Annotated in this window: 51 protein-coding genes (2 of these 51 only partly in view); 13 read left to right on the top strand and 38 right to left on the bottom strand. The window is 38.2% G+C overall.

The window, feature by feature from the left end:
* A protein-coding gene (locus tag ACSBFT_RS11725; protein WP_489604770.1) for a M3 family metallopeptidase crosses the window boundary here: on the bottom strand, window positions 1–1,985 show its 5' portion. It extends 133 nt beyond the left edge of the window; 1,985 of the gene's 2,118 nt are visible here — the first part of the coding sequence; its start codon is at window positions 1,983–1,985; its stop codon lies off the left edge, out of view.
* An 88-nt stretch (window positions 1,986–2,073) separates the two neighbouring features.
* On the bottom strand, window positions 2,074–3,927 hold the full coding sequence (locus tag ACSBFT_RS11720) for a heparinase II/III domain-containing protein (protein WP_489604769.1): 1,854 nt from the start codon (window positions 3,925–3,927) through the stop codon (window positions 2,074–2,076).
* A gap of 248 nt (window positions 3,928–4,175) precedes the next feature.
* On the opposite strand from ACSBFT_RS11720, the gene ACSBFT_RS11715 reads away from it, so the two are divergent.
* Window positions 4,176–5,405, top strand: a complete 1,230-nt coding sequence (locus ACSBFT_RS11715) for a PQQ-dependent sugar dehydrogenase (RefSeq protein ID WP_489604768.1) — start codon at window positions 4,176–4,178, stop codon at window positions 5,403–5,405.
* A 7-nt stretch (window positions 5,406–5,412) separates the two neighbouring features.
* On the opposite strand, the gene ACSBFT_RS11710 is transcribed toward ACSBFT_RS11715, so the two are convergent.
* Both ACSBFT_RS11710 and ACSBFT_RS11705 read right to left on the bottom strand, forming a co-directional pair.
* Window positions 5,413–6,111 carry a DUF4377 domain-containing protein gene (locus ACSBFT_RS11710; RefSeq protein ID WP_463048943.1) on the bottom strand — a complete coding sequence of 233 codons (699 nt, stop codon included), beginning with the start codon at window positions 6,109–6,111 and terminating at the stop codon, window positions 5,413–5,415.
* A gap of 146 nt (window positions 6,112–6,257) precedes the next feature.
* Window positions 6,258–6,548 (bottom strand): hypothetical protein, encoded by a 291-nt coding sequence (locus ACSBFT_RS11705; protein ID WP_489604767.1) that lies wholly within the window; start codon window positions 6,546–6,548, stop codon window positions 6,258–6,260.
* Between the two features lie 245 nt (window positions 6,549–6,793).
* On the opposite strand from ACSBFT_RS11705, the gene ACSBFT_RS11700 reads away from it, so the two are divergent.
* The gene (locus tag ACSBFT_RS11700; RefSeq protein WP_489604766.1) at window positions 6,794–8,002 is read left to right on the top strand and encodes an NAD(P)/FAD-dependent oxidoreductase; all 1,209 of its coding nucleotides are present in this window, start codon (window positions 6,794–6,796) and stop codon (window positions 8,000–8,002) included.
* A 62-nt stretch (window positions 8,003–8,064) separates the two neighbouring features.
* Here ACSBFT_RS11700 and ACSBFT_RS11695 read toward each other — a convergent pair whose 3' ends face one another.
* Both ACSBFT_RS11695 and ACSBFT_RS11690 read right to left on the bottom strand, forming a co-directional pair.
* The gene (locus tag ACSBFT_RS11695) at window positions 8,065–8,646 is read right to left on the bottom strand and encodes an NAD(P)H-dependent oxidoreductase (protein WP_489604765.1); all 582 of its coding nucleotides are present in this window, start codon (window positions 8,644–8,646) and stop codon (window positions 8,065–8,067) included.
* A 65-nt stretch (window positions 8,647–8,711) separates the two neighbouring features.
* Window positions 8,712–9,290 carry a Crp/Fnr family transcriptional regulator gene (locus ACSBFT_RS11690; protein WP_489604764.1) on the bottom strand — a complete coding sequence of 193 codons (579 nt, stop codon included), beginning with the start codon at window positions 9,288–9,290 and terminating at the stop codon, window positions 8,712–8,714.
* Between the two features lie 225 nt (window positions 9,291–9,515).
* Between ACSBFT_RS11690 and ACSBFT_RS11685 the strand changes: the two genes are divergently transcribed.
* The 3 genes from ACSBFT_RS11685 to ACSBFT_RS11675 are packed head-to-tail and all read left to right on the top strand — an operon-like array spanning window position 9,516 to window position 11,775.
* Window positions 9,516–10,367, top strand: coding sequence for an ABC transporter ATP-binding protein (locus tag ACSBFT_RS11685; protein WP_489604763.1), 852 nt, complete (start codon window positions 9,516–9,518; stop codon window positions 10,365–10,367).
* Complete coding sequence (locus ACSBFT_RS11680; RefSeq protein WP_489604762.1) at window positions 10,364–11,062, top strand: hypothetical protein; 699 nt, start codon at window positions 10,364–10,366, stop codon at window positions 11,060–11,062. Before ACSBFT_RS11685 ends, ACSBFT_RS11680 begins: the two co-directional genes overlap by 4 nt.
* Window positions 11,063–11,064: 2 nt before the next feature.
* Complete coding sequence (locus ACSBFT_RS11675; RefSeq protein ID WP_489604761.1) at window positions 11,065–11,775, top strand: ABC transporter permease; 711 nt, start codon at window positions 11,065–11,067, stop codon at window positions 11,773–11,775.
* A gap of 26 nt (window positions 11,776–11,801) precedes the next feature.
* Here ACSBFT_RS11675 and ACSBFT_RS11670 read toward each other — a convergent pair whose 3' ends face one another.
* Window positions 11,802–13,148: a sulfatase gene (locus tag ACSBFT_RS11670; RefSeq protein ID WP_489604760.1), complete on the bottom strand. Its 1,347-nt coding sequence runs from the start codon at window positions 13,146–13,148 to the stop codon at window positions 11,802–11,804.
* Window positions 13,149–13,342: 194 nt separating this feature from the next.
* Complete coding sequence (locus ACSBFT_RS11665; RefSeq protein WP_489604759.1) at window positions 13,343–15,574, bottom strand: hypothetical protein; 2,232 nt, start codon at window positions 15,572–15,574, stop codon at window positions 13,343–13,345.
* A 261-nt stretch (window positions 15,575–15,835) separates the two neighbouring features.
* On the opposite strand from ACSBFT_RS11665, the gene ACSBFT_RS11660 reads away from it, so the two are divergent.
* Window positions 15,836–17,815 carry a VCBS repeat-containing protein gene (locus tag ACSBFT_RS11660; RefSeq protein ID WP_489604758.1) on the top strand — a complete coding sequence of 660 codons (1,980 nt, stop codon included), beginning with the start codon at window positions 15,836–15,838 and terminating at the stop codon, window positions 17,813–17,815.
* A 109-nt stretch (window positions 17,816–17,924) separates the two neighbouring features.
* On the opposite strand, the gene ACSBFT_RS11655 is transcribed toward ACSBFT_RS11660, so the two are convergent.
* The 8 genes from ACSBFT_RS11655 to ACSBFT_RS11620 form a co-directional block, all read right to left on the bottom strand.
* Window positions 17,925–18,818, bottom strand: coding sequence for an NAD-dependent epimerase/dehydratase family protein (locus tag ACSBFT_RS11655; RefSeq protein ID WP_489604757.1), 894 nt, complete (start codon window positions 18,816–18,818; stop codon window positions 17,925–17,927).
* A gap of 95 nt (window positions 18,819–18,913) precedes the next feature.
* Window positions 18,914–19,375 (bottom strand): RES family NAD+ phosphorylase, encoded by a 462-nt coding sequence (locus tag ACSBFT_RS11650; RefSeq protein ID WP_489604756.1) that lies wholly within the window; start codon window positions 19,373–19,375, stop codon window positions 18,914–18,916.
* Window positions 19,375–19,863 carry an Xre family toxin-antitoxin system antitoxin gene (locus ACSBFT_RS11645; protein ID WP_463048956.1) on the bottom strand — a complete coding sequence of 163 codons (489 nt, stop codon included), beginning with the start codon at window positions 19,861–19,863 and terminating at the stop codon, window positions 19,375–19,377. Before ACSBFT_RS11645 ends, ACSBFT_RS11650 begins: the two co-directional genes overlap by 1 nt.
* 190 nt (window positions 19,864–20,053) lie before the next feature.
* Complete coding sequence (locus tag ACSBFT_RS11640) at window positions 20,054–20,299, bottom strand: ribbon-helix-helix domain-containing protein (RefSeq protein ID WP_489604755.1); 246 nt, start codon at window positions 20,297–20,299, stop codon at window positions 20,054–20,056.
* 500 nt (window positions 20,300–20,799) lie between these two features.
* Window positions 20,800–21,741, bottom strand: coding sequence for a M20/M25/M40 family metallo-hydrolase (locus ACSBFT_RS11635; protein ID WP_489604754.1), 942 nt, complete (start codon window positions 21,739–21,741; stop codon window positions 20,800–20,802).
* A 181-nt stretch (window positions 21,742–21,922) separates the two neighbouring features.
* Window positions 21,923–22,612: a glycoside hydrolase family 25 protein gene (locus ACSBFT_RS11630; RefSeq protein ID WP_489604753.1), complete on the bottom strand. Its 690-nt coding sequence runs from the start codon at window positions 22,610–22,612 to the stop codon at window positions 21,923–21,925.
* A 56-nt stretch (window positions 22,613–22,668) separates the two neighbouring features.
* The gene (locus ACSBFT_RS11625; protein WP_489604752.1) at window positions 22,669–23,217 is read right to left on the bottom strand and encodes a hypothetical protein; all 549 of its coding nucleotides are present in this window, start codon (window positions 23,215–23,217) and stop codon (window positions 22,669–22,671) included.
* A gap of 402 nt (window positions 23,218–23,619) precedes the next feature.
* Window positions 23,620–25,065, bottom strand: a complete 1,446-nt coding sequence (locus tag ACSBFT_RS11620; RefSeq protein WP_489604751.1) for a sulfatase family protein — start codon at window positions 25,063–25,065, stop codon at window positions 23,620–23,622.
* A 373-nt stretch (window positions 25,066–25,438) separates the two neighbouring features.
* Between ACSBFT_RS11620 and ACSBFT_RS11615 the strand changes: the two genes are divergently transcribed.
* Together ACSBFT_RS11615 and ACSBFT_RS11610 are read left to right on the top strand one after the other, a co-directional pair.
* Window positions 25,439–28,231: an outer membrane beta-barrel protein gene (locus ACSBFT_RS11615; protein WP_489604750.1), complete on the top strand. Its 2,793-nt coding sequence runs from the start codon at window positions 25,439–25,441 to the stop codon at window positions 28,229–28,231.
* A 223-nt stretch (window positions 28,232–28,454) separates the two neighbouring features.
* A complete protein-coding gene (locus ACSBFT_RS11610) occupies window positions 28,455–29,267 on the top strand; it encodes a L,D-transpeptidase (protein WP_489604749.1) in 813 nt (270 codons plus the stop codon).
* A 449-nt stretch (window positions 29,268–29,716) separates the two neighbouring features.
* On the opposite strand, the gene ACSBFT_RS11605 is transcribed toward ACSBFT_RS11610, so the two are convergent.
* The 16 genes from ACSBFT_RS11605 to ACSBFT_RS11530 all read right to left on the bottom strand — a co-directional run bounded on the left by ACSBFT_RS11605 (window position 29,717) and on the right by ACSBFT_RS11530 (window position 44,408).
* Window positions 29,717–30,172 (bottom strand): hypothetical protein, encoded by a 456-nt coding sequence (locus ACSBFT_RS11605; protein WP_489604748.1) that lies wholly within the window; start codon window positions 30,170–30,172, stop codon window positions 29,717–29,719.
* Window positions 30,173–30,389: 217 nt separating this feature from the next.
* Window positions 30,390–31,100, bottom strand: coding sequence for a type VI secretion system tube protein Hcp (locus tag ACSBFT_RS11600; RefSeq protein ID WP_489604747.1), 711 nt, complete (start codon window positions 31,098–31,100; stop codon window positions 30,390–30,392).
* Between the two features lie 672 nt (window positions 31,101–31,772).
* Window positions 31,773–31,976, bottom strand: coding sequence for a globin family protein (locus ACSBFT_RS11595; protein WP_489604746.1), 204 nt, complete (start codon window positions 31,974–31,976; stop codon window positions 31,773–31,775).
* A gap of 206 nt (window positions 31,977–32,182) precedes the next feature.
* The gene (locus tag ACSBFT_RS11590; RefSeq protein WP_489604745.1) at window positions 32,183–32,530 is read right to left on the bottom strand and encodes a cupin domain-containing protein; all 348 of its coding nucleotides are present in this window, start codon (window positions 32,528–32,530) and stop codon (window positions 32,183–32,185) included.
* A gap of 290 nt (window positions 32,531–32,820) precedes the next feature.
* Window positions 32,821–34,422 carry a DUF2326 domain-containing protein gene (locus ACSBFT_RS11585; protein ID WP_489604744.1) on the bottom strand — a complete coding sequence of 534 codons (1,602 nt, stop codon included), beginning with the start codon at window positions 34,420–34,422 and terminating at the stop codon, window positions 32,821–32,823.
* On the bottom strand, window positions 34,406–34,639 hold the full coding sequence (locus ACSBFT_RS11580; protein ID WP_489604743.1) for an ABC-three component system middle component 7: 234 nt from the start codon (window positions 34,637–34,639) through the stop codon (window positions 34,406–34,408). Before ACSBFT_RS11580 ends, ACSBFT_RS11585 begins: the two co-directional genes overlap by 17 nt.
* A 1-nt stretch (window position 34,640) precedes the next feature.
* A complete protein-coding gene (locus ACSBFT_RS11575; RefSeq protein WP_489604742.1) occupies window positions 34,641–35,396 on the bottom strand; it encodes an ABC-three component system protein in 756 nt (251 codons plus the stop codon).
* Window positions 35,397–35,930: 534 nt separating this feature from the next.
* Window positions 35,931–36,851: a KilA-N domain-containing protein gene (locus tag ACSBFT_RS11570; protein WP_489604741.1), complete on the bottom strand. Its 921-nt coding sequence runs from the start codon at window positions 36,849–36,851 to the stop codon at window positions 35,931–35,933.
* Window positions 36,852–36,958: 107 nt separating this feature from the next.
* Entirely contained in the window at window positions 36,959–37,546 is a 588-nt protein-coding gene (locus ACSBFT_RS11565) for a diheme cytochrome c-553 (RefSeq protein ID WP_489604740.1), read from the bottom strand.
* Between the two features lie 910 nt (window positions 37,547–38,456).
* Window positions 38,457–39,446 (bottom strand): MBL fold metallo-hydrolase, encoded by a 990-nt coding sequence (locus ACSBFT_RS11560; protein ID WP_489604739.1) that lies wholly within the window; start codon window positions 39,444–39,446, stop codon window positions 38,457–38,459.
* Window positions 39,447–39,515: 69 nt separating this feature from the next.
* Window positions 39,516–40,334: an alpha/beta fold hydrolase gene (locus ACSBFT_RS11555; RefSeq protein ID WP_489604738.1), complete on the bottom strand. Its 819-nt coding sequence runs from the start codon at window positions 40,332–40,334 to the stop codon at window positions 39,516–39,518.
* A 192-nt stretch (window positions 40,335–40,526) separates the two neighbouring features.
* Window positions 40,527–40,679 (bottom strand): virulence RhuM family protein, encoded by a 153-nt coding sequence (locus ACSBFT_RS11550; protein ID WP_489604737.1) that lies wholly within the window; start codon window positions 40,677–40,679, stop codon window positions 40,527–40,529.
* Between the two features lie 431 nt (window positions 40,680–41,110).
* Window positions 41,111–41,746 carry an SCO family protein gene (locus ACSBFT_RS11545; RefSeq protein WP_489604736.1) on the bottom strand — a complete coding sequence of 212 codons (636 nt, stop codon included), beginning with the start codon at window positions 41,744–41,746 and terminating at the stop codon, window positions 41,111–41,113.
* A complete protein-coding gene (locus ACSBFT_RS11540) occupies window positions 41,715–42,272 on the bottom strand; it encodes a toxin-antitoxin system YwqK family antitoxin (protein WP_489604735.1) in 558 nt (185 codons plus the stop codon). Before ACSBFT_RS11540 ends, ACSBFT_RS11545 begins: the two co-directional genes overlap by 32 nt.
* Entirely contained in the window at window positions 42,272–43,027 is a 756-nt protein-coding gene (locus ACSBFT_RS11535; RefSeq protein ID WP_489604734.1) for a YHYH protein, read from the bottom strand. The genes ACSBFT_RS11540 and ACSBFT_RS11535 overlap by 1 nt, the downstream gene beginning before the upstream one ends.
* 85 nt (window positions 43,028–43,112) lie before the next feature.
* Window positions 43,113–44,408 carry a sulfatase-like hydrolase/transferase gene (locus ACSBFT_RS11530; RefSeq protein ID WP_489604733.1) on the bottom strand — a complete coding sequence of 432 codons (1,296 nt, stop codon included), beginning with the start codon at window positions 44,406–44,408 and terminating at the stop codon, window positions 43,113–43,115.
* A 386-nt stretch (window positions 44,409–44,794) separates the two neighbouring features.
* On the opposite strand from ACSBFT_RS11530, the gene ACSBFT_RS11525 reads away from it, so the two are divergent.
* The 3 genes from ACSBFT_RS11525 (at window position 44,795) to ACSBFT_RS11515 (ending at window position 46,529) form a co-directional block, all read left to right on the top strand.
* Window positions 44,795–45,205, top strand: coding sequence for an SRPBCC domain-containing protein (locus ACSBFT_RS11525; protein ID WP_489604732.1), 411 nt, complete (start codon window positions 44,795–44,797; stop codon window positions 45,203–45,205).
* Window positions 45,206–45,593: 388 nt separating this feature from the next.
* Window positions 45,594–46,202 carry a dihydrofolate reductase family protein gene (locus tag ACSBFT_RS11520; RefSeq protein WP_489604731.1) on the top strand — a complete coding sequence of 203 codons (609 nt, stop codon included), beginning with the start codon at window positions 45,594–45,596 and terminating at the stop codon, window positions 46,200–46,202.
* Window positions 46,203–46,319: 117 nt separating this feature from the next.
* Window positions 46,320–46,529 (top strand): hypothetical protein, encoded by a 210-nt coding sequence (locus ACSBFT_RS11515; protein WP_463047989.1) that lies wholly within the window; start codon window positions 46,320–46,322, stop codon window positions 46,527–46,529.
* A gap of 302 nt (window positions 46,530–46,831) precedes the next feature.
* Here the strand turns inward: ACSBFT_RS11515 and ACSBFT_RS11510 are convergent, their stop codons facing one another.
* The 5 genes from ACSBFT_RS11510 to ACSBFT_RS11490 all read right to left on the bottom strand — a co-directional run bounded on the left by ACSBFT_RS11510 (window position 46,832) and on the right by ACSBFT_RS11490 (window position 53,109).
* Window positions 46,832–47,098: a hypothetical protein gene (locus ACSBFT_RS11510; protein ID WP_489604730.1), complete on the bottom strand. Its 267-nt coding sequence runs from the start codon at window positions 47,096–47,098 to the stop codon at window positions 46,832–46,834.
* Between the two features lie 262 nt (window positions 47,099–47,360).
* The gene (locus ACSBFT_RS11505) at window positions 47,361–48,836 is read right to left on the bottom strand and encodes a mannitol dehydrogenase family protein (protein ID WP_489604729.1); all 1,476 of its coding nucleotides are present in this window, start codon (window positions 48,834–48,836) and stop codon (window positions 47,361–47,363) included.
* Window positions 48,837–48,857: 21 nt separating this feature from the next.
* Window positions 48,858–50,573 carry a purine-cytosine permease family protein gene (locus ACSBFT_RS11500; RefSeq protein WP_463047992.1) on the bottom strand — a complete coding sequence of 572 codons (1,716 nt, stop codon included), beginning with the start codon at window positions 50,571–50,573 and terminating at the stop codon, window positions 48,858–48,860.
* A gap of 283 nt (window positions 50,574–50,856) precedes the next feature.
* Complete coding sequence (locus ACSBFT_RS11495) at window positions 50,857–51,489, bottom strand: hypothetical protein (RefSeq protein WP_489604728.1); 633 nt, start codon at window positions 51,487–51,489, stop codon at window positions 50,857–50,859.
* A 189-nt stretch (window positions 51,490–51,678) separates the two neighbouring features.
* A complete protein-coding gene (locus ACSBFT_RS11490; protein WP_489604727.1) occupies window positions 51,679–53,109 on the bottom strand; it encodes a CotH kinase family protein in 1,431 nt (476 codons plus the stop codon).
* Between the two features lie 789 nt (window positions 53,110–53,898).
* Between ACSBFT_RS11490 and ACSBFT_RS11485 the strand changes: the two genes are divergently transcribed.
* Window positions 53,899–55,599, top strand: coding sequence for a GMC oxidoreductase (locus ACSBFT_RS11485; RefSeq protein ID WP_489604726.1), 1,701 nt, complete (start codon window positions 53,899–53,901; stop codon window positions 55,597–55,599).
* Window positions 55,600–55,609: 10 nt separating this feature from the next.
* Window positions 55,610–56,698: a Gfo/Idh/MocA family protein gene (locus ACSBFT_RS11480; protein WP_489604725.1), complete on the top strand. Its 1,089-nt coding sequence runs from the start codon at window positions 55,610–55,612 to the stop codon at window positions 56,696–56,698.
* A gap of 125 nt (window positions 56,699–56,823) precedes the next feature.
* On the opposite strand, the gene ACSBFT_RS11475 is transcribed toward ACSBFT_RS11480, so the two are convergent.
* Window positions 56,824–57,671 carry the final stretch of a xanthine dehydrogenase family protein molybdopterin-binding subunit gene (locus tag ACSBFT_RS11475; protein ID WP_489604724.1) on the bottom strand. Its footprint extends 1,282 nt past the window's final position, so the window shows 848 of its 2,130 coding nt (coding positions 1,283–2,130); its start codon lies off the right edge, out of view — the gene reads right to left on this strand; the stop codon is at window positions 56,824–56,826.

The raw sequence follows: 57,671 nt of genomic DNA, 5'->3' as shown, positions 1-57,671 counted from the left end.
TCTTTATCATAAAAACCTCCTGGAGCTTCTGAGAAAGCTTCTGCAGCATCTGCTGTTAATACGTCTGCCCACATATATCCATAGTAAGCTGTAGCATAGCCTTCTCCTCTAAATACATGATTAAAATGTGGCGAGCGATGTCTCATGACCAGTTCCTTCGGCATGTGGATGCTCTCTAATGTTTCTCTTTCAAAGCGGTCTACATCTAAATCTGTTGGGTCCATCATGTGATATTTCATGTCCATGATTGCGGAAGCCATATATTCTGTAGTTCCAAAGCCCTGATTGAAATTCGCAGCTTCTTTAATTTTAGCCACCAATGTTTTGGGCATAGGTTCACCCGTTTTATAATGCACGAGATAATTCTCAATAACGGCATCAGTACTTAACCAACGCTCCAATAGCTGCGACTGAAATTCACCATAGTCTCTTAAACTACCATCAAGGCTTGGGTATTTCACATTGGCAGATAAATAATGTAGGGCATGACCCATCTCATGGAAAAAGGTGGTGGCGTCGTCCCAAGAAATTAAAACCGGCTGGCCAGGTTCACCTTTTACAAAATTGGAGTTGTTAGAACATAAAACAGTCTCTTCTTTGCCCATATCTGTATGTCCTCTGTAGGTGGTAGCCCATGCTCCAGAGCGTTTTCCTTTTCTAGCATAAGGGTCTAAATACCATAATCCAATATGCTTATCGGAATTTTTATCCTTTACTTCCCATACGCGTACATCTTCATGAAATACGGGTACACTGCCATCTGTTATTTCTGAAAATTTGAAGTCAAATAGTTCTCCAGCTACATAAAACATAGCTTCTCTAAGCTTATCGAGTTGTAAGTATTGTTTTACCTCATCGCTGTCTAAATCGTACCTTTTCTTTCTAACTTTTTCGGCATAAAACCTGTAATCCCAAGGCTCTATTTTGATCTTGGCACTTTCGGCATCAGCCACGGCCTGCATGTCTTTAACTTCCTCTTTTACACGTGCTATGGCACTAGGCCAAACAGCATCTAGCAAAGCCAGTGCATTTTCTGGGTTTTTAGCCATACGGTTTTGCAATCTCCATTGGGCGTAATTATCAAAACCTAAAAGATGAACACGTTCGTTTCTCAATTGAAGAATTTTAACGATGACCTCATTATTGTCATATTCGCCACCATTGTCTCCTCTGGCATAATAGTTTTTCCAAACCTTTTCTCTCAGATCCCTTTCTGAGGAATAAGTTAAAAAAGGATCCATAGAAGAGCGGGTGTTGGTGATGGCATATTTGCCTTTTTGACCATTCGATACTGCTGCACTGGCGGCACTTTTTATAAATGCTTCCGAAAGTCCACCCAATTGGTTTTTTTCTAAATAGGTAATATATCCTTCTTCGTCGTGCAATACGTTATTACCAAAAGTGGTAGAAAGAGCAGACAGCTCTTTATTAATTTCGGCGTACCTTTTTTTCTTTTCTGCATCCAGTTCAGCACCATTCAGGGCAAAACCTTGGTAGGTTAATAAAACCACTCGCTGCTGGTCTTCTGGTAAAGGATTTTTTAAGCTGGCCTCATAAACGGTCTTTACGCGTTGAAACAATTTTTCGTTCTGCGTAATTTTAGAATTATACTCGGAAAGTTGCCCAGCCAATTCACCTTCTATTTTTCTAAACTCCTCTGTGGAGGTATTAGAGCTGTAGATACCATAGTAAGGCATAACGTTATTCAGATCGCTTCCACTTTTTTCCATCGCCAGAATGGTGTTGGCAAAAGTAGCCGGTTTAGCATTATTAGCTATTCCATCTAATTCTTTGAGATGATTTGCCATCCCTGTTTCCATAGCAATTTTTAACAGATTTACATCCATTTTGTCAAAAGCAGGTACTCCGCCATAAGGCCCTGACCATTTTTTCAATAGAACATTTTTGGATGACTTTTCACAGGAGGTATTCATGATTGCCATGGCTAGCAATAGAAATAAATAAAGGAAGTTTTTTTTCGACATTATTTGTTTTTTTCGTTTGATGACGGCGTTTTTTTATTCAAAAATAAGCCATTTAGCGAGTTTTAACGCTATGGACAAGTTGGATTTTTTATTCAAAAATCTTCCAGTTTATTGGTTTTACTTCGGCCTTATTATTTGCTGGAATCAAAGCCACTTGAATGGTTTCTTGGGCATTAGAACCTAGTTCCATTTCAAAACCAACGATAATAGAATTGGGATTGGCCTCGTCATAACTATTTGGTGATATGGTACTCCATGTTCTCATTTTAACTTTTTGATGGCTCAGTAATTTCAGGTGTAATGTTTTATCATTTTGAGTGAGTATGATTTCAGAGTTACTCATCGACTTTATGCTTGCATTTGTCGGCATTCGCCACTGAAGTATTTTCGCTTCTTGGTTGTTTTCTAATTGGTCGGTCACCACTACATAACTTTTGTCTTTGATAGCAATGGCTCTTTTGCTGCTTTTGACCTGTGATTTATAAACTGCAGAGATGTCCGTCATTGCCCCTTGAATATTTTCTGTATCCAGCACTTTGTCAATGTCGGCATAGCCATGTACTTCTTGAAATTGATTATTGAACGATAGTGTGCTGTGTGAAAGGTTATTATATCTGTACACATCCCATCTCTGAGCATCTTGCTCTCTACCCCAAATTTGTACTCCTTGAGTCTCCAGATGGTTATAATTAGAAGCACCAAAATCTATAGCCCAACGCTCACCCATAGCATCCATCACAAATGACCCGATATCCATATGGGCATGATTTACAAAAGGAGAGCCTGCTTTTAAACCCACAAAAATGCCATTGTCATCCCATGAACTTCGCATCAAAGCCACAGGGGTATCACCACTTCCAGACCAGACCTTTTCATTTGGGGTCAATTCTTTTTCTAAATTTAGATTTGCTCCCCAGATCATCATGAGCGGAGAGAGGCGTTGACTCATGTTCTTTTCTAAGGCGGTTGTTATCATTTTTTTCTCCCAGAAAAGTAAAGTTGGGTCTTGGCTAAGTTCGGCAAACCAAAACATGGCAGGGTTTATTCGTATGTTATCACTACAGTCGGAATAGTTGAAGGCATTCTTTGAAGGTCCAATCATGTGCATTAAATAAGCCGCGGTTTTGTCGAAACCAGGAAGTTTGTTTAAACCAAAATCCGACTGAAAAGCCTTCATCATGGCATCAATAAAGAGCACATTAAAGGAGGTTCCATAGCCCCAATAAGCGTAGCCTTCAGGGTATGCACCGTCTGGAGCATATTGTTTCATGGGTAAGGAAATAGATTCTATGGCTCTTGAAATAGTGTTTTTAGCCATTTCGGGTTCTTCATCGTAAATGGCCAATGCCCCGAAAGCCATGCCTGCATTACAAACCTGATTCCAATTATGATGTGCTTTTAAGAAACCATTATATTGATTATCATAAGAAGGGTTTATGCCATGTTCTATGATAGCAGTTTTAATCTTTGTTTTAGTATCCTGATTTAAACCATCATAAAACCAATCGTAAGCAATCGCCATGGCAGTGGTCATTTCGGCTACATCTAAAAAGTGACTTGGGTTCCAGTCGGAAAACTTTGCTACAGTCAGCATTTCTTGCGTAACCCTATCTAAGTACCTTTTTTCGTCGGTTAATCGGTAGGCGTAACCTAAGAAAAGAACACGGCGGAGGTATTCTCTAGAAACGCTCAAAAGTCTCCTGCCTGTCTGGATTCTCTCCAAAAGTGGCAGAGCTATAATAGCATTGGCTTCATCAATTATGGCAGCATGTGCTTTTTGTCTAATAGGGCTATTCTTAAAAGAATCTTTAATGACATCTTCTTGTCCTTCTAAAAACAGGATTCTAGGATGGCCGATTATTTTTTCTGGTAGTTTCTGACTGAAGCTTAAAAAACTGATGAAAGTGAAAAGGCTGATTTTTAAGAAAAGATTCGTTTGCATAGCTGTTTTTAGGGTTGAATTGTGTTGTGAATTTAGAGAAAATAATATTTCTCAAGTCACAAGGCGAATAGATATAGACAAGAAAGAATAAAATGAGTTTAAAGTTGATCCTTTAGTTAAAGGAATTGTAAATATAAAAGCTGTTGGAAGCCCAAAAGCCATATTTGGTAGTTGAAATCTTTTTTATTAAACGGTAACTTAGTTTACCTTTGCGACCGTTTTGTGATTAAAACTAATTAATACTTTAGATGAAAATTAATATTCAGAGGTCTCTTTTAAGCCTTAGCTTTCTTATAAGCATTTCTTTTATATCATCAGCTCAAACTAATTCTTCACAGATTATAGTCCCAAAGGACTTTTCCGTTAGTGTGATTGCCAAAGATTTAGGTTCTCCGAGACATTTGACCGTTGCAAAAAATGGCGACATCTATGTAAATAGAAAGGCCGATAAGGGTTTGTTACTTTTAAAAGACACCAAAGGTAATGGCTCTTTGGATGAAGTCAGAATTATAGGTGAGGGGGTAGGAACAGGTGTTTTAGCCCATGATAGATATTTATATTACTCTTCCAACACGTCTATTTATAGATACGAATTGGATAAAAACTATAATTTCCCAGAAGATCAGGAGCCTGTAATGATAGTAAGTGGCCTTGTGGATAAAGGAAGAGATAATGCCAAGCCATTTACCATGGACGACAACGATAATTTATATGTAACAATAGGTTCATGGAATGACCCGTGTAGAATAGAAAACTCTGGTAAGGGTATGATGCCATGTCCGATTTTAGACGAGGCAGGTGGTATTTGGAAGTTTAATGGGAGAATCTTAAATCAAACCTTTTCTAATGGCATAAGATATGCCACGGGAATTAAAAATGCGGTGGCCTTGGACTGGAATAAAGAGACCAATAGCTTATTCACAGTTGTGCATGGTCGTGGTCAATTCCATGATTTTTATCCTGAGTTTTATACTGCTAAACAAAGTTCGGAATTGCCAGGAGAAGCCATGTATGAACTAAAGAAAGATGATGATGCTGGCTGGCCATATATTTATTACGACCAGTTTCAGAAAAAGAAAATCTTAGCTCCTGAATATGGTGGCAATGGTAAAAAGACGGGTGGAGAGAAGGCTATAGACCCACTTATGGCTTTCCCTGCTCACTTAGGGCCAAATGACATGTTGTTTTATACAGGTACGTCATTCCCTAAGAAATACCAAAATGGAGCTTTTGTGGCCTTTCATGGTCAGTCTCCAGAGCTTAAAAAAGGTTATTTTGTAGCTTTTGTTCCTTTTAAGAAGGGCAAACCTACAGGCAAATGGGAAATCTTTGCTGATAATTTTGCTGGCGTAGATTTAGCTAACCCTACAGGTCCTATCCAGCACCGCCCATGCGGTTTGGCCATAGGTTTACATGGAGAGTTGTATGTCTCTGACGACCTGAATGGCACTATTTTTAAGATAGAATATAAAAAGTAGGGGTGAATTAGTCGCTCTTACGGAAGCTTAGAATTTCTTTATCGGCACTATCAAAAATGATAAGCCTTTGGTTCTCTATTTTGTAAGAGTCTATTCTGCTTAATAAAATACCATATTCGTTTGCGAGTTCCATTTCGGGGCAAGCTTTCTTGGTAGCAATGACATTACCAAGATTGATTTTGTTGTCCATCACAGATTTGATTTCGCCCACATGATTATTACAACCGTCGTTTGCAGACATTCTTTTAAGGTCTAGATTAAAATCTATGGTAGGGGCGTTAGTTCCTACCACTGGAGCATTATTTAATTCTACGAGCGTCCACTGGTCATTTAAGATTAGTTTGGGTTCGTAGTTTTTCTGCATAACACGTACCAGTTTATAATTTTTAAAAGAAGCGTCGCCTGGGACGGGCCTTAGAGAGCTCTGTTCTTCTTTCACCAATAGTTTATAAACATAGCCCTCTTCATAATTGAAACCCTCAATAGAGTCATAAAACAGTTTCCAGTTTTGCTCGCTTTTTATATCTCCTTTTTGTATTTCTAAACAGTCTTTTATGCCCACACCCACACAGTCGGATTTTTTTCCATTTACCCAGTAAACGGCCTCTGTAGAAGTGCTGGCAGCACCTGTATTCGTGCTAGAAGATGTAGCACAAGAACCTAATAGTGCTATGATAGCTACCGAAATTATGTTTCTTAAAATCATGATTTTCTATTTTCTTAAATATTCTAACTGCTTTACGATGCTTTTATTTATAAACTGATACGTAAAACCATAAATAAGTTACGCATAAAAAGGTACTAAGATCTTAATGATAGCTGTTTTAACTTTTTATTAAAATGAATAGTAGCCTAAGGAAGCAGTTCTGTAACCCTTATATGCTTGACGTCATCTGAAAGCCATTCTTCTCCTTTTAAGCTTATCTTTTCGCCTATCTCCAATCTTCTGTAATGGCCATTTTTACCAAGGTTGGGGATACTGATAGTGGCCATGTAGGTTTCACCTTTCTGGGTTTTTAAAGTGGCGGTATAGCCATCCTTTCCATTTTCAATGGCCGTTACCGTTCCGGTAATAACATCGTTTTGGTTATTTGCTTTGGGTGAACATGCCAAAAACAGAAGAAGGAGGATCAGTTTATGCATAGTTGTTTTCTAGATTTCAAAAGTGATTTTTCTTGTAAATGTATATTAATTAATGAATTCCTTTTTGGTTTGGTTGCATGGTTTATTGCAAACTATTAGTACAAAGGCTATCCAATCAAAATAAATATCATCCCCTAAGTTTTTGTCAAAGATTAAAACTGTCTTGAATAAGGAACAAGATTTTTAAACGATTTCTTGTACATCATTCAGGATAGAATAAACGTCAATATTTAGAAACTTAAAACATGATGCAACTCACATCTAATGAGCCATACTGGCTACGAAAAAATGGGATTATGTCTACTTTTCCATCACTTAAAGAGGATATTGAAACAGAGGTGCTTATTGTAGGAGCGGGTATTACCGGGAGTCTAATGGCTCATCAGGTGATAAAAGATGGCTACAAAGCTGTGGTTATTGACCGCAGGGATGTGGCTACCGGAAGTAGTTCTGCCACCACTTCTATGTTACAATATGAAATAGACATACCGTTACATAAATTGATAGAGCAAGTGGGAGAACTGCCTGCTGTGGAGGCATACCGTGCTTGTTTTGATGCTATTAATCAGTTAAAAGCGATAGTGGAGGAAGTACATTCAGATTGCGGGTTCACATTTCAGAATTCGCTTCTTTATGCCTCTAAAAGATCTTATGTCGCTATGCTACGTAAAGAGCTGGAATGTCGAGATAAGTATGGTTTTCCAGTGAGATGGTTAACTGAGAAGGAAATTCTACATAGCTACGGAATAAGAAAGGCATACGGTGGTATATGGACAGACATGGGGGGTAGGATAGATGCTTATGTGCTGGCGAATGATCTGTTGACTTTTAATGTAGCTAAAGGGCTTGTGGTATACGACAGAACGGAACTTAAAGAAGTAAAAAAGGCGGGCGATAAACTGATAGCCATTACGGGCAATGACCAAAAAATTACATGTCAGAAAATTATCTATAGTACAGGGTACGAGGTTACAGAGCTTTTCTCTAATAATGTAGTTAAGCTTTTATCGTCTTTTGCCATGGTGAGTGAGCAAGAACTGCCCGGAATAGAGCGATATAGGGACACGCTTTTTTGGAATACAGACGAACCCTACATGTATTTCAGAAGTACAGATGATGGGCGTTTACTGGTGGGTGGTCAGGATATACCTTTTAAAAATGCCGATTTGAGAGATAAACTGATACCTAGGCAAACAGCCAAGCTAGAAAAATATATCAAAAAACATATGGTGGAATTCGAGCATATAACGGATTATTCATGGGCGGGTACTTTTGGTGAAACCAAAGACGGACTACCCTATATTGGTGAACATAAGGATTTCCCGAATAGTTATTTTGTGCTGGGTTTTGGCGGAAACGGAATTACCTTTTCTGTGGCCGGTATGGAGATGGTTTCTATGTGGTTAAAAAACGAAAAGCACCATCTTACAAGTCATTTCAGGTTTGATAGATGATACTTCTGTGTTTGTCGTTTTCCAATTTGCCCAGAAATCAATAAGTTGTTGTTATCATGGTATTATTTATTTCTTCTGCCAAGAAGCTCTACTTTAGCTAGCCATTGTTGTCTTTTGCTTTCATTCGAATTTCTGATAATACCGAAATAGGAAACTTTGACGGGTTTAATGCCGCAGAAATTCAGTGTAGATTTTTTGAGTTGATTTACACTTGGTCTGCCATACATTAGCCAGTAGTACCAGCTCGGTTGGTCCAATGTCGTAATGATATGAGCGGTTTTACCTTTTAAAAGTTTGTCCCAAAGTATCGAGTTCTCTCGGTATTGAAAGGCAAAACCTGGCAAGAAAAGTCTATCAATAAAGCCCTTCATGATGGCGGGTAAGCCTCCCCACCACACGGGATGAACCCAAACTATATGGTCTGCCCATTTGATCTTTTCCCAAGAGGCCAGAAGGTCTGGTTCTAATTCGATTCTTTTTTGATATCCAAACGAAAGGTTTGGGTCAAAATTCAACGCTGAAATTATAATTTCCTGAACTTCAGCACCGCTTTCTAAAGCCCCTTTTTTGTAGGCTTTTGCTAAGCCAAAATTTAAACTTGCTTTATTCGGGTGTCCATTAATTATCAGTATTTTTTTAGGCACTTTTTGCTCTTTTATGTTGAAGCACAAAACTACTTGTAAGGCTTTAAGCTAAAAAGGACAAATGTCTATAAAGTCATCTCTTTTCTAATTCTGCTTAAGTGCCTCTGCGAAATGCCCAAGAATGAAGCCAAATGCTGTAAAGGGATTTTTTGAATATATTTCGGATGATTTTTCATCAAGTCAGCGTATCGATTTGTGGCATCGCTGCTTTGTAATTGAAATAATCTTTTTTCCAATTCTAGGTATTGTTGCTCCGCAATTGCCTTTAGAAAAAGAATACAGTTTGGATTCCTTTCAGTCAGCTGCTCAATTTTTTCCTTTGTAATGATTAATAATGCTGTTTGCGTAATGGCCTGTACATTTTCCCGCGTTGGTTGACCCGTTAAATACGAAGAATAAGCGGTCATGAAGTGGTTAGGAAAGGTGATGCAATACGTCATTTCTTCGTCTTTGTCGGAGGTATAATAGGAGCGTAGTGTACCAGATAAAACAATGGCTACCTGTTTGCAAATTTGTCCTTCTTGAATAAAGTATTCTGATTTTGAGAGCAATTTATAAGTGGTCTGTTCCATGAAGTCGTCTATTTCTCTTTCTGTCAAAATATGGAAGGAGGCTAGAAGGCGTTTTACATTGTCGTAGTTCATTGCTGGGTTTCAGTTGACATATTTTCTTTAGTTCTGGGTCAATTTTTCACGAATGTAAATGATTAATTTAGGGGATGCAAACGGTCAGTTTTTAATAAAAAGCGTTGTTTTTATTAAAATGCTTATAGTTTTTAACCTAATTCCGTTCGTGGTTTCTTTTGATAAATGAGACTAGCTATTACGGCAAAAAAGAAGTAAAGCCCACATTGGACAAACAGTAGAAATATGATTCAAGTTGAGAATTTGGTATTTCAATACCCTGATAATGATAGTCCTACTTTAAAGGGCTTAAATTTTAATATAGAGAAAGGGGAGGTGTTTGGTTTTTTGGGGCCTTCTGGAGCCGGTAAAAGCACTGCTCAAAAAGTACTTTACAAAATTTATAATGCGTATCAGGGCTTGGTTAAAATTGATGGAAAAAGCTTGTCGGATTGGGACAGCACTTATTTTGAGAAAATAGGGGTTGGCTTTGAGTTGCCAAACCATTATTTGAAGTTAACAGGGAAAGAAAATATGAACCTCTTTGCTTCCTTTTACCCCAAGAAGCAGATTAGGAAAGTAGAGGAACTCTTTGAAATGGTGGATTTGACCGCTGACATGAACAAACCTGTGGAGGCTTATTCCAAAGGCATGAAAATGCGGCTCAACTTTATTCGTGCTATTCAGCATGACCCAGACATTTTGTTTCTTGATGAACCTACTTCAGGCCTAGACCCCGTTAATGCTCATAAGATAAAGCAGCACATTTTAGATTTAAAAGTTGCTGGGAAAACCATTTTTGCGACTACGCATAGCATGGAAACCGCTGACGAAATTTGTGATAGAGTCTCTTTTATAGTGGAGGGTAGATTGCAGGTAACAGATACGCCTAAAAACTTAAAAAAGCTGTACGGTCGAGAGGCGGTGGATGTAGAACTTTATGACGGTAGTACACAGGAGTTTACATTAAAAGGTTTAGGTGAAAATCAAGACTTTTTGGCTTTCATTAAACGTGATGAAGTGAAAAGAATTCACACCCAAGAAGCTACTTTAGAAGAAGTATTCATACGTGTAACCGGAAAATTCCTTAAAGTATGAGTAACTTTTTTACACTGTTAAAGTGGCAGTTTCTGCTTTTACACAAAAACAGTATCATCACTATCAGTTTTGCGGTGACACTCATATATGGTGTGCTCTTATTTTTTTTTAAAGATGTGGCTGTCTTAGATAAACTGCTGGTAACATTGGTGTTAAATGACCCTTCTGTGATTGGGTTCTTTTTTATAGCCTTAGCCATATATACAGAAATAAAGCATCAAATATTGCCCGCTATTTTTGTAACACCAGTTAATCTGCATGCTTTAATGTTGTCAAAAGTGCTCTCTATTTCCATAGTGGGTGTGATATGTTCTTTGGGTTTGGCCATTTCGGTGAAAGGCTTCAGCTTTGATATAGTTTCTTATACAGCTGGGTCCTTCGGTATTTGTGTTTTGTCCTCCCTTTTGGGGCTTTATATGCTCACTTATGCCACAGACTTTCTAAAGTTTGCTCTGACTTCTGTTCCTATATTTTTGCTTTTTATTAATGTGCCCATGTTGCAGTATTTAGAGGGCATAGACATTGGTTTTGCCAAATACTTTTTCCCTATTCAAGGGAGTGTAGACCTGATAGATGCTGCCATAAGCGGCACATCTATTAATAATTGGTATGGATATTTTTCCATTATACTTATGCTTCCGGTGTTTTATGTTTTTGCTTACACACGGTTTAAAAAGAAGGTGGTTCAACAATAGCTATGAGAAAGATATTCAAACTAGCCATCACCGACTTCAAAATTATCTTTAGAGACTCTTCTTTGAAGCCATTTTTGTTTTTGCCTGTTATTCTGTTTGCTTTGATACTTTGGGGAGTGCCTTATTTGGTGGATAAATATGAGTTACTTCGTCCGTATCTATCGCTTTTTTTGGTGATAGCGGTCATTGAAAACACCCAAGTATTTAGCTTCATTAGCTCCATGGTTTTGATAGATGAAAAAGAGACTGATATAGCCAAAGTTTATGGCGTGGTTCCTTTATCAAAATTTGAATTTCTGGTCTCTCGATTTCTGATTCCTTACCTTTTTACGGTGTTCTTGAATGTGATTTTGTTTTGGGTGCAACCTTTCTTTGTGATAGACCTTGGCTATATTCTTTTGATTTCTTTATTGGCTGCCTTGGTGGTTCCTGTTTATGTACTTTCTATAGCGTCTATTGTCCAGAATAGAATACAAGGCATGATATATATCAAAGCCTTTAATATGCTAGTTTTAATTCCAATTGCTGCCTTTTTTGTGCCAGATAATTTCAAACATTTCTTTGGAGTGTTACCCACTCACTGGATTTTCCAAAGTATAGAAAATGTATGCAATGGAGATTCCGCCTACTTAGTTATAGCGATTGGTTTTTTGTTCTTTGCTGTACTTCTGTGGCTTATTTCAAGAGTTTTTATTCGTAAGCATTTTGTTTAGCCTTTTGTGGAAATAGGAAACTGTATTTAAATATCCCCTTCATATTCAGGATTCAATTCTTGAGGAATAGGGGCATTCGTTTTATTCCACCATGCTTTGAGGAGGTTAAGCATTTCTTCAGTTTTTTCTGGCTCTTTTAAAGCAAGGTCGTTTCTTTCTCCTATATCTTCTGCCAAATTATAAAGCTCCACTTCATTGTTTTCAAAATAGTAGTGAAGTTTCCAATCTTTATATCTTACCACAGAACCCGGGCGAGTTCTGAACAATGAATCACGATTTTCGTTGTCGTGCACATTATAAGCCTGTAAATAGATAGGGAAGTGCCAAAACAATGGACGTTCTAGCTCGGTTTTTTTTCCTTCTAAAATGGGACTAAGGTTATCTCCATCCATTTTAGATGTGTTTTCTTGGATGCCTGCATATGCTAAAATAGTGGGCAGAATATCCAAATTAGTGATAGGTACATCACTTTTAGCATTAGCCTTGATTTTGTCGTGCATCACGAAAATATAAGGCTCACGAATACCACCTTCATAATAACTTCCTTTTCCTGCTCTAAGCGGCCGTTGTTTGGTGATACCGTATAAACCGCCGTTGTCGGATGTGAAGATGATGAACGTATTATCGAAGATTCCTTTGTCTTTTAATTTATCTATTAACAGACCAATGTTTCTATCAAGATTTTCTACCATGGTGGCGTATTCAGGGTTGTCTTGACCATCGGAACCTGGTTTGTTTTGGTATTTAGCCAACAGACTTTTTACGGGGTCAATAGGCGTGTGAACGGCGTATGGAGCATAATATAGGAAGAATGGAAACTTAGTACTATCTACAAAGGCTAAGGTTTTCTCCATGATTAAATCTGTAAGGTATTGGTCTGCATCTCCTGTAAGATTGACGTTTTTATAAGGAGGATAGTAGCTCTTAGGATGACCATTATGTGCTCCGCCAATATTTTCTTGAAAACCATATTCTAAAGGGTTATCGCTCAAATGCCATTTTCCGGCATGACATGTTATGTAGCCGTTTTTACTGAGTATTTCTGGCATTATTTCATGCTCTTTACTCAGTGTTACGGTGTTTTTGGTAGGAATAAGTTTTCTATGTTTTGAGGGACCTCTTTCTGAGTCGTCTACCGTGTAAATACCATGGCGTGGTGTCCATTTCCCTGTCATTAAAGAAGCTCTACTAGGAGCACAATTTGCCGATGCCGCATAGCCATTGGTGAAAATCATACCCATGCCAGCCAAAAGATCTATGTTGGGTGTTTCGTAAAATTGGCTTCCCATAAAGCCCACATCTTTCCAGCCCATGTCATCTACGTTTATCAGGACAATATTTGGCTTTGACTTATACTGTGCTTGAGAACTCATCGAGAAACACAGGAGAATAGAAAATAGAGCGATTGATAAAAGGGAGTGTTTCATCTGAATTCTTGGCAAACGGCCATTGGTTAGTAAACTCAAAGGAAATGAAAATCAAAGGTTTCTATGTCTCATATAAGGGGTAATTATGTCAAAATTGAATTTCTAAAGAGTATTTAGCTAACGAATGAAAGAGTATGCTCTCAATAATCAGCAATTCTATGCAAAACGAAGGTCCTATTCACGTCACCATTTTGCAACTCATTAAGTACCCAAGTATCCTTGTTCTCACCTTCTTCTAGTTTCCAATTCCTTTTTGGGTCGGCTAAAAGTTTTTTGACAACCCGTGGAAATGCATTTGCAGCACGGGCATCTTCCCATGTTCTTATTACTTTGAAAATAGCATCTTTTTGAGGGCAACTTTCCACATCTTTCTGATTCAGAACTAAGCTGTATGTGGTTCCTACACCAACGGAAATAGCTTGAATATGCTCATACTGTTCAACTGTCGATTCAGCTTTAATAGGGAAATTTCCACCCATACCTACTGGGAAAAAGTTAGCGTATGTTACATCACGAAGGTCTTTACCTTGGCTTGTGGTGCTGCCCCATTCTCTAGTGTCTACATCGTACAGGTTTTTTCCGCCACCTACATTCCAAATACTTTGATAATGCCATGAGCCTTCTGAGAGTGTAGCTCCTGTAAAACGAATAGGAGGGAGGTTCAGGACTTCGGCCCTTTCAAACATTTTACGGAAAAAGCGTTTTGCAGAGTAGTAACCATGTCCGTTATTAAACAAAAACTCTTGTCCGTCGAAATCGTAATAACCTAGCCCGTTAATAGCACAAACATCAGCATAGTATTCAGCAATTTTATCCTGAAGCTGCATGTTGGGTATCAAACCATCATAGCCATAATTCAGGGTGACTTGCAGCTTATATATGGTATCGTTGGCTTGATGAGTCGTAGGCGTGGTTTCCCAGTAGCCCCGTTTTACATTCAGTAGTCTGTATGGTTCTTCTTGAGAGACCCCAAGATAATAAATCAACTCCTTGCCTATTTTTATCATGTTAAGGTTTTCGGCATGCCCTTCCCAACTGGCTACCTCCTCAAGGTGCGTAGGGTCATCCACAATAATCACGGTATCGGTAGAACTAATATTTTTGACCAACAATCGCTTCTGCTGATAGCATAAACTGTTACTTGGTACAGGGCTGGCATCTTTTGTGCCAGGAGCCAATGAATTAGTTATCGGTGTTCTTCCTATGGTAATACCATACTTTGCCGCCATGGCAGAAAACTCCTTATGAGATTTGTTTCCTGAGCTTAATTTTATCGGTTTGTTCTCAAAGTTTTTCCCGTCAATGTACCCTTCATTTCCTCGGTCTGGCTTTATAAAACCTTGGTCATACAAACTGATGGCCCTAAAACCCAGTCTGGATGTATAAGAAATGATACTGTCATTTAAATTTCCATGAGTCATTGCATCAGGCACAAAAGCCGCAGGGTCTTTCACCCATTTTCCATCAATGGTAGGGTAGGGCAAGTTTTCTTTCAATACGATGTCCTGAATCACATCCATCAGTGCCGTGCTGTCTGGGCTGCCCCACAAAGCAATGGACGAGCCTATGAAATCAACTCCTGGTAATGGTTCAATCTCCAAATGATTAGGCGTATTGGCGGGCATATTAGGAATGAGTGAATAATAAACCTCTCGCTCAAATGTCCGGTCTCTGGAGTGGTAATTAATGGAAATTCTACCTTCAGTATCTACCATGGCAGAGTTGCCATACATGATTCTGTAATACGGTTCTTTGTGGGCATAAAAGGCCACATCGCTAATGCCATCTCCCCCCAAAGTGAAAATTTGTCCTTCGTGTAAGGAATCCGGCAGTGGATAGAGCTGTGCATCTGGAGAATGAATGATATACTGAAACGGTGCTGCATCGGCGATGGTTTCAGAGGTTCCACCTAGGGTATTATCGTCCAGAGCCAGCATACCTATGGCATAATTATTCGTTTCGCTGGTATCTCTCGCTACGCCAATAATTTCTCCAAACAAGTTGGTGATATTGGTATGATATGGTCCCCATTGTATGCCATCAATTCCATTTCGTGGGCTAAGCGACGCTAATGTTAATTTGAAATATTTCTCTTGAGGTCTTAAGGAGATTTGAGCCACAGAACCGTTGGCATAAGTCAATTTAATGCTATTATTTGCCTGATTAAATGCTGCATCAATGGGTTCAAAATAAACCTTCTTTTTGCCATCATAAAGCTGCATTAATGGCGATGGTTTATCGGAAGGACTATATTCTTTAGAACTGTTTGCCATGCTTGTGATAAAGCCTTTCTTATCTATTTGTATTTCAAAATAGTCGGTACTAAAACTGTTCTTTTTTAAGGAAGAACAAGCAAATAGTGAGATGGTCATTAGTAACAAGCAGAAGTGTCTGCCAAGTTTTTTGTAAGGAGATGGCTTGAAAATCATTGTAACGAATTGGTTGAATAGCCAAGATAATACAAATCGCTACGAAACGTAAATAAGGACTTATTTATGAATATGGGGACGTATAATTAAAACTTCGCATACCCTCTTTTTATCTATTTCATAATACTCGCTTGGTTATTTGATTTTAAAAGCGATAAATTTAAGCTAGTGCTAAAGCATATATTCAACCCATAAAAAAGTGAAATGAAATCTATTGAAAAGCAGACTGCCTACGCTGTAATTTTTGCCCTGACCTTTTTCGTCTTCCTTGGCTGTAAAACCACAAAGCCGATTGCCGATCTGGACAAAGCCGACTTTCAGAAATTAGCCTATCAAAATCCTGACCTTGAGGTGGATTTAGGTGTAGGCCTGTGGGCTTGGCCACTTCCTATGGATTTTGATAATGATGGCGACATGGATTTAATCGTTTCCTGCCCCGATAAACCCTCCAATGGAACCTATTTTTTTGAGAATAAATCTAAAAAAAATGGTCATGAAATCGTTTTTGAAAAAGGTAAATTAATTGGGGAAGGATATAAAAACCTTCAGGTTTCTTATGTGAATGGAGAGCCAAAGGTTTTAGCGGAAGGCGTAGAATATCAGAATTTCAAAACGGAGCTTTTTGGGAATTCTAAAAAGATATTTGACAATGAAGTATTAGAAAAAAATCATAAAAAGATAAGATTTAGCCAATGGAAATATGTGGATTATGACGGAGATGGCGACCAAGATTTACTAGCAGGAATAGACGACTGGTCGGATTATGGCTGGGATAATGCATTTGACTCAGAAGGAAATTGGACAAACGGCCCGCTGCGAGGTTTTGTATACTATCTGGAAAACGTCAATGGAAATTATGAAAACAGAGGTAAGATATTAGCGGATAATAAACCGATTGATGTCTACGGAGCTCCCTCTCCAAACATGTATGATTTTGATGGCGATGGCGATTTAGACTTGATATGTGGCGAGTTTCTGGACAGGCTGACTTGGTTTGAAAATGTGGGTTCTCGAAATAAACCTGTTTTTGCCGCAGGAAGATTTCTTACCAATGCTACGGGCTTGATAAAAATGGATTTGGAGATGATTATTCCTACAGCCATAGATTGGGATAGCGATGGAGATATAGACCTTATCATTGGCGATGAAGATGGCCGTGTGGCTTTGGTAGAAAATACGGGTATGGTAAAAGACCACATGCCACAGTTTGAAAGTCCGAAATACTTTCAGCAAAAAGCCGATAACATAAAATTTGGGGCTTTGGTTACGCCGTTCGCCGTGGATTGGGATGATGACGGAGATGAAGACATCATCTGTGGAAATTCTGCTGGTTATCTCGGTTTTATAGAAAATCTAGGTGGTAAATGGGCGGAGCCCGTTTATTTAGAATCAAGGGGCAAACCTATTCGTTATTTGGCGGGTGATGGCGGTTCTATTCAAGGGCCGGCAGAAGCGAAATGGGGCTATACCACCCTTTCAGTGGCCGATTGGGATGGCGATGGCTTAAAGGATATTCTGGTGAATTCTATTTGGGGGAGCATAGCATGGCATAAGAATATTGGTTCAAAAGGAAAACCAAGTTTGACGGAGTCAGAACCCGTGGTGATGGATTGGGGCCAAATGGAAGTGCCTAAACCAAAATGGAACTGGTGGACGCCCAAAGCAACAGAATTGGCAACGCAGTGGCGAACGACACCGAATGCCATAGATTGGAACAAGGATGGGCTTATGGATTTGGTGATGCTAGACCATGAAGGATATCTAGCCTATTTTGAACGTTTTAAAGAAGGGGGATTTCTTAAACTAAAACCAGGGAATCGTATTTTTTATGGTGTGGAAGGTGCTGTGTTTACCAATAGAAACAAAGTGGAAAGTACCCAAAATGGCCCTTTAAGATTAAACTCAGCCGAAGCAGGTGGCAGCGGTAGACGGAAATGGTGTTTTGTAGACTGGGATGAAGATGGCGACTTAGACTTAATAGTTAACGGCTTAAATGTGGTGCTTTTTGAAAACGTGGGTACAGAAGACGGTAAAGTACAATTAGCTTTTAGAGGCGATTTGTCAAAGCAAATGTTAGCAGGACATACCACCTCACCCACTATGATAAAATTAAATAAAAAGGACAAGCCAAGTTTACTCGTTGGAGCGGAAGATGGTTTTTTGTATATGTTTGACAGGAAATAAGGACTTGTTCTATATGCAATTCAGAGTCTCTTCGGAGGCTCTGAATTGAAAAAAAACTTTGGAAACTTCGTTGGGAAGCGGAAAATAGACTAATCTAAAACGGTTAAGCTCACTCTCCCTTTAAGTATTTTCGCCAATTATGCTGCTCTTTAAAGCCCAATACCTCCCGAATTTTACGATTTGAGAATAGGGCTTCATGCTCTTCTAATTCACCTTGAATAGGTACATTTGGAAAGAACTTTTCGGCTAATATTTTAGTAGGAATAATGGCTCCATTGTGGTCGTTTCCTGCATTGAAAACCTGATAACCAAGCTTGTCTTTTTGCAAGCATAAATCTACTATCTGCCCTAAATCTCTGGCATCTATATAGCAGAACGCATTTCTTCGTCGGACTTCTGGATTTTTGAAATAATCAGGAAATAGCTCAGCATATTCGTGGGGTTCTATCACGTTTCCTATGCGAAGAGCATAAATATCAAAACCTGACCTACGCTGGAAACTTCTTGCCGTTTTTTCATTGACCACTTTTGATAAACCATAGCTATCCATCGGGTCTACGTCGTAATCTTCTTGTAGGGGCAATACTTTAGGGTCGGTTTCGCCATCTGAAAAACAGATGCCATAGGTGGTTTCTGAGGAAGCAATGATAATCTTTTTGATACCAAGTTTAACAGCAGCTTCTATAACATTATAAGTCCCCATGGTGTTAACCCTAAAAGTTTCATTATCAGGTTTGATAAGAATACGAGGTACAGCCGCAAAATGTACAACCGCATCAAACTTTGGTACGCCAGTACCAGCCTCTAATTCACCTAAGTTAGCATAAGAACTCATGGCATTAAACATCTGTCCAGAATCTGTAATGTCTGCTGTCAGATTATCTACGCCAGGGTAGTTTAAAGGCGTTAAATCTACATTTAAAACGCTATGCCCTTGTTCTAATAAATAGGGTATCACGTGTTTACCTGCTTTACCTGAGCCGCCTGTAAAAAATATTCTCATGTGTATTAATGCTTTAATTGGGATTCCCTCTCTTACAAAGCTATGTTAGTTCAGAGACATAGCAAGAGGAGAAATTAAGAAACTTAATGTTTCTTTTAATTATTGAAATATCGTGGGTCGAAAGGGTAGGGGTCTGTTTTAATGATTCTAATTTTTGAAAAATTTTGGTGACGTGGGTTTAAGATATAATTGTATTCTCCCTTAACCACTACACTTGGAACTTTGAGAATTGCGTGTGTATTTGATTTAACAAAATCATCTCCAAATTTTTGACTATCTGGTTTAGAAGGTAACGAATTCCATCCTTCAGGCAAATCTTTAGAAGCAATTTCTAGAATTTTTAACGCATCTGGGATTTCTATTTCTACCATGAAATAATCTCTCGGTAAAATGCCCAAAGCAATATGAACCGCGACTTCACTATTTGCTAATGCTCGTGATTGTGCAGTATAAATAACTTCTGTGCCTTTTGAATTCCACCTTTGGCCACTTAAAGAAGCTCCATAGCCAGATAATTCATCTTTATACTTTTTACGACTTAACCGGTAAACTATCATCAGACAAAAACCCCATATTCAATTCGGTTTAACTCAGCCATTACGATGTCCTTACCGAATGAAGAGTCTAATAGATCTATTGGTTTATTTTTTCCTAAAGCTAAAGAAGGTGTGTTAAGCCAAATTGTGAAATCTTCTGGCGAATCAAAAACCTCGTTACCTAAATCAACTACTTCTGCCAATTCGAATATTTTTTCACTTTGAATTTGCTTAAATACATGCCCTTCTTCTTTGCGGTATCTTTGAAGTGTACGAATATTGATGTCCAAAAATGCAGACCATTGAATGTCGTTAAATGGTGAATTGGATTTTATTTCGGAAAAAAGTACGGTAGGTACACCTCTTTTAACAGCTTTAGCTACCAATAGCTTATCGCTTAAAAATCTAGAATAAGTAACATCTTTGGGTTTTATACCTTTTCCTCTTTCAAAGTGTTTGATGAATGTTTTTAATTCATTGCTATCACGTTTTAATAATGTTTTTTCCATTTGACTTAAGTTTCAATACTTAAATAACGACAATTGTACTTATATAAACGACAAGTCGACATTAAAGTTTCTTGACTTACAATATTGTAAATCTCTATAATAATTCTAAAGAATCGCAGTTCATTCTGAGATGCTATTGAGGGAAAGGGTGACAATAATTCACACTTTCGTTTCTTTCAATGTCGCGAATTTATGCTTCGCAATTAAGTAAAGCCTTTGATTCTTTTAATATTTGCTCTGGACTATCATTTGAAAAGCCACTATACTCAGCTCTTTCCAGTTTAGCTCCAATCCAATCTATTTGACGCTGTTGTTTCCTTGCTTGTCTTACCAAGTCATTTATCAATTCACTTTTACTTGAATATTCTTTGCTGTCAACTTGACTTTTTAACCATTCATCATTTGGTTGTGTTAAAGAAATGCTTTGTCTTGCCATATTATTAATTTGTTGTGATGTAAATATACACCAAAAGTGCACCAGACTCCAAGCCTTTTAAAATTGCACTTTAAGATGTGGAACTGCGTCAGTCCTCAGTAATGTGGAAAAGTAGGCGGCATGTCGAGGCAAATATATATTGATATGAGTTTTCGGATTTAACAAAATACTGTTTGAAGGACAGTCAAAATTCAAGTATAGAATTTTAAATTATGCTTTCAAATGTTAAGAGTTTTGATTGTACAAGTTTATTTTGTGTGTGGTTTTTGACGGTTCGCAGCTGCGGTTCGTTTTTGCCCAAACAAAAATGAATGCCCGACCCTGTCTGCCGATTTATCCGCCGATAGGAGGACAGGCAGGCGGCTAGGTCAGCGAAGAAATAGCATACGCTGATTATGATTTTTAGGAATGGGTCCGCATAATATTTAAAACTTGAATTATGTAAATGCTCCATTGGTTAATGAAACCGAGTCCATTCTGAACTCCGTTGAGAGAACAACCTACTCTTCCTCCTTAGGATCCGTATTTCTAAAGTGCAGCGTGTCAAAACTAAAGCTAGCTTTAATAATAGCCTTTTCTAATTCCACTATGCCTGCCAATGATTCGTAATCAACCTTTTCTGGGTCGTCGGTGGGTTTATGATAGTCGGGATGTCCACCGGTATGGAAAAACATAACGGGGATGTCTTTTTCGTAAAAAGAGGTTTGGTCAGAACCGCCACGTCCTTCGTAGCCTGTGTAAAATTTTACGTGCTTTTCTTTGTCTATTTGCTCCATCATAGGCTCAAATTCTGGGCTACTGCCATAACCAATAATCGATACGCCTCTTTCAGCATTAAAGCGGCCTATCATGTCCATGTTTAGCATGAAATGAACACTTTTTAAATCGATGGTGGGATGATTTACAAAGTAACGAGAACCAACTAATCCCAACTCTTCTGCACCAAAAGAAATAAATAGAAAGTTGACAGGTTCTACGATTTTGTTCTGACTAAAATACCTCGCCAGTTCTAATAAACCTGCCACACCAGAGGCATTATCGTCGGCACCATTATGGATTTTACCATAAGCAGTGCTGTCCTTTAAACTTCCTTGTTTGCCTTCTCCTATATGGTCATAATGTGCTCCAATAACCATTGTTTTTTGAGCTCCATTATCTAAAAAACCTATGACGTTTTTGGCGGGTCGGATACTATCAGGCACCGCTACTCGTCTTACTTTGGCTTCAAAATCTTGATAATACCTACGAGTGCCTTTAGGTGCTAAGCCATATGCTTTGAAGGCCTTTTTGATATATTTTGCTGCCTTGTTGGCTTCTTTACTTCCTGTTCCACGACCTTTCATCGACTCTTTTGATAGAAAATAGACGTGTTCTTGATACTGCTGTCCAAAAGCATTTGCCGTAAAACATAACAGACAAAAAGCGATAAGTTTGGCTTTCATAAAGCGGGATAAATGTGTTTTTGCAAAAGAAGCAAAAATGGGGCGTAGGCAGAAATCAGTAAGCTCTATTTGTTAGGATTCGCTTTGGGAAACGCTCATGATACTACTCCCTACAGAAGTTATGATTCAAAAAAAAAAGAGATACTCAGGGAGGTGAAATACCTTCGGTGTGGTGATTATGCTAAGCTTTTATAAAATCATTAAAGTCATGAATGTTTCCAATAAATGCATTTAAGTCTGTAAAACCAGAAATGCCATTGACTGAACCTTTCCACGAATACTGTTTTAGTTTCTCGTTATTCCATACTCCTAAATCTGTAGAACGGGTAGTTGGACTGGTATCTGGCTTCGCTATCCATAATCCGTAGGCGTTTATAGAGCTATTTAAGAACTGGGCATAAAAGGAATTGGTATAAATGATTGGAGCAATTCCTGTAGCATCTTCTACAATGGTTAACCATTCTTTGACCCAATTGGTCAGCTGGGTGCTCGTATACAAGCTAGATAAGGAATTAAGCCCTACTTGGTCTTCCAAATCTAAAGCAGGAGGTAATTTCCCTTTTCCAATATAAGGACCAGCCGTATTTATAAAGTTGGTGGCGTCATTTTGTGCGGTATTATTGTCAGGACGAGCAAAATGATAAGCACCCATAACCAATCCGGCTTTAGCACCATTTCTGATATTATCATGGAATTTTGGGTCGATATGTGTCATGCCTTCGGTAGATTTAACATAGGCAAAAGTCTTCCCTTCTTGTGATACTTTTGACCAATCGATGACTCCTTGATGGTGACTAACATCTACTCCCAGTATACGCTGAGCTATTCCGGGGCCTAGATTGGATAAGAAATTATAATCTCTTTTAAACATTTCAATTTTATTATAGTCTATGGATATTTGAGATAGAGAATTCCTTTGGTAAATATTTAGTTTCTAACATTTGGGTCTATAAAATCGGCTTCGGTTTTAAGGGCTTTTAACTTCATATTCATGATTTCAGCTCCAAGGGAGTCCGTTTTAGAAATAAGAGATACGGTATAGTATCTATCTGGCTCCATATAAAATTTAACCTTGCTCAAATAGCGTCCTTGAGCTAAATCTTTTCCTTTTCCATCTTTAGTGAGTTTTTCTGTCCATACGGAATTAGCTGTAATAGGAAGTACGTTATTGTTGTCTTTTTGAACCATATCTTGGTTAAGTGAAAGCCCGATAGAAATGGTGTTCCCATTCAAGGAATCCCTATATTCTTCTTCCACACCAACCACTTTTCCTTCTTTATCTATGACACTAAAAGGAGCTATGGACTGATAATAGGATAGCGGTAAGTCATACGACAGTCCAATAATAGGGTCATGGATTAATGAAGCATTTTCATGAATTATTTCGGCGGTAGTTTTACTATTACTATCGGAATTGCAGCCCAAAAGGCTGCTCACAAATAGTATTATTAGGCATGTTCTAAGATCTATTTTCATGACTTGAGGAAGGCCAATTTCTTGATGTTAAATCGGTACTGGCTCATAAGTTTTGAGGCTGTTCAGTAAGTTTTGAGGCTGTTCAGTAGGAGGCTTTAATGACCAAGCCTGTAAGCATAGATCATCGTAATCGTATTCCTATAAACGGTTAGTCTTTTTCAATGATTAAAAACTAAAGGTACAAAAAAAATGCTACCATTTAATCAGTATTTGACACTATTAAAGACCATCTATTTTTTGGAAGGAGGCAAATAAAAAAAATCCCACCCCAATGGGATAGGATTCTTCGTGTTTCTAAAATACCTCTGATGGAAAGGATTTTGCGGAAACAATAAAATAGCTTAAATCCAGAAACTTTTATCGCGAGACAAGTAAACTTGGTAGATAAAAATCTACCACTACCTAATTCCTTTTCCCGCCTCCACCACCTAAGTAAGGATATTGGTCAAATCCTTCATAATCAGGATTTTTGGCTCTAGGATCATTTAAGGCTGTAAGTTTGGCTTGAAGCTTAGAACGTAAACTTTCCAATGTTTTGGCGTAAGCCTTATCATTAACAATGTTGTTCACCTGGTCGGGGTCATTTTTTAAATCGTATAACTCTTCGGCGGGTCTTTTGCCAAAACACAGCTCATAAGAAAGCTGATGTTCTTGGTCTAAATCCTTATTGGCCACGATATAATCTTTGGTAGGGCCGCCGTCACAATCTGCATACCATTGATTAGGAAAATTGGTTTCCCCTAATTTTCCGGTACCAGCAGGCCATAAATCGGGTTTATAATTACGGATATAAAGAAAATCATCATTCCTATATCCTCGCGAAGGATAGCCTCCCATATTGGGCTTCTCCTGAGCAGGCACGTGTCTTTCTCTGCCAAAAACGATGTCGGAGCGATCTATCATTCCAGATTTTTCCGATTTTAAGATATCGACAAAACTCCTGCCAGTCATATCTTCTGGTATTTGAACTCCAGCCGCTTCCAGAAGGGTAGGGGCAATGTCTGCAAACGACACATAATCATCTACCGTTCTGCCAGCTTTAATTTCGTTTCCCCATCGCACTGCAAATGGCACTCGCACACCAGAATCGTAAAGGTTTCCTTTGCCACGAGGGAAAGGCATACCATGGTCGCCAGTCATAATAATAATGGTGTTTTCCAGTAGGTTGTTTTCTTCTAATTGTTTTATCACAGAACCTACCAAACTGTCCCATCGCTGCACTTCGTAATAATAATCTGCTACATCCTTACGTATGACATCAGATGCTGGATAGTGTTGATAAAGGTGAACTTTGGAAATATCTATGCCGCTTTCTTCACCCGTTCCCTTTACATAATCTCGATGTGGGTCTAGCGTTCCCAACCAAAAAAAGAAGGGTGCATCATCGGTTTTTGCTTCTAGGAAGTCTTCAAAGGTACTATACCCTTTATTAGAAGGATGTGAGCCATGACTGGCTATCCAACTGTCTAAATTACCGGGTCCCCAAGTTTTAGATTCGTTTCGGCCCGTGGTATATCCTTTATCGGCCAAGAGGTGAATAAAACTTTGATGTTTTTCTGGAAGTGTGCTCCATAAGTTAGCTCCAGAACCTAATTCCCAATGGTATTTACCCGTTATAAAGGCATTTCTACTGGGAGTGCAAGAAGGACTTGAAACAAAAGCATGATTAAATAAGACACCTTCTTTGGCAAGCCTATCGAAATTGGGCGTTTTAACGCCTTGGTCTCCGTAAGCACCAGCATGCGGATATCCCCAGTCGTCGGCTAAACAAAAAACAATGTTGGGTGGTTTAACCTGTGCATTTACTAATCCACAGCAAAAGATTAAAAGCAGTACTTGTAGTTTCATTTTATAATTTTAATAGGGTTTGACAATTTAAGGCATTATGATGAAAACTAAGTGCTAAGACCACTTTTTTGATAATGCCATCTATGGCAAAAATTGAACCTATAAATGATCGCTATGAATTATGCCGTAGCAAAGTGTTTGAAAATTCAAACTTGTAAAATTGATTTATGTTAAATATGGCCGTTAATGTCAGAGGTTTATCGCACCACTCCCTCACTAAATCAGAATTCAATCCAAAACCGAGACACTTTGGGTCTTAAAAATTAATATGCTAAGTCAGTATCGACAAAGGGCTAATCTTTGGGGATAAAAGCCCTTATGTCTATTTAAACCTTTAAAGTCTTTAAGAGTCAAAGAGCCTTAAAATTTAATTATGAATAGACTTATTACTACTTTATTATTCCTTGTTTTTTCATCCTACGCTTTTGCTCAGGATGTTTTTAAGGTTTCTGGAAAGGTAACCGATTCCAATAACGAAGGCGTTGTGGCTGCCACTGTGCGGTTGACTTCTCCTAGAGACTCCACATTTTTAAGAGCGGCATTTAGCAATGCCAATGGGGAATTTGAAATTAATGAGCTACCCAAAGGTTTTTACCTTTTGAAAATTAGCTCTGTGGGTTTTGTGACTAAAACGGAGCGAGTTCCTTTGATAGATAATGATAAGCTGTTTGAAAACATAATTCTGGAAGAAGATTCAAAACTATTGGGCGAAGTAGAGGTAAAAGCCAAACAAGTGCGGGTAGCCATGAAAGGCGACACCTTACAGTTTAACGCTGATGCTTATAAAGTAAATCCAGATGCTACGGCAGACGATTTGGTGAAAAAGATGCCCGGCATACAATATCAAGATGGCAAACTGCAAGCCCAAGGGGAAGATGTAAAACGCGTCACGGTGGATGGTAGAGAGTTCTTTGGTAATGATGCCAGTGCAGCTCTAAAGAACTTACCAGCAGAAATTATTGACAAAATAGAAGTATTTGATCGCTTGAGCGACCAGTCTCAATTTTCTGGTACAGACGACGGTAACACCGAGAAATCGATAAACATTGTTACCAAAAGTGGAAAAAGCAATGGGCAGTTTGGAAAAGTATACGCCGGTTATGGTACCGACGATAGATACAATTTGGGTGGAAATGTCAACTATTTCAACGAAGATTTAAGAATTTCCATCATTGGGCTTTCCAATAATATTAATCAAACGAACTTCTCTTCAGACGACTTATTAGGGGTTTTGGGTAGCACTAGCTCTGGAAGAGGTGGAGGTAGGAGAGGCGGCGGACGAGGTGGCTCTTCTGTAGGGGCTAACTCCAGCGACTTTCTGGTGAATGGGCAAAGTGGCATTACCAATACAAATGCTTTAGGTTTTAACCTCACAGATAACTGGAGTGAAAAAGTAAAGGTAAATATGAGTTATTTCTACAATCAGACGGATAATAACTCCATCGATACTTTAAAACAAACAACGTTTTTGGGTGAAAACGTAAGCCAAGATTATCTTGAAAATCATGCTGGGAATAAGCAAAATCTAAATCATAGGGTTAACCTGAGGATGCAATACGACATTGATAAGGAAAATTCCTTGATTTTTACGCCAGTACTTAGCTTTCAAAATGCCGACATAAGCGATTATGTGGACGGTAGAACAGACATTGTAAACGAGCTCTTGAATCACACCATAACCTCTACAAATAGTAATAATGATGGCTATTCGCTAAAATTCAATCTGCTTTATCGTCATAGATTTGCCAAGCCAGGGCAAACATTTTCTGTTGGTGTAGGAAATAATAGGTCGAGCCAAGACTATCAATCTGCATTATTATCAGAAGACCAGTTAAATGTCAATGATTTGATCCTCAATCAGGAGTCGAGTAAATTAGTTTTAAATAATTCATACGACATCAGAGCGGACTATTCTCAGCCACTTAGCGAAAGAAGTAGCTTGCGTTTTTCTTATAAAACAGACTGGGCAGATAATGAGTCTGACCAATCAACATATGACTTTAATCCTGAAACGGGGACTTTCAATAACTTGAATGAGAATTTGAGTAATAGCTTTTTGAACCAGTACAACACCCAAACCATGAGTGCTGGCTATAGATATAATAAAGGGCGAGATTTTATGTTTTTTGCCAATCTGAATTATCAAATAGCCAACTTGGATGGCGAACAACTGTTTCCGCAGACCTTGAATACGAGCAGAAGTTTTAAAAACGTTTTGCCTTTTGCCATGCTGAGGTATTCTTTGAGCAAAGAAAAAAGCATTCGGGTTTATTATAGAACCTCTACCAATGCACCCAGCATTACGCAGCTACAAAATGTGGTGGACAACAGCAATCCATTGCAGCTATCGGCTGGAAATCCCAACTTAGACCAGGAGAACAATCACAGCTTGACGTTCCGTTATAATAGTGCCAATATAGAGAAAGGAAGCACTTTCTATGCTTATTTGGTGGGTAGCTATACCTTAGATAACATTTCTAATATTAGCACCATTGCACTAAAAGATACCGTTTATAATGGCATTCCGCTGCTAAGGGGTGCCTCGCTAAGTTTGCCACGCAACTACGGAAACAGTCAGTCTTACCGCTCTTTTATAACCTATGGTTTTCCGCTTACAAGCCTAAAATCAAACCTCAATCTTAACTTTGGTGTAAACCATTCTATTACGCCGGGTTTAGTAAATGACTTAGAAAACATTGCCCAAAACACGGGATTAACGCTAGGTGCTGTTTTGGGTAGCAATATCTCTGAGCAAGTGGATTTTACACTTTCCTATAATGGCGGTTACAACATTATTGAGAATACGCTGCAGCAAGATCTCAATAGCAACTATTACACGCAAAACATTGGTTTAGCTCTGAATTTATTAAGTAAAAGTGGCTTCTTATTTAATGTAAAAGGCACCAACACCTATTTAGCGGGTATAGAAGGCTTTGAACAAAACTTCACCTTATTATCTGCAAAAGCAGCCTATAAGTTTATGAAAAAAGACCAAGCCGAATTGAGCTTGTCGGCCTTTGATGTGCTTGGACAAAACAACAGCATTTCCAGAGAAATTACCGCTGCCTACGTGGCGGATAATAAATCCTTGGTTTTGAGTCGTTTTTACATGCTGAACTTCACCTACACCATTCGGAATTTTAGACCAGCGAAGGTTAAGAAGTAGCAATGCTTTATTTTTAATTTTTATCACCAGACCACTGCTTTGAGTATCGGTCTGGTGATTTTTTTTAGAATCACTAACGCTAGTCTGTCCTCCTATCGGCGGATAAATAGGCAGACTGGGAGACTTTGAGCAGCGAAAATAAATTGGCCTTCGGAGTCAATTTCGAGACGAAGTAAATCGGAAATTATACGCAATAGTTTCTTTAAAAAGCGTATATTGGGTGATGAAATTCACATTTTCGGATACAGCAATCCTATTTAGTATAATTGTATTGACCGTTTTGCAATCATGCGATAGTCCTTCAAGAAAGAAACTCCCAGAAAATTTTGATTACTATGCTTTTAAAGATTCCATAAAGGCAGAAAAGCTTGATACTGCTGGACCGGGTTTTGAAACTAATATTTTTGAAAGTACGCTACTTACTCCGGACAAAGATTCCATCAATGCTTTGTTAACACAAATTGATAATGCATGGCACAGAGAAATGGCCATGGTGGAGCAAGTGGACAGTTTGCGTAAAATTTGGAAAAAAATGGAGACCCATACGCCAGAGGAGCTCCTGTTATTGAAGGAAAACACACAAATCCTTGATTCCTTTCTAACCAGCAAAAAAGACCCTGAAAATATCCCTTGCAGTGAAGCCGGTTGCCTCATATATGCACATATCGTAAAGTCTACCCAAACCCTTTATTTATATCTTGATGCCGTATTAATAGACAGTTTTCCGGTTTCTACCGGCATAGGCAAGTACGATACACCAACATTGAATGTAAGAGCTGCAGGACCAATATTTAAAAGATATACCTCGAAAAAATTCCCTGGAGGAAACTACGAGGGGCTTGGCAATATGCCTTATGCCGTTTTTATTAAAGGTGGATATGCCGTTCATGGAACCACAACGGGGAACTTTGCAAAGTTGGGAACAAAGGCCTCACATGGTTGTGTAAGGCTTCACCCCATGAATGCTAAAATATTTTATGAATTAGTTAATCTGATTGGGATTAGTCATACTTGGATATCCATTACCGACACCTAAGCATATGATTTTTTGCCACCAGACGCATGGAGTGTTAGTGGATGAGGCTTTTATAAGCACTCCAACGCTGCAAGCATTGGAGTGGTGAGTCTGAGCAGCTATTTTGCCATAGTAATGCTGCGTCTATTTTGAGACGCTGCAAAGGGAAAACAAATCCTTGGTTTTGAGTCGTTTTTATATACTGAACTTCACCTATACCATTCGCAATTTTAGACCAGCGAAGGTTATGGGGTAGGGATGTTTTATATTATTTTTTTATCAGCATATTGATGCTATAAGCATCAGATTGGTATTAAGAGGTTTTTAGAGTCTATAAGAGCGGTAATGTTTAATTTGTTCTAGCACCTTCGGTTTGAACTGTTCGGAATTTCGGACTAGTTGCTTCATATTTGTTCCCGTGGAGAGTTTGAATAGGGAATTATTCTCTTAAATTAATTATTGCCTTGAGTCTAGAATTTAGACTTATTAACTTTTATATATTTCTCTGTATTCATTCTATTTACTCCGGCTTCTTCCACAATTTCATCACCACTTTGTATTAAGGTGTCGTTTCTGATTACTAGTGTAAAATGAAAGTCATTTCCTTCCCATTCTCTATCTGAGCAGTACTCAAGATTCTCTGTGTATTTGTTTCCTTCCAATTCATAAGTTCCTCCACCAGAAGAATATACTGCTGTACTATCTTTTCCTTTGGTTAAATCGTGTAGGAGGAAAGCGAAATGTGACTTATTAATAATTTTTATGAACGAGGTGTTCTGGTCGTATTTTGTAACTGTTTTAACTCCATTCTCTTCAAGAGTCGCTTCAAAAAGTTTCCAAGTTCCTTCAATTTCTGGGCTGCTAATATCAACAGCAGGACTACATGAAACAAGAGTAACCATCAACAGGAATAGTACTTTTTTCATTGGTTAAGTAATTGATGCTATGTTTTTAAAATTCTTAAAGGTAAAAACGGACTTGTAGCGAGCAAAAATCAAGAATTATATTCATAATAATAAGCTATTCCCTAGGAAGAGTCTCCCCAAGAGGAATTGGCTTTGTCCTTAGGCAGGGTATTCAAAGGTATTAGAATACGCTGCAAAGGGGCAATTCTGTCAATTCTTTTTCCAAATTCAAGTCAGCTTAAAAACTATCACAATTACAAGTGCTTATGGCTATGTTCTCCGCTATGTTCCAGCCAAAACTTGCAGATTCTAGCTCTTGACCTATTTCGCTTCTTTCGTAAGAGCAATAACATGCACTGCCATAATTAATACCAACGCTCTCGGTCATTTCTGTTCCACCAGAGCTAACATTAAAAGAGGAAATGATACAATCTTCATAGCGAATTTTATGATCTATAACATAGCGGTTGTCAATCATTCTTAAGAAAAACACTTCAACGTGAGCTATATGCCTGCCATCGGCTACAAATGACCTAATTCGGGTAGAATTAATATCAGATAACCTTGAGAAAGAGAGGTCCTGGAAATTAGATTTACCCGCTCCACTGCCACCGCCTAGATGAGTTGTAGATGAGTTTGATAGGCCATTAGATAAACTTAACACGTTTAAACCATCCGTAATGCCATCGCCATGAGCTGGACCCTTTATTCCTGATGAAGGGGCAAATTCTATCACTAAGGCCGACAGCCCACTTTCCATTGCTGGGTTTCGAAGGTATGCTGTGGTTTGGATGGTTCCGTCGGGGAATTTAACACCACCGCTGCTAGAGAATATAATGCCATTCACTTCTAACTCAGGAGCCGCCTCCATAGAAATATCTTGGGCAATCAATGTAAAAGGAGCAGCTAAAAGTAAGGCAATGAGGAACTGAATAGTTTTTATTTTCATGGTATTATTTTTTTTAGACTTGTGAAGGTAGGGATTATAGTCCCCGATCTAAAATTCCATGAAATCAAATGGGCATAGGGTGAGCAATGTGTTTTTTAAGGCTGAAACACTGTAAAAGCCAGAGGCTTTTTATCTCACCACACCGACGCTGTAAGCATCGGAGAGCGGAGTCCCAGCAGAGACCTTTGGACTTAAAGAACTCTGCAAAGGGAAATGTTAGAATAAATAAGAACGTGTTCCTATCTAACAAAATACTATTTGAAGTACGTTGAAAATTCACTCTCCTTAGCCTCTCCTACTAGTCATTAAGATATGAATTTTGAATGTACAAGTTTATTTTGTTGATGGTTTTTGCTTCGGTCCGACGTCTCGGGTTTTTGCCTTAACAAAAAGTAGGTGGGCACGCCTAGTGTTGACCGGCGAGGTAAGCGAAGAAACAGGATTTTATCCTTGATTTGTTTCGTTCTTTAGTTCGTCAGCTTGTTTTTGCCCCAACAAAAAGGAGGTGGGCACGCCTAGTGTTGACCGGCGAGGTCAGCGAAGAAACAGGATTTTATCGTTGATTTGTTTCGTTCTTTAGTTCGTCAGCTTGTTTTTGCCCCAACAAAAAGGAGGTAGGCACGCCTAGGCCTGACCAGCGAGGTCAGCGAAGAAACAGGGTTTTATCGTTGATTAATTTCGCTCTTTTAATAGAATATCAAAAAACAGGTTTACTTTTTCTCGGTTATTCCAAACAGCCATAAACTGTCCATGAGCCATACGTCTGGAGGCTTCCTTTGCCTTATGTGCCAGTTCACCTACAAAAAGCTGGTCTATGGTACGGAACCAAAGCTCAAGCCATTTGCCAAAGTGCTCCTGCTGGATGCCATGGGGCAAATTCTTGTCTACATTGAAATGCTTTAAAGTGGGGTTTCCTTTAAATTTAGCTATTCCAAAAAGATTGGTTTCCCAAAAATCCGTTAGTGTTTCTAAATGCTTTGGCCATTGCTATATGTTTATTGAAAATGGGGCCAATAAAGGGTTCTTTCCTTATGAAAATGTATTTACCAATAAGGCTATATCTGCTCTGGATTCTATTTCTTTCATTGGTCAGAATCTTCAATTACTTTTTCTACCCTAGCCACATCGTCAGACTTTGATAATGTAAGACGTACCACACTATCCTGAATAGCACTTAAATCGTGAGGGACATTGGCATCTAAAGTTAAAACATCGCCTTCTTTTATGCTGTGCACTGTATTTTCTACGCCAAAATCAATCTCACCTTTGAGCAAATGAACCACAATAGGGAATTTAGTTTGATGCTGTTTCATCACCTGTCCAGCTTTCAAAAGTATGCGTATTTCTTTAGAGAAGGCTGTTTCTAAAATTACTTTGGTTTTGATTTTATCTCCGAAAATCAAGTCTTCTTGGAATGATGTTAGTAGCATATTATTAGTTTACTTTTTGTAAAGAAACAAAGGAATCCGATGGCTAAATATGACCACTGTCATGGTGTAGCTTGAGTGACTCTACTTGTGATGATATTACTTTAAATTCAGAAGCTTTTTGTCGGCTATCTGATGCTGCAAACATTGGAGGGTGGAGCATTTCCTTCAGAAGTGCAGAGTCCCTGCTGAGACTTTGCAAGGGGTAATTCCTTAAGTTTTATTTAGTGATTCCTCAGAGTACCTAACGGTGACTGTACAAGGGAGAAAGGATAGGAGAACGGAATATTGTTTTAGCTCCAATCTTTATCAAATAGTTTTCTATCTTTTGATAATTCCAATATTTTTGATTCATTCAGTATTCTTTTGGATTCCTTACTATACTTGTTAATCCCGTCAATTGAGATGAAAATTTGATTCTTAAAACCTGAATATAGTTCGATTATTCTATCTACAGCGACATCTTCTATATTCTTAAAAAGTATTGAATCGTGTATTAGAAAGGGGAGGACTGTTAATTTTAAAATAGCTAAATCAAATTCGATAAGGTCTGCATAGGATTTTCCTGTCCCAGTATTTGAGGAATGGTCAAACTCATAAGTCTTCCTGCCTAATATAATTTTTGGAATTTTTTTTCCTTTGGCGTGAATCTTTTGATTGATTTCTATTAATTCTTTATTTATTGAGGTTTCAATTTCAGTTAAAATATCTTCAATGAGTACGTCAATATCAATTTCAATTTCTTTTACTTCTTCAGTAATATTAATTTTCTCTTGATAGAATCTATTCTCATTTTTAAGTTTATTAGATTCTATAGTTAAATCATAAATCTTATCAACGATATATTTAGGACTACTTACATTGCTTAATAATGAAGAGATTTCCAAATCAATTTCTTCTATTTTCTCAATAAATAAATCGTTTTCTTTTTCTAAGACCTCTTTGGTTGCGTTTAATTCCCTAGTGAGTATCAAGCTTATTTTATTATGAAAAGATTCAATTTCAATTATCTTTTCTTCATTCGGATTTTCAAAGAATGTAGATAGCCTATCTAGGTGTTTACTCTTGATACTTTTTTGGTTGAGATTTAAATCAAGACGCCTAATTTTATTTAAGATTATTGATTGTTCTTTTAATAATTTGCTTTTTTCAACTTTTAGGTCAATGACTTCTTTATTGGTTAGTTCCTCAATATTTAGGGTAAATTTTAAAATATTCTCTTTAATGTCTGTGATTTCCTTTTCAATATTTTCTAATTGACTACTGTTTTGCTCAAATGTAGTTTTAGTGATTTTAGGAATATAATTTTTACGTATTGCTCCATTCAAAAATTTCTTTGAATCTTTCTTGTCTTTCAATTTTTTTGTTGAGTCAACAATTTTATGGTAAAGGCCAAATAGTTTAATCAACCTGGAAATAGAATCTGCATCAGCTTCTTTTGGGAATGATAGTAATGGTTTATCTACGCTGTAATTGTTTTTGCCCCAAATTCTAGAAAACAAACTTACAACGTCTCTAAAAGAGATGTGAGCGTGAGTAATCTCATATAATTCCAAGATTTGAGAAGTGAATTCATTTAATGTAATTTCGGTTAAGGGGTTATATTCTTCATCACATACATTTACATTCGAAGGGTTTTCAGTATTCCTTGAAAAATGAAATTTTTTATCACCAAATAGAAACCCAAATTTAAATGTCAAATGCCCTAGGTGCTTAATACTGCCTGAATTCTTACTTAAAAATGAATTCCCTCCAAATACAAAATCTAGAATCATTAATAATGTAGACTTACCGATAGAATTGGTCGAAATATCATCACCTAAAACTGAATTTAAACCATTTGTAAATTCAATGGTTGGCTTAATGAATTGGTCGCATTTAATTTCTCTTAACATATTCTATATTTTCTGTTTCAAAGTCTACATTTATCATATCCAAAGCATAAAGTACATCTAGAGATATTATGAATTCATCAGTGTTTTTGAACTTTGGTTTTGTCTGGTTATACAATTCGTGAATATTTATTGACGACTTTTCTTGTAATTCTAAAATGGATATCATTTTATAAATAATAGATTCTTCAAAGCGTATGTTTTTGTTTGGATATATCATTTCAAAATATTTCGCAGTTTTGGATGAAATAAGAGATTATTATCTCGGAAGCGTCTCTATTTTCTTGTTTTGTCTGTTTTTGTAGCCAAGTTACCATTGCATCATAAATCTCCTTTTGATTAGTTCCTTGTTTCTTTAGAAGTAAATAATGGGTTTTTATTTGAGAAGAAATAATTTCTGTTGTCATCGGTTCAAGGAAGTCTAATTCCTTAAACTTTGCACTTATTTTATAGAAGTAATCTTGAACATTTTGATGTATTCTTCTTTTAGTCAAGACTGTAATTGAGTCATTTGTTTTATCCTCAATTGTTTTAGGGCTGTATTCAAGATTATCCTTAAATTCTAAATCTTGGGCAACAAGTAATTCGATTATTTCAAATATTTCTTTTTCAATACTAGTTTTTGACCAAATTTCTTGTTCCTTTTTTCTTTTAAGAATATCCCTTTTCTTTTTCACTAATTCACGATATTCATCCACAGTTTTATTTTTGTCGTATCTTTTGTGACAAGGGTTACATAAACAAAGTAAGTTATTTCCGTGGTCTAAATCTGAACTTAACTTTTCTTCATCTTTTAGAAGAATTACTTCGTGTGGTGAAGGGTTTAATGGGTAAATATGAGCTATTTCAAATCCTTTCTGATTTCTACCCCTTTTTTCATATATTAATATAGTTGGACACAATGGACAAACCCCATTGACTTCTGAATGTAGAATCAATTGTTCGTTTGGTGGTATTTTTCTTCTTTCTTTACTCAATGTTTTATTTGCCTTGTGGTTCTCAAAATTATTTAGGAATTAGCCATTAACCGGTAACATTCATTAGTAATATTTATAATTTTTACTTGGACTAAAATTACCCCCTTCCAAAACAAAAACCACCCAAAAATTCATTTATTGATTATTCGGTCATTTCATACAAAAATCCCACCCCAAATGGGTAGGATTAGTTGATGTAATTCATTTTCAAACTAAGGGGAGTATGATATGAAAACCAACAGTCATCACTGTTTCATATACTGTTTTCATCCATTAAGTTATTTGTCACAATTTTGGCTTTTAATGGCTAAAAGTTCCGCCAAATGCTTTATTGTTATGTCTTAAACAAGACGGGTTGCACCCGTCTCTATTAATATTATACCCCGCAGGGGTATGTCGGAATAAATTTTTCCTCTCGGAGACTCCGCAAGGGGACAGTATGTAGCCTTCGGTCAAAGCGTGAAAAATCCTGTCTAAGGTGGTGTGAAAAAAAGATTATCTGACGTTGAACACCAAGTGTTTAATAACCTACAGTTAGCTTTTTTCTGGCAACGCTTCACTTGTTTTAATGGTATTTTCTGCTGTGAGTATTTTCATTTGAGAAATGGCTATTTGGTTTAGTTTTACAAGCCTTTGGCTTTGTGGCAAATTATCATTTATAAATACCGCATTTAGGTTTTCTAGATTGGCTAGACATACGAGTTGAGTGACATTACTGTAATCTCTCATATTTCCAGTTTCGGAAGGGTTTTCTTCTCTCCACTGTTTGGCTGTTTTGCCATAGAGTGCCATATTGAGTACATCTGCCTCTGTAGCATATACCATTGCGGTTTGACTATTATTAAGACTATTTGGTATTAAATTTTGTTTAATAGCATCAGTATGGATGCGGTAATTTAACTTAGTTAAGCTTCGTTTTACATCCCAGTCTAGAGTTTTAGTTTCTTTTTCTTTAAGCCTTTGAAACTCCTTTATCAGATAAAACTTAAATTCTACAGAAACCCAAGACGCGAACTCTAAGGCAATGTCTAAATGTGCAAAGGTTCCGCCATACCTTCCTGCTTTTGAGGTTATTCCGATAGCGTTGGTCGTCGTAATCCATTTTTTAGGAGAAAGCACAAAGTGATTAAAACCTGCTTCATTTTTAAACTGGTCGAATTCGACCAGTTTGAAATCTGGATTATTTATTTTTCCCCAAAGTCCTAATAATTCAATGGTATTCTTATTTCGAAGCCAGTTTTTAATGATGTCAGCTGGAGCTTCTGGATTTTTATATTTTGCAATATCTGTTATGCAGATAAATTCCTTGTCTTGAATTGTAGTAAATCCAACATATAAACCTACTACTTCTATTTTACCATTTTTCTTGCTCGTAACTCGAGATATAGCATAGGTTTTAAGGTTACTTTTAAGATCTAAGTTATAAAAAAATAAAACTACCAGCTTAGAAAACATAAAACACCCAAAACCTCATTTATTGATTATTCGGTCATTCCACACCAAAAATCCCACCCAAATGGGCAGGATTAATTGCTAAGATTAAGGTTCTGAAACTTGCAAGTTTACATATTATCTGGCGTAATAGGAGCTGGCACACTGTTTTTGACAGGTTTTATAGACTTTAAGTAGGCAAAAATGTGAGATACATCTTCATCTGTCAAACTGGTGTAGTTAAACCAGGGCATGGTTGGCAATAGCATTCTTTCGCTATCCAATCCTTTAAATTTACCTTCCGTAATCGCTTTTTTGAATTGTGCTTCTGTCCAGTTTCCAAGTCCTGTTTCATCTGGTGTTAAATTACCCGCAAAAGAAACACCCCAAGGGCCAGCTGCAGCTGTTAGGTCAGGATATAGCATAGCAAAGCCAGCTTTAATCATAGGGTCGGTAAACTTCACTACGGGTCTTTCCTCAGGATAGCCAGATAACAATAATTCAGGAATTATTTCAGGTCCGTTCGGTCCCATTTGTTTAGGAGAATGGCAGTCATTACAGCCCATAATGGTGACCAGATATAAACCATGTTTCACAGCATCTTCAGGTTTTGAAGCTATTTCGGCAGGTTCTTCACTTGCGGTTTGTTGTTCATTGGAGCAGGAAATGATAAAAAAAGAAATGCTTGTTAGCAAGAGTAGAAATTTGTTCGTTTTCACAGGTTTGGCTAATTGTTTTGGGTAAGATATACGTGTCGTATATGAATACAATATTACATCCAATAAAAGCAGTAATTACTCTCAACTAGATCATCCTTTATTGAGTGGTCATTTTGGGGATGGCTTACACCAAAAATCCCACCCAAAATGGGCAGGGTGAGTCGATGTAACTCATTTTTATACTAAGGAAAGTTCGATATGAGAATCAATAGTCATCACTGGTTCATAGACTGCAATTCAATCCTTAAATTATTTGTCACAATTTTGGCTTTTACAGGCCAAAAGTTCCGCCAAATGCTTTACTGGCATAGCTTTAATAAGACGGGTTGCACCCATCTCTATTCAACTTATACCCCGCTGGGGTATCATAGAAATGAACATAATCCTTATTGCCAAAATACTGTTTAAAACACGGTCAAAATTTTATCCTGAGATTAATTTTACAATGGAAGTGTTAATGAAATTTTGAGGGTGTGAGTTTATTTTGGTAGATGGTTTTGGACGGTTCGCCGCTGCGATTCGTTTTTGCCTAAACAAAAAGGAGTCGGGGCTGCCCAAGCCTGTCCCTGTCTGCCGGTTTATCCGCCGATAGGAGGACAGGCAGGTGGAAAGACAACGAGTAAAAAGCTTTACTGAGATACCATAAATATGACGGGTTACACCCGTCTCTTTTTCCTTTAGCCAGAGTCTCCGTTAGAGCCTCTGGCTTGCTATAAGTAACCTCATATTCTTTACCATCTTGGGCAGTTGTTAAGTAATTCTTAATAACTGAATTTACCTTTAAATCTTTATCTTTCAGTATGTTTACGATTTGTAAACTAATGTTTGGTTAAGAGGTGTCAAAAAGTTCTGCATGCTGTTTAGATGTTTATCCGTAGCGTTTTTAAGACCTGTCTGTCGGCTACTAGAATTACCACCACATTCTTTCTGGCAACCAGCTATATCCTTTTCCCTTTTTATTGATATAACCTAGCCCCGGCCAGGGAATATGAAAGCCAAAACATCGCATCCTTTTTTCTGCCGCCATAGAAAATATTCTTTCTCTAGAAGCAATAGCCACAGCTGGGGAGTGGTCTAACTTAATGGACCAAGCAGGGTTTTCAAACATTAAAACACCATTATGAGATAAATCTACTATATGAAATAAAGAATCTTCTCCGGAGGTTATTTTATAAACCGCATGGCCTGGCGTATGTCCAAAACCATTCTCTATGGTCACCAAATTGTCCAATAACACACTTCCAGTTTTCACCGCTTGTATTTGGGGAGAGAGTATTTCAAATTGCTTTTTAGCATGCTTAACCATGCTAGGAATCCAAGATGGATTTCTGTTAGAATTAGAAAAGTCTGGATTTTTTTGTCGCCAAAAGTTAAACTCCTCTTGTGTGTTAAAAATAGCGGCATTAGGAAACATAGGTTTACCCTCTGGCCCTACAAAACCATCAATATGATCTCCATGAGCATGACTTAAAAAACCTGCCGTGACATCCCTTTTATCAATTCCAATAGCACTTAATCCTTCCTGAAACCAGCCTCTTTCAGAATTGTTTACTATGCCATAACCCGCATCAAAAATGATAACCTCTTTCCCCTTTCTAATGACTAAAATATTTATATACATGGGCAAAAAACCAGGGTCTTCATGATTAGAGAGCATGGCTTCCCGCATTTGGGTATGAGAGCTGGTGGGCTCCATAAGATCTAAACCCGCATCAAAAAGCATAAAACCATCACTGATAGACCATGCTTCTAATTCACCTATCCGAAAAGAATAAATGTGCGGGTTACGTTTGGTGACCACAGCATTATTTGCCAAGATAGGAACGGAACCCATAGTAATCCCACCGGCGGTGAGTCCCATTTTCTTTATTAGATTTCTTCTTGTGATATTCTTATTCATATGTATATTTCTTAATGGCCATATAAAGCCATAAGCAAGATAGCCATTATCTAAGTGAAGACAAGTTCATTAAGGCAGTTTTGAAATGAGTGTTTTAAGATTATCCAAAACTAAATCAGGTTCATCCATAAAGATATAATGCCCAGCTTTGGTGGTGGTGATATGCGAAAAATCTGTTAAACCCGTTTTTAGTAAATGCTGAGCATCATACCATTTTTGCCTGTCTGCAGCATTATGTGAAGCGTCCACTTTCATACTGGTCAATACTATCGTGGGGACGTTTGGCAAACTAGGCAAAGACCTCATATATTCTGAATCTTCTTTTAACTCTCTGGCTTCCATTACGGCTCCAGAACCTTCTCCAAAGCTTTTCAAAAACGTATTATAAATTAAATCTTCCTCAGCTTGAGTAGGATTATTATAAGCTTCATGTGAAGGGTCTATGAATAAAAGTCCAGCTGTTTTTGAAGGGTTCTTGATGGCATAATCTCTAATAATCATTCCAGCTATGGAATGCCCAACCAATATAACCTTTCTGCCTTCTGCAAATTTATCAATAACACTACCTAGCTCTTCGCTTAGTTTCGCAATATTCCTTGGCATTGTGGCTTTTTCAGAGTCGCCATAACCTGCTCTGTCATATAGCAATACGTCTTCAGTGGCACTTATGGCAGTGGGCAGCTTTTTTTGATGCCAAATAACATGGCTATCCCCTAATCCAGAATCGAATACGATTAAGTATTTCGTATTATTTATGATGGAAAAACTTGCCAGTTTATGCGTACCTAAGTCCACAGTTAAAGTTGTAAAATTCTCAGGCGTGACTTGTGCAGTTTTACATGCCAATAAAAGAGTTAAACAGAAAATAATAGCAAAGAGCTTACTCATCTTTTTAAAAGTTTAATGCCGTAAAACTATCCAATCTACTATCACTTTAATCCACATTTTCACTTAAATCTTCATGCCTCTTTTGGGAGATTAGGGATAACATACTAAAAGCAAAACAATTAAGCGAAAGCTTTACTTAAACAGCACCCTTTTACCGTAAAATAAAGTGTTTCTGAATTTGCGTATGGCGGTTTACATAATGGCTATATTCATACTGATGTTAGGAATAGAGGTGTCAAAAAGTTCTGCAATTTGTTTTTGATTCATCCAAACCACACCATCTTTGGCATAAAGAGACACCGCAGCTCTGCCGTCCTGAGTGTTGTAAATGATTATGTCTCTCATAAAAATGTTTTCAGAAAATAAGGATTTACTTTATCAAAAGTAGCAATAGCTTACAAAATGCCATTCGGCAAGAATTAAAATTAGCCTCTTCCATAACAAAAACACCCAAAACCTCATTTATTGATTATTCGGTCATTACGCACAACAAAATCCACCCAAAATGGGCGGGCAAGTCGATATAATTCAATTTTTAACTAGAGAGAGTTTGATATAAAAATCTATAATCACCACTGATTCATAAACTGCTAATCATCCCTTAAAATATTTGTCACAATTTTGGCTTTTAATGGCCAAAAGTTCCGCCAAATGCTTTATTGGCATAGCTTTAATAAGACGGGTTGCACCCTTTTCTATTTACCTTATACACCGCTGGGGTATGTCGGAATGCATTTTGTTTTTTATCTCTGGAGAAGGTAAAAGCAAATCTAAGCTTACTCCGCTAATAAGGTATTAATATCCTCAATCAGCTGCTCCATCTCAAAAGCCAAAGTGCCATTATAAATTCCACGGATTCTTTTGGTTTTGTCTACCAGAATAAAGTGCTCCGTATGTAAAAAGTCAGTGCTGTCTTTGCTGAAGCCAATATCCTCTTCGGCATAATAGGATTTTCTGGCTAAATCGTAAATGTCAGCTTGTGAACCGGTAAGGAATTGCCAGTTTTTGTTATCTATGTAATTACTTTCCTTGTAGGCCTTTAAAACACTTGGCGTGTCTATCCAAGGCGTAACGGAGTAGGATAATAGCACGAGGTCTTTAAATTTGTCACTCACCATTTTCATATGCTCGGTCATGGTAGGGCAGATGCTGCCACAGGAAGTGAAGATGAAATTGGCCACATGAATTTTATCTTGAATGATACTTTGGTCAATCAAAACACTGTCCTGATTTAGGAATTGAAAATCTGAAATGGTATGCGTGATTTCCGTTGACACATCTGAAGTTTCATTTACAAAGACTGGCGTAAAAGTAGGGTCGTTATAATACGGCAAGGCTAAGCCTTCTGTCTCTTTTTCATGACAGCCTAAAAGCCAAATACTACTTACTAATAAAAATGCTATCCGATACATTGACACAATTTTTTGTTCCTAATAATCCAAATCTCTTACCGTCCATAATTACATAATTGGCCCTGATTTTTCCGTTATCATACCATAGTTTTTGCGTGCCTTCCTCTTGTCCGTTGGTATAATGAGCCAAATGAATGAGCAGTCCCGCATTATTCCATTCCTTCATTTCACCCTCGTAGGCGTCGTTTTTGGCGGTATATTCAAAACGTTTATTGCCATTTTCAAAGAAGGCTACTTGCTGTCCATTTTTTGCACCTTTAGCGTAATGACGGACTTCCATTAAACTTTTATCGTCATACCATTTCTTTGCAGTGCCCTCTTTCAAACCATTTAGATAACCTTCCAAAAGAAGCGTATCGCCAGTTGTTGGATGTAATTCGTAGACGTAGCCCGAGTATTTTTTGTCATTCAGATAAAGGAAATTGTCCGCATTAGTAACCCTAGATTTCAGAATATAGGAATCGGGAATATCTGTTTTACAAGCATAAAGCAAAAGCACTACGGCACTTAAATAATAGTATCTCATTATTGCGTTACCGTTCCTGGCTTTCCATAAAATCCATTTCCATTGATGTATGGAGCAGAGTTGGTTACATGATAATGATAAATGCCGTCAGGGTAATCTGCCGTGGCATGGGCATGACCATGAAATTGGTCTAAACCAGTCACTGCTAAACCGTTTTCTTCTGGCCCGTAAACTGGAAAACCATCTAATAGAAAACCAAGTAAGGCAGATTTGCTTGCTGTTACGGTGGTTAAATAAAGCGGCTCTATGTGATAATGGAAGGTTCCGTTAGCGGTAGGGTGCCCCCAATATTTATCAAAACTTTGAAATTCATCTGTAAGTGGCTGATTTGGGCCAGCGTATTGATTAAAAAAAGGAACGCCGTTTAGCGAAACACCAATGGCTCCTAATGGTGTGGCAGCATGATTGGTGGCTACGACAGGCTTTATTGGGATTTTAAAAGAATAATCAAACGTAGCAATGGTATTTGGGTTTTTCTTGAAAGTATATCCTTCAAATGTGGTGCCGCTAAAGTTTTCGAATAAAGCACTAGAGCTCGGGTAATAAACGCTTTTATGGTCTGGCGTGCCGATTGTTTTAATCGTTACATAAGTGCCGTCACTTGTAACGCTGGTAGCTCCATAAATTTTAGAATATACCGCAGGAACATCTAAACTGGAATCTGGTTTTGCAGGGGTATCTGCATCTTTACTGCAGTTCATAAAGGTGAAAAAAAAGAGTATGGCTAGATAGCGGTAGCTTTTATTGAATTTCATTTTCAAAGAGATTTTTAAATAGGTTAATAAGACGTTAATTCTAGGCTTAGGTTTAAAGCAAGTGACCGTTTTTTTTCGTGAAACGTTACTTCCTTATTTGTCGTAATTCATTTTCTAAGGCTGTTTTTGCAGCTAAATGTGTGCTATTCGGTGTTCCTGATAATAAATCCATGGTTTCGTATGGGTCGCTCATGAGATCATACATTTCTTTATTTCCGTTGGCGTTTGTGATGAGTTTATAGGTTTTGTTGCGAATAGCCCAGCCATCCGTTCTTCCATCATTCATTTCAGAATATTGAAAGTTTCGGATGGTGCTAGAGGAAGACAATAAAGAGGCGAAGCTTTTGCTGTCATTTATTTCTGTGACTTCTGTTCCTGCCAAATTTGCAATGGTGGCAAAGAGGTCGGTGCCACAAATGAGGTTATCGTCCATGCCTGTTCGGCTAACACCACTTCCGCTAATATACAAGGGTGTATTAATACCCCCTTGATATAATGTGCCCTTAGCTGTCCGAGTGGAATAGGGAAATTGAGCGACTTGATTCGGTGTTCCATTATCGCCCAGAAAAATGATGATGGTGTTATCTCGCTCCTCTCGCGGAATAGCCGCTATCAGTCTACCTATTTGGAAATCCATGGCTTCTATAGCTGCCATATAATAAGGCGTGCCATCCATGCCGTTCTTGAATTCTGGCAGCGTTCCTTGTGAATGCATATGGCTAGGAGGGGTATGAAAAGGAATGTGCGGGGCATTATAGGCCATCCACATAAACCATGGTTTTTCTTGTTGCCCTATCCAGTCAATACCCAAATCTGTGAGGTATGCTGTCGAATATGCTGTTTGTATAGAAGAAGAGCCATCTTCACTGAGGGTCCAGTTATAGTAATCTGCTACTGTTCCGCTGGCTATTCCTGAGAAATAATCTATGCCAAATAGTTCTGGGTTGATGTTTGGAGTATTTCCCGATAAATGCCATTTGCCCACCACTGCTGTGGCATAGGCATTATTGGTTTGTTCATTGATATAGTTTTGTAAAACCGTTTCAGACTCGGAAAGGAGGTCGCCCGCCCATTTTACGCCTGTGCGGTAGCCATATTTGCCAGTTAGTAAAGATGCCCTTGTAGGGGAGCAGGTGGGGTTTACCCACAAATTACTAAAGCTTAGGCCTGCGTTTTTTAAGTTATTCAAATTCGGCGTGTTCGGTTTAATACTGCCTTCAGAAAAACCGAAAGAGGCATCTTTTCCCATATCGTCTGCTATGAGCAGTAAGATATTGGGTCTTGAAGATATATGCTCTGTAGTGGCTTTAGGAGCATCTTTATTGCATTTTAATAAGAAAATTGCCGAAAATAGAGCGGAAAGGATATATCGAAATAGCATTTAAAGGAAATTGATTCCTTGCTCAGACTGAATTTCTCTGTATAGGTTTAACGGGCTTCGTGATTTTCTACTTATCATAAGCTTTTCTGTTCCGCTGTATGATCCCATATTTCAGTTTTACTTCCTTGTAAAAGCCAACCAATGACACCTTGGAAAGGTTTTTTTCCAGGACAGGGCTAAGAACCGATTTATGGTAGTAAACGAATACTGCGGGTCAACGTTGGCGTGTATCACGCAGGATTCAGGAACAAGAATGGATACATTTTTCAGGAGCAGACCTAGAAAATAGGTTTGTCGTAATCAACCCCCTAAGTTGTCGTTATCACTATTCTTAACTTTCAATTTAGTACCGCATCTTTGTATCGTTAAACTAAGAAATCATTCAAATGAGGAACAAAATAACGGTATCTGCGACTATAAATGGAGCCACAAATAAAGTTTGGGATTACTACACCAATCCTGAGCAAATTACAAAATGGAATTTTGCTGACCCAAGCTGGCACTGTCCCATGGCAAGCAACGACATGAAAGTAGGAGGAACATACCTCGCCAGAATGGAAGCTAAAGATGGAAGTTTTGGTTTTGATTTTAAAGCCATTTACGATGACATAAAAATGGGAGAAAGCTTTTCTTATTCTTTTGAAGGTAGAACAGTAGCTGTTGAATTCAAAGATTTAGATAAACAAACGGAAATAATTGTTGTTTTTGACCCCGAAAGTGAAAACCCAATTGAGATGCAAAAGAGTGGTTGGCAAGCGATTCTGAACAATTTTAAAGCTTACACGGAGGCCAATTAATATTTAAATATAAACATCAATTCCTACTTAAGCTTCAAAGGAAACGGCCATAAAGCAATGACATTTTACATGGAATGTTGAAGCAGTGAACTCACGTTTCAAATTATAGGCGAACCTTCTAGGTCAGATAAGATGCCAGCAAAAATGAAAGATAGTATTTTACACGCCACACTTATAAATGAAGGTCTTATAATTATGGCTGCTGATTGTGCGAGAAAAAGGACTTATTCTAGGAAATGCTGGTCTCCATAGTAGTGGCGACGAAGCAATGAAACCTTGTTACACAATACTTTCAGCCGATGGCAAAGCAAACGTCCTTTAGAAGATGCTTTTTGACGACCTTACACAGAAATAACGGCTTACTCAATTACATAAGAACGACTAACAAATGAGAAAAATCATAGTCTTATCCATGATTACATTAGATGGCGTATTGCAGGGTGGTGGTGGACCTGAGGAAGATACTTCCGGCGGTTTCGAATATGGCGGTTGGGTTGCTCCCTATGATGATGAAATTTATGGTAAAGTGGTGGAAAAAGAGTTAGGGCAACCTGCGGCGTATCTTTTGGGTAGAAAAACATTTGAGATTTGGGAAAACTTTTGGCCAGCGAATGCGGGCTTTTGGCCAGGCATCAATGAGGGTACCAAATATGTGATGTCCCAAACAAGGGAAAAGTCGGACTGGAAGAATACGGTTTTTATAAACAGTCTTGCGGATATTGAAAAACTCAAAAAATCAGAAGGTGCTGACATTCAAGTTTGGGGCAGTAGCCAGCTTATTCAACTGTTATTTAAGAATGATCTGGTAGACGAACTTAGACTCAAAATTCACCCGTTAACACTCGGAAAAGGAAAAAAAATATTTGGTGATGGGCCTATCCCAGCAGCATTTAAATTAACGGAGAGTGTGGTGACCACTAAGGGAGTTATTCTTGTGAGTTATGAGCGGGCTGGAAAAGTAAAAACAGGTACAATTGGTTTAAATGAAACGGTTTAAAGTTTTTGAAAGGATGAAAATCATAAGCAAAAATAAAAGACTCGTCAGCCATAGGCCATACATGGCTATTTATGCAACTATTAAAGGAAAATCAGAATAAACTATTTGCTACTTAAAATGGTGGAAGTATTTAAAACAAATGTGGAGCGAAAAAGAGAAGCAAAAATGCTTTTACTTAAGCTGGCTGAGTATTTTCCTACATACAAAATAAATTTTGACTTAGAGGATTGCGATAGAATTTTGAGAGTGGAGGGAAATAATATTTCTACGGAAACCATTAAAGACATTCTAACTTCGAACAGTTATCAATGTGCTGTTTTGGATTGACTCCGAATATAAAGTATACATCATAAGGTATTTGCACAAAAAAACTATTAAAAGTTCCTGACCGCATTTTAGCAAAAATGGATATACGTATCAATTCAGTGGCTCAATTATGTGCTCATGCGTATAGTTTTGGCGAGTATAAAAATCTTTTCTAATAGAATTTAGAGTCGCCGTAGCGGCTTGGGAAAGGAGCATTTTGTTAAAGCCAGAGGCTTTTTATCACCACACCGGTCCTGTCAGAGCAGTATATAGTTTTGAACATCAAACGAACGAGAGTCTCTGAATTATTAAACCGCTTAATACTATCTTCTAGCGGATGCTCCTCCGCCTAGGCCGCTTAGTCCAACTACATAGCCTATCCAATAGAAGAAGCCAGTGTTGTTTTCTGCATAGATTCCTACATCTCTTCCAAATATTTTCCCCAGTATGGCGAAAGGGAAGCATAAACCATGAAGTATACCACCGAAAAAGCCATATTCTTTACTCGAGTGACCTTCTGGGGCACAAGCTAATAGTGAGCACAATAAGATCATTGAAACCGTTAAGATTAAATATTTTTTTCTTTTCATGGCGAAGGTTATTTGGATGGATAATTATTAGGAGTCATTTGGATAGTTTTCACCAAGTTAAAGCAAAGTGTCTTTTTTTTGTGTCTATCATATGGAAATTTATTATTCGGTCAATACAACAAAAAAATCCCACCCAAAAGGGCAGGATTTCTAAGTGTCCCCAAAAAAAGGCCAAACGAATTATTTTTTCTATCCTATTCAGAGGGACTCATCGGCCCTCTCGGCAATGAAATTTCTTCTATTGCAGAAAGAAAACTAACATCTAAGCAGCCAAGCCCTCTATCAACTTCTTAATATCACCTTCCTTATAAATGCTGCGAATGTACTCCTTGTATTTGCTCACAAAACGTTTGTTGTCAATAAGGTTATCGAATAACTCTGTAAGCTTCAAGAATGCTAGTTTATCATCATCTCCGCTACTTGCAGCTTGATGCAATTCCGCTTTAAGGAAATCAATGATTTCTAGTGGTTCATTCTTTTCATTGATGCCTTTGTCGCTATAATAACACCATGCCGCCAAAACAAAGGTGGCAAAATCAATGCTTCCTCCACTTGCTAAATTTTCTTGAAGGGTAGGAATCAAAAACTTAGGAAGCTTGGCAGAACTTTCGGAACAGATTCGCCCTACACTGTCTTTGATATTAGGATTGGCAAAACGCTCTTCCAAGCTGTCTTTGTATTTTTCCAAATCCATGCCGGCTATAGTGCCTAAAACAGGAGTAACCTCTTGGTCCATGTATTGACGCATAAACTTTGCAAATGCCGCATCTTCCATACACACGTTAATGGTAGCATGACCATGTATAGCTCCTGTAATGCCTAAAACTGAATGCCCAGCATTTAAAAGCCGAATCTTCATGGTTTCATACGGGCTCACGTCTGGTACAAACTGAACGCCTACTTTTTCTAGCGGAGGTCTTCCGTTTGCAAATTTATCTTCCACCACCCATTGAATAAACGGCTCACATACTACAGGCCATTCATCTTCTAGATTATAAGTTTCCTTTAGGTAATTTATTTCTGTGGAGGTCGTTACTGGCGTAATTCGGTCTACCATGGTATTTGGAAAACTTACGTTTTCTTCTATCCATGCTGCTAGTTCAGCATCTTGCTTTTGGGCAAAAGCCAATAGCATTTTGGCAGCCATGTCGCCATTATGCTGAATATTATCACAAGATAAAACTGTAAAAGCAGGCAGTCTTGCTTCTTTTCGTTTTTTCAATGCCGCAGTTAGGTAGCCAAAAATAGTTTTAGGCTTATCTGGGTTTTGTATTTCCTGCTGTATATCAGGGTTTTCAAAATCAAATTCACCATTGCTTGGGTTAAAATTATACCCCCCCTCTGTAATGGTCAGTGAAACAATTTTAGTGTCGGCATGGGCCATCTTATCAATCACCAAATTGGGTGTGTCCACAGCCAAAATAAAATCATTCATTGATCCTATGACTTCCGTGTTGACTTCACCGCTAGGGTGCTGCACAATAAGCGTATACAGGTAATCTTGCTTCTTAAGAACTTGGGCTATGTTTCTGTCGCCTTCGCGTAAACCTACGCCACAAATACCCCAATCTAGGGTATTATGTTTTTCCAATAACTGATGGATATAATAGGCTTGGTGAGAACGGTGAAAACCACCAACACCAACATGAACTATGCCTGTTTTAAGTTTTTTCCTGTCATAAGTAGGACAAGAAATTTGAGATGAGAAACTAGCGAGATTTTCTTGATTTAATACCATTTTATTTCTTTCTAAACAAATTTAAACTGTTGTCATTTTACCTCTTTTCATTGCCCAATATGCCGTTATGAAGTAAACCAAGGTGCATATAAAGCCATAGAAGTAGAATATTTCACGATTGGAGATGTATAAACTTTCGTCTTGACTTCCAAATAGCACATTGCCTGCTAAAACTAAAGTGACTGCCAAGGACGTTAAGGCAGTTATGCTCAACACTTTTGAGAAAACGGACTTGTCTTTTATCGTATGAGGCTCATTACTGGCCATATCTTGGTGATAAAGGTCCACGTTTTCATTGAAGGCTTTTTCCTCGGCTACTGCTTCAGGAAACTTTGCTTTGGCTCCATATTTACCCGCCAATAGGGTGTAGACGATGATGGTAAAAATCCAAGTAGGAATAAACAGGTAGTAGAAAGACATCACGTCCAGCATATTCAAACCAAAGCCAAAGATGAGGCCTAGAATCCATGAGGCAATGGCTGGCATACTTTTCGTATAATCCTGATATTTAGACCAATATCTGGTATATCCAATTTTTGGGAAAATTTGATGTTCCGCAAAAACGATACCTCCAACGGGTACTACCAATAATCCTGCGTAGGTTAATAATGGTAAAATTTGGGAAAACACAAATGGAAAACAACCAATGATGACCATGGCTGTACCTACCGCCAATGTGGTGGTTCTTCTAGATCTATTGATAAAAATAGCCTGTGCTGCCAAGCCTGCTCTATAAAGATTGGTGATGGCGGTGGTCCAGCCTGCCACAATCACAATAACGAACCCGGACCAACCTAAAGCATAATAAGCGACATCTCCTGGGTCTAGTTCTAAAATAGATTTTCCTAAAATTACGGCGGCACCAGCACCCATAATTCCAGCGGCTATCCAAGCAACAAAGTGACCAAACATCATTCCTGTGCTTGTGGCTAAGCCGTAGGATTTCTTTTTGGCATAACGCAGCAATGCCATATCTATCAATCCAAAATGGGTAATGGTATTGGCCGCCCAGCCAAAGCCAATAACTTGCATTAATCCTATACCAGGTTCGCCTTGACTATCTACACCTGTCCATATAGATTGGTCTCCGATACTCAATAAGTCGGCCCAACTGCCAGGAAGTGTTTTTCCTAAAACATCTAAAGATAAAGCCGGTAATAAGACCAATGCACCACTGGCAAACATAGTGAAAAGCCATGGGGCACATATACCTGAAAACTCAGTAACGGCATCAAAACCATAAATAGCAACTGCAACTACGAATAAACCCACCAGAATTACGATGAGTACAAACCACACATTGGTAGGATACCAATTTAACTGAGCAGGAATATCAAAAGCGAAGCGAACTGCAGTGGCAGAAACCGTCACCATAGCGGCAGATATTACGGTAAAAATTAAGACGTTGGCCCAATTATAAAGCTTAGACATGGAATTACCCGCAATCTTATTGAGGTAAGTGTAGAGGCTAAGACGTGTATCTACAGCTATAGGAGCAGTAATCAATGTCCAGCTTAATACCGCCAAAACATTACCAATGAGCAAACCCAAGATGATATCCATGGTTTTGGCTCCTAAAGCTACAAACGTGGCCCCTATGACAAATTCTGTGGCAGCTACATGTTCAGCAGCATATAATCCTGCAAAATGTGTCCAATCATGGAGTTTGTGTTTTGGAACAGGCAGCTGTTCCTCGTCTATTTTGTCAAATTCGTGAAAGTTGTTTTTTTCTTTCATAAGCGAGGAGAAATCGTTTTTTTTTAGGTAGAGGTTTGTTTAAAATAGGTTAAGGTCAGAGCGGTAAATTCGTCGGATTCTGTGAAATACTTCATCAAATCGTTTTAAGAATGAGAGGCCAAATAAGACTGAACCTTGATTTTTATGACATAATTATGCGGCCAAGATAGTATTAAAATTAAAAGGAATAGCCATTTAAGTATGAAATAAAGCTTATAAGATGACTTTGTGTACATCATAAACGCTCTTAAATTTTATTATACAGCGACCAACTTGCTTAGGATTACCAATAAGTTTCTAAATGGTAAACGGCTTCAAGGAATTTTTTAGAAGCCACCACTTCTTCTTCATCTGATTTTAATTCTTTCAATACCCCAGCAACTTTTATCTTTCTATTCGGAAGCCTGTTCTCGCCTTTAGCATGTGCAATAAGAAAGCTATCATCAGAGGCATCGTCTCTTAATTCATACACGTCGTACAAATCTATTAATGGAATCATGGAAAAAGTGCTTACTTCTCCAGTAGAAACAGGAACCATTATGAATCCAATAAATTCACTTTTGGATTCGGTTAGTTTTGGGACGCCAGTTATAATGCAGTTGGAGCCTATTCTTCCTTTCGATTGGGCTTCAGAGGGTAGTAATTGGAAGGGCTTGTATTTTAAATAAGTCTGTTTCAGCCCTTCTTCTAGTTTGGAAAGAATGGTGTTTCTTTTTTCTTCATCCAATTTTGAGATGGATATCTCCAAAAACAGAATCATTTGTTGCTTATCATTAAATAGCCCTGCTATTTTTCCGAGTTCAGATTCAGATATGATGCCATCTTCCGCTCTGGTTAAAATGTTGTAAAAACGCCCTCCATTATCCAGCGAAAGAATAGCTTCATCAATGCTTTTATAGGGTACTATTTTTTTCATAGGTTTTTATTCGTCCTTAATATTCGAATAGACCTTATGTTCCATAGCTCTTTATAGACATTCCGTCGGATAAATATGAAGATTACCGGAAGCAACTATTTAATATTTGGTCTTTCTCGGGGGCTAAACTACGAAGAATCCCACCAAAATGGCAGGATTCTTTGAACGAAAAGAGAACTTTTACAGGTCTTATTTTAGATAAGCTTCCACTGCTGTTTTTCTACTTTGGACATGTGCTTTTAAGGTGTTCACCGCCGTACTGAATTCTGAAGAGTTTCTTAAGAAGGTATATCCTTGACGCTCTGTGGTAGCATATGGTTCTAAGAGCGTTTGATACTGGCTATATAAACTTTGTATGGCCGTTGGCTCAAAAGCTCCGTTTATCACCTCTTTCAAGTAGGCATCATATTTAGCTTTGTAAACGTCTTGCTGATATAGATAACCTATAATAGGCCACTGATTAGTGGAAAGGTTTGAAAAATTGAGACTTAAAGAACCTTGTTGGTTTCCGTTTTGAAGAGCCTCGTTATTATCCCAAGGTATCCATGTCAATAAATGATTGTCAGGGTTGTTATATAAATAGTAATTATGCGTCATTCTGCCGTAGGTATCCCAGTTTTGGATGGTGGTGTTAACCGCCAAATATTTCAGGAATACGTCTGTATCAAAAACACTTTCTAGCTTCGTTCTCCAAGCGGCGGCGTTTGATGTTCTTGAGCCGTCGTTTATAATGTCGTAAAGAGCTTTTATGTCTGTAAAGTCAGCCTCGTCCTCGTTGTTTTCTTTCGCTAATTCGCTGATGTCATAAGAACCGCTGGCAAAACTGGCAGCGTCTCCGTCTGGTTCATATAAATTTCCCTTATCAGAAGAAAACTGGTCATCTATCACGGTGTCACCTATTTCTTCCACCATGGTGTAAAGACCGAAGTAGGTAGGACCATCACCATTATCCACATAAACCGCATAGAAGGCCGTATGTGCTCCAGCCAAACCGGCATTTCTGAAAACATCGCCAGCTACTTTCTCTCTCATAAAAGAGCTGTCGTTATAGTTGTTTTTAAGGCTCAATTTCTTGAATCCATTAAAACGCTGATTGTTAATTTGTGGGTATTCGTCCTCAAACTCATCAAAATCCAGTTTGAAAGATAATTTCAGGTTTCCACTTCTCCAGGTAGACTGTAGGCTAGAGTTACCTTTAAATCTAACCCCAACGCGATACCATTCTTTGCCATTATAAAATACTTCGGCAGGTACAAATATCGGATTTTCAATAGATGAGTTTGCTGGTCCGCCGCCACCTCCAGAGCCTCCAAAAGAGCCATATTTACTGGTCATGTCGGTCAACATGCTGTTCCATCTGTTTTTTGTTATAACGATATCGATACGTTGAACTTCGTTGTCATTGAAAACCATGTCGTAGTCTGGGTCACCAGATTTACTGTGGGTTTGGTCGGTCCAGTCGATGGCGTCAAAAGCGGTATCATCAAATACTTCATCCACTACCTCTACATCTGGATCTACCAAGGTTTTGCTTTCTGAGCAAGCCAAAAATACAGTAGAGCCCATGATTAAAAAGACTAGAGGGGCAAAGATGGAGAGCAGGATTTTATTGAACTTCATATTGTTTTTCTTTAATTGATTCGTAGGTTTTCTTTAGATACGCTTGCTATGAAAAACTTGCGGCTTGGCCGAAATATATTTGTTCATACTAAAGCTCTGGTTGAGCCTTGTGGTCTTTGAAAGTAGTCTTGATTAGTTCTTTAAACTTATAACAATGGCTGTTGTTCTTGTTTTTAAAGCAATAGGTTTACCTTCTGAAAGTAGTGGTTTGTTGTGAATTTGGTTTATTATAAGTGTTTTAGATTGCGATATTTAAACGCACCATTTCGAGATGTTTGAACATAATAAGGTTGAGGCTTCTAAAAAATGGGAAGATGATATGCTCGATTTTATTTATAATCTTCATTGCCCCTTAACCACAAAACAAACTGAAAAGATGGGGTTTCCTGTGCTTTTTGGAAACATGTATTTAGGCAGTTTTTTGAATTGATGTTAAAATGATGACCAGATTGGTTATTTTATTAGGCTGTAATAATTTCTATTCTCCTTACGATAGCATAGTTTGTCAAATTAACAATGGTTTATAATCAGGGCTGTTTTGCATATTTAAGATAGGCTATTTTATGTTACACTCCACCATAGCACATGCCTCTGTATTTTGTTCATTTATTTAGCTATATTATTTGAGAATTAATGCTAGGAATTGGAATACGCTTAGGTAAATTGGGTATGTTTTTGAGTTTTTATAAATCAACCCTTTTTGGCTAATTATTGCTTTTGAAACCCGTCTTTCTGGTGAATGGAATTTTAAGCCATTATATTGTGGTATTAACCCTATTGTAACAACTGATGAAAGATATAGAAGATTCTTATGATGCCATTGTCATAGGTTCTGGGATTTCTGGCGGCTGGGCTGCCAAGGAATTATGCGAGAAAGGACTTAAGACATTGGTACTGGAAAGAGGGCGAAATGTGGAGCATTTGAAAGATTACCCCACCGCCACCAAAGCACCCTGGGACTTTAAATATAGAGGAGGTATGAGTAAAGCCTTTGTAGATGAAAATCCCTTAATTACAAAAGCCTCCGGTTTTGGAGCAGATACCGCTCATTTTTTTATTGAGGATGCAGATCATCCCTATGTACAAGAAAAGCCCTTTGATTGGATTAGAGGCTATCAGGTAGGAGGGAAGTCTTTAACGTGGGGGCGAGCATGCCAGCGATGGAGCGATAACGAATTTAAAGCACCGCATAAATATGGGTATGGAATAGAATGGCCCATAGGCTATGAAGATATAGCTCCGTGGTATTCGCATGTAGAGAAATTTGTGGGCGTTTGTGGGCATAAAGACGGTATTGAAGCCATGCCAGATGGTGAGTTTTTGCCTCCCTTTGAATTCAATTGTGTAGAACAACATGTTAGCGATAAAATTAAGGAACATTACCCAGACAGACATTTGGTGCAAGGTCGCTGGGCTCAATTAAGTGAACCTAAGGAAATACATTTAGAGCAAGGACGTGGGAAGTGCCAAGCACGTAATTTATGTATGAGGGGTTGCCCTTACGGAGGGTATTTTAGCTCCGTTTCTTCTACATTACCTTGGGCCGATAAAACAGGAAATTTGACTATTCGCCCATTCTCTGTGGTGCATTCCATCATTTATGACGAAGTCACTGGAAAAGCCTCCGGTGTAAAGGTGATAGATGCTGAAACTAAAGCGGAAATGATTTTCAAAGCTCGCATCATTTTTGTGAATGCATCTGCTCTTAATACCAATTTGATATTACTGAACTCCATCTCAAAACGTTTTCCAAATGGACTGGGGAATGATAATGGTTTATTGGGTAAATTTATTTGTTTCCATATCTATAGAGGGCATTCGGGTGGAAAAATGGAGGGTTTTAAAGATAAATACTATTTCGGAAGAAATCCGTCTGAACCTATTTTAGCCAATTTTAGAAACTTGAAAGAGAAGGATATGGATTTTGTGGGAGGTTATACCACTTTTTCAGGAGCTTATCGCAAAAGAAAAAACAAATTGGACGATAGCCAAGAACAGTTTGGTGCGGCCTATAAAGAGGCATTATCTGAACCAGGCGATTGGCGGGTGTACATGTATATGCAAGGAGAAACCATCCCAAAAGAAACCAATCGCGTTTATCTGAGTAAAGACCAAAAAGACCAATGGGGTATTCCCCTATTAGTGACGGATGTAGATTATGATGAAAACGATGACAAAATGGTAGCGGATTTTCTAATACAAAGCAAAGAAATGCTAGAAAAAGTGGGCTGTACAAACATACATGTAGAAGATAATAAACAACCACCGGGCCTTGATATTCATGAAATGGGTGGCGTAAGAATGGGGAAGAATACCGAAGATTCTTTACTGAATGAATGGAATCAATTGCATTTATGTAAAAATGTTTTCGTGACAGACGGTGCCTGCATGACCAGCACAGGAAACCAAAGCCCTTCGATACTTTACATGGCATTAACGGCCCGAGCAGCTGCTTTTGCAGTAGAAGAATTTAAAAACGGAAATTTATAAAGAATAGAAAATGAATAAAAAAATAGGTATTGGAATTATAGGTTCGCAGTTTATATCCACCATTCATGTGGAATCATTAAAAACGGTGGCTGATGCAGAAATTATAGCGGTGATGTCTCCGACCATAGGAAACGCAAAGGCTTTTGCTGAAAGCCATGGCATACCAAATCACTTTACAAACATCGATGAGCTTTTAGCCATGGATGAAATAGATATGATAGTGATTGGTGCCCCAAATAACTTGCATTGTGATATTACTGTAAAAGCTGCTAAAGCTGGAAAGCATGTGGTGGTAGAGAAACCATTATGCGTAAGCCTGGCTGAAGCTGATATCATGATAGAAGCCTGTAAAAAAGCGGAAGTGAAACTGATGTATGCAGAAGAGCTCTGCTTTACGCCCAAATATGTGAGAATGAAAGCCTTGTTAGATGAAGGTGCACTGGGCAGACCCGTTTTATTAAAGCAGTCTGAAAAGCACGATGGCCCACACGCCGATCATTTTTGGGATGTGGAAAGATCTGGCGGAGGTGTTACTATGGATATGGGATGCCATGCCTTGCAATTCTTTAGATGGCTTAATAAAAACAACCCAGTGAAATCTGTTTATGCTCAAATGAGCACGAGCGTACATACCGATAAAACGATAGGTGACGATAATGCCATTATTATTTTGGAATTTGAGAATGGTGTCATTGGATTAGCAGAAGAAAGTTGGACCAAATTAGGCGGTATGGATGATAAAGCCGAAATCCATGGCTCAGAAGGGGTAGCCTATGCCGATGTGCTGCAGGGAAACTCCATTCAGACTTACAGTACCAAAGGCGTAGAATATGCCGTAGAAAAGGCAGGTAACACGGTAGGCTGGAGTTTTACCATGTACGAAGAGATTTGGAATTACGGTTTTCCTCAGGAGATGGCCCATTTTGTGGACTGCGTAAAAAACGACAAAACCCCTTTAGTGACTGGTGAAGATGGAAAAGCGGTTTTAGAATTGATTTTTGCCGCTTACGAATCGGCTGGAACGAATAAGAAAGTGTTCCTGCCATTTCATACCGATGTTGACAAACCTTATAAACTTTGGAAAAAGAGGGAGGGATAGTAGCCCTAATCTCTTTCCATTCTTTAGCCTATAGCTGTATAAGCTTGGTTTGAACAAAGAAATCCTGCCCAGAAGGGCAGGATTTCAAAAAAATAATAATATCAAACACTTTACATTTAATAGTCCTACATATAACTCTCCACGGCCTTGTCTGCCTCATTAAACGGCTGGCTATAAAGACGTTTTCCTGTGGCTGCAGCTATGGCATTGGCTATGGCTCCGCCTGTAGGTGGTAGAGCGGGTTCGCCCAGTCCTGTAGGTGATTTTCCATTGTCCACAAAAAACGCTTCCACTTCAGGAATTTCGTTCATTCTAATAAGCCTATAGGTGTCATAATTCTTTTGGTCTGGCTCACCTTTGGTGAAACTGAGTTTTCCATACATGGCATGGCCTATTCCATCCACTATGGCACCGTATATCTGGTTTTGTGCCCCAGACTGATTGATAACTATACCACAATCTGTCACGGCATAAACTTTGGTGAGCGTTGGTTTTCCTTTTACCGTTTTCATCTCTGCTACCTGTGCGACATAGGAGTTATGTGAGAAATACACACTAAAGCCTTGAGAAACACCTTTTTTCTTTCCCCATTGAGATTTCTCTGCCGCCATTTCTATGGCTACTTTGAATCTTTCTGGTTCATAGGTGATTTGACCCACGGGGTCTTTTATAACTCTATCTAGTAGCTCTAATCTCATTTTTACAGGGTCTTTTCCAAGCGAGGTAGCCACTTCGTCTAAGAAAGATTGTTCTGCGTAAGCTAAAAAGTTAGTGATAGGTGCTCTCCACGGTCCTGTGGTAATGGGCGATTTATAATCTACAGATTCAATCAATAAATTGTCAATGGCACCGGCCGGGAAGTTGTCTTGACGGGTACAGTTTCCGGTGTTCATACCTACGCCTTTTAAAGCATACCCCGTTATTTTGCCATCTTTTATGGCGGCTTTAAATCTATACCTTACGGCTGGTCTGT

This window comes from Arcticibacterium sp. SM2516, from assembly GCF_057914865.1.
Note: the sequence above shows the minus strand (reverse complement) of the source record. Positions and strands in the feature narration are given on the sequence as shown.

Coding starts and splice junctions, on each gene's coding strand:
- ACSBFT_RS11720 (WP_489604769.1), bottom strand. CDS start 3,927: ATGCAAACGAATCTTTTCTTAAAAATCAGCCTTTTCACTTTCATCAGT.
- ACSBFT_RS11715 (WP_489604768.1), top strand. CDS start 4,176: ATGAAAATTAATATTCAGAGGTCTCTTTTAAGCCTTAGCTTTCTTATA.
- ACSBFT_RS11710 (WP_463048943.1), bottom strand. CDS start 6,111: ATGATTTTAAGAAACATAATTTCGGTAGCTATCATAGCACTATTAGGT.
- ACSBFT_RS11705 (WP_489604767.1), bottom strand. CDS start 6,548: ATGCATAAACTGATCCTCCTTCTTCTGTTTTTGGCATGTTCACCCAAA.
- ACSBFT_RS11700 (WP_489604766.1), top strand. CDS start 6,794: ATGATGCAACTCACATCTAATGAGCCATACTGGCTACGAAAAAATGGG.
- ACSBFT_RS11690 (WP_489604764.1), bottom strand. CDS start 9,290: ATGAACTACGACAATGTAAAACGCCTTCTAGCCTCCTTCCATATTTTG.
- ACSBFT_RS11685 (WP_489604763.1), top strand. CDS start 9,516: ATGATTCAAGTTGAGAATTTGGTATTTCAATACCCTGATAATGATAGT.
- ACSBFT_RS11680 (WP_489604762.1), top strand. CDS start 10,364: ATGAGTAACTTTTTTACACTGTTAAAGTGGCAGTTTCTGCTTTTACAC.
- ACSBFT_RS11675 (WP_489604761.1), top strand. CDS start 11,065: ATGAGAAAGATATTCAAACTAGCCATCACCGACTTCAAAATTATCTTT.
- ACSBFT_RS11670 (WP_489604760.1), bottom strand. CDS start 13,148: ATGAGTTCTCAAGCACAGTATAAGTCAAAGCCAAATATTGTCCTGATA.
- ACSBFT_RS11665 (WP_489604759.1), bottom strand. CDS start 15,574: ATGACCATCTCACTATTTGCTTGTTCTTCCTTAAAAAAGAACAGTTTT.
- ACSBFT_RS11660 (WP_489604758.1), top strand. CDS start 15,836: ATGAAATCTATTGAAAAGCAGACTGCCTACGCTGTAATTTTTGCCCTG.
- ACSBFT_RS11655 (WP_489604757.1), bottom strand. CDS start 18,818: ATGAGAATATTTTTTACAGGCGGCTCAGGTAAAGCAGGTAAACACGTG.
- ACSBFT_RS11650 (WP_489604756.1), bottom strand. CDS start 19,375: ATGATAGTTTACCGGTTAAGTCGTAAAAAGTATAAAGATGAATTATCT.
- ACSBFT_RS11645 (WP_463048956.1), bottom strand. CDS start 19,863: ATGGAAAAAACATTATTAAAACGTGATAGCAATGAATTAAAAACATTC.
- ACSBFT_RS11640 (WP_489604755.1), bottom strand. CDS start 20,299: ATGGCAAGACAAAGCATTTCTTTAACACAACCAAATGATGAATGGTTA.
- ACSBFT_RS11635 (WP_489604754.1), bottom strand. CDS start 21,741: ATGAAAGCCAAACTTATCGCTTTTTGTCTGTTATGTTTTACGGCAAAT.
- ACSBFT_RS11630 (WP_489604753.1), bottom strand. CDS start 22,612: ATGTTTAAAAGAGATTATAATTTCTTATCCAATCTAGGCCCCGGAATA.
- ACSBFT_RS11625 (WP_489604752.1), bottom strand. CDS start 23,217: ATGAAAATAGATCTTAGAACATGCCTAATAATACTATTTGTGAGCAGC.
- ACSBFT_RS11620 (WP_489604751.1), bottom strand. CDS start 25,065: ATGAAACTACAAGTACTGCTTTTAATCTTTTGCTGTGGATTAGTAAAT.
- ACSBFT_RS11615 (WP_489604750.1), top strand. CDS start 25,439: ATGAATAGACTTATTACTACTTTATTATTCCTTGTTTTTTCATCCTAC.
- ACSBFT_RS11610 (WP_489604749.1), top strand. CDS start 28,455: ATGAAATTCACATTTTCGGATACAGCAATCCTATTTAGTATAATTGTA.
- ACSBFT_RS11605 (WP_489604748.1), bottom strand. CDS start 30,172: ATGAAAAAAGTACTATTCCTGTTGATGGTTACTCTTGTTTCATGTAGT.
- ACSBFT_RS11600 (WP_489604747.1), bottom strand. CDS start 31,100: ATGAAAATAAAAACTATTCAGTTCCTCATTGCCTTACTTTTAGCTGCT.
- ACSBFT_RS11590 (WP_489604745.1), bottom strand. CDS start 32,530: ATGCTACTAACATCATTCCAAGAAGACTTGATTTTCGGAGATAAAATC.
- ACSBFT_RS11585 (WP_489604744.1), bottom strand. CDS start 34,422: ATGTTAAGAGAAATTAAATGCGACCAATTCATTAAGCCAACCATTGAA.
- ACSBFT_RS11580 (WP_489604743.1), bottom strand. CDS start 34,639: ATGATATATCCAAACAAAAACATACGCTTTGAAGAATCTATTATTTAT.
- ACSBFT_RS11570 (WP_489604741.1), bottom strand. CDS start 36,851: ATGTTTTCTAAGCTGGTAGTTTTATTTTTTTATAACTTAGATCTTAAA.
- ACSBFT_RS11560 (WP_489604739.1), bottom strand. CDS start 39,446: ATGAATAAGAATATCACAAGAAGAAATCTAATAAAGAAAATGGGACTC.
- ACSBFT_RS11555 (WP_489604738.1), bottom strand. CDS start 40,334: ATGAGTAAGCTCTTTGCTATTATTTTCTGTTTAACTCTTTTATTGGCA.
- ACSBFT_RS11550 (WP_489604737.1), bottom strand. CDS start 40,679: ATGAGAGACATAATCATTTACAACACTCAGGACGGCAGAGCTGCGGTG.
- ACSBFT_RS11545 (WP_489604736.1), bottom strand. CDS start 41,746: ATGTATCGGATAGCATTTTTATTAGTAAGTAGTATTTGGCTTTTAGGC.
- ACSBFT_RS11540 (WP_489604735.1), bottom strand. CDS start 42,272: ATGAGATACTATTATTTAAGTGCCGTAGTGCTTTTGCTTTATGCTTGT.
- ACSBFT_RS11535 (WP_489604734.1), bottom strand. CDS start 43,027: ATGAAATTCAATAAAAGCTACCGCTATCTAGCCATACTCTTTTTTTTC.
- ACSBFT_RS11530 (WP_489604733.1), bottom strand. CDS start 44,408: ATGCTATTTCGATATATCCTTTCCGCTCTATTTTCGGCAATTTTCTTA.
- ACSBFT_RS11525 (WP_489604732.1), top strand. CDS start 44,795: ATGAGGAACAAAATAACGGTATCTGCGACTATAAATGGAGCCACAAAT.
- ACSBFT_RS11520 (WP_489604731.1), top strand. CDS start 45,594: ATGAGAAAAATCATAGTCTTATCCATGATTACATTAGATGGCGTATTG.
- ACSBFT_RS11515 (WP_463047989.1), top strand. CDS start 46,320: ATGGTGGAAGTATTTAAAACAAATGTGGAGCGAAAAAGAGAAGCAAAA.
- ACSBFT_RS11510 (WP_489604730.1), bottom strand. CDS start 47,098: ATGAAAAGAAAAAAATATTTAATCTTAACGGTTTCAATGATCTTATTG.
- ACSBFT_RS11505 (WP_489604729.1), bottom strand. CDS start 48,836: ATGGTATTAAATCAAGAAAATCTCGCTAGTTTCTCATCTCAAATTTCT.
- ACSBFT_RS11500 (WP_463047992.1), bottom strand. CDS start 50,573: ATGAAAGAAAAAAACAACTTTCACGAATTTGACAAAATAGACGAGGAA.
- ACSBFT_RS11495 (WP_489604728.1), bottom strand. CDS start 51,489: ATGAAAAAAATAGTACCCTATAAAAGCATTGATGAAGCTATTCTTTCG.
- ACSBFT_RS11490 (WP_489604727.1), bottom strand. CDS start 53,109: ATGAAGTTCAATAAAATCCTGCTCTCCATCTTTGCCCCTCTAGTCTTT.
- ACSBFT_RS11485 (WP_489604726.1), top strand. CDS start 53,899: ATGAAAGATATAGAAGATTCTTATGATGCCATTGTCATAGGTTCTGGG.
- ACSBFT_RS11480 (WP_489604725.1), top strand. CDS start 55,610: ATGAATAAAAAAATAGGTATTGGAATTATAGGTTCGCAGTTTATATCC.